The 56,470-nt window shown below is 72.4% G+C and carries 51 protein-coding genes, 1 tRNA gene and 1 pseudogene (1 of these 53 cut by a window edge); 21 read left to right on the plus strand and 32 right to left on the minus strand.

The features are described from left to right. Nucleotides 1–236: 236 nt before the first annotated feature. The 5 genes from ADK41_RS08235 to ADK41_RS08255 all read right to left on the minus strand — a co-directional run bounded on the left by ADK41_RS08235 (nucleotide 237) and on the right by ADK41_RS08255 (nucleotide 5,784). Nucleotides 237–1,034: a type III pantothenate kinase gene (locus tag ADK41_RS08235; protein WP_030828157.1), complete on the minus strand. Its 798-nt coding sequence runs from the start codon at nucleotides 1,032–1,034 to the stop codon at nucleotides 237–239. 8 nt (nucleotides 1,035–1,042) lie between these two features. Next, nucleotides 1,043–2,017, minus strand: a complete 975-nt coding sequence (gene nadC, locus ADK41_RS08240; RefSeq protein ID WP_030828154.1) for a carboxylating nicotinate-nucleotide diphosphorylase — start codon at nucleotides 2,015–2,017, stop codon at nucleotides 1,043–1,045. Nucleotides 2,018–2,022: 5 nt separating this feature from the next. Beyond that, nucleotides 2,023–3,765 carry an L-aspartate oxidase gene (locus ADK41_RS08245; protein ID WP_051843209.1) on the minus strand — a complete coding sequence of 581 codons (1,743 nt, stop codon included), beginning with the start codon at nucleotides 3,763–3,765 and terminating at the stop codon, nucleotides 2,023–2,025. Between the two features lie 11 nt (nucleotides 3,766–3,776). After that, nucleotides 3,777–4,775 (minus strand): pantoate--beta-alanine ligase, encoded by a 999-nt coding sequence (panC, locus tag ADK41_RS08250; RefSeq protein ID WP_030828148.1) that lies wholly within the window; start codon nucleotides 4,773–4,775, stop codon nucleotides 3,777–3,779. A gap of 70 nt (nucleotides 4,776–4,845) precedes the next feature. Further along, nucleotides 4,846–5,784 (minus strand): Rossmann-like and DUF2520 domain-containing protein, encoded by a 939-nt coding sequence (locus tag ADK41_RS08255; protein ID WP_030828145.1) that lies wholly within the window; start codon nucleotides 5,782–5,784, stop codon nucleotides 4,846–4,848. Between the two features lie 205 nt (nucleotides 5,785–5,989). Here ADK41_RS08255 and ADK41_RS08260 point away from each other — a divergent pair, with 205 nt between their 5' ends. Together ADK41_RS08260 and ADK41_RS08265 are read left to right on the plus strand one after the other, a co-directional pair. Then, a complete protein-coding gene (locus ADK41_RS08260; protein ID WP_030828142.1) occupies nucleotides 5,990–7,210 on the plus strand; it encodes a threonine aldolase family protein in 1,221 nt (406 codons plus the stop codon). A 194-nt stretch (nucleotides 7,211–7,404) separates the two neighbouring features. Further along, the gene (locus ADK41_RS08265; RefSeq protein WP_030828139.1) at nucleotides 7,405–8,511 is read left to right on the plus strand and encodes a DUF5937 family protein; all 1,107 of its coding nucleotides are present in this window, start codon (nucleotides 7,405–7,407) and stop codon (nucleotides 8,509–8,511) included. Between the two features lie 21 nt (nucleotides 8,512–8,532). Here the strand turns inward: ADK41_RS08265 and ADK41_RS08270 are convergent. From ADK41_RS08270 to ADK41_RS08280, 3 genes and pseudogenes are all read right to left on the minus strand, one after another. Beyond that, nucleotides 8,533–9,161: pseudogene (locus tag ADK41_RS08270) on the minus strand (ATP-binding protein). A gap of 32 nt (nucleotides 9,162–9,193) precedes the next feature. After that, nucleotides 9,194–9,865: a response regulator gene (locus ADK41_RS08275; protein ID WP_030828136.1), complete on the minus strand. Its 672-nt coding sequence runs from the start codon at nucleotides 9,863–9,865 to the stop codon at nucleotides 9,194–9,196. 73 nt (nucleotides 9,866–9,938) lie between these two features. Then, entirely contained in the window at nucleotides 9,939–11,141 is a 1,203-nt protein-coding gene (locus tag ADK41_RS08280) for a sensor histidine kinase (RefSeq protein ID WP_030828133.1), read from the minus strand. A gap of 150 nt (nucleotides 11,142–11,291) precedes the next feature. Between ADK41_RS08280 and ADK41_RS08285 the strand changes: the two genes are divergently transcribed. Continuing rightward, nucleotides 11,292–12,332 (plus strand): SAM-dependent methyltransferase, encoded by a 1,041-nt coding sequence (locus tag ADK41_RS08285; RefSeq protein WP_030828130.1) that lies wholly within the window; start codon nucleotides 11,292–11,294, stop codon nucleotides 12,330–12,332. Here the strand turns inward: ADK41_RS08285 and ADK41_RS08290 are convergent. After that, nucleotides 12,297–13,448, minus strand: a complete 1,152-nt coding sequence (locus ADK41_RS08290) for an NADH-quinone oxidoreductase subunit D (RefSeq protein ID WP_030828127.1) — start codon at nucleotides 13,446–13,448, stop codon at nucleotides 12,297–12,299. The genes ADK41_RS08285 and ADK41_RS08290 overlap by 36 nt on opposite strands. Nucleotides 13,449–13,479: 31 nt before the next feature. Between ADK41_RS08290 and ADK41_RS08295 the strand changes: the two genes are divergently transcribed. Together ADK41_RS08295 and ADK41_RS08300 are read left to right on the plus strand one after the other, a co-directional pair. Then, the gene (locus ADK41_RS08295; RefSeq protein ID WP_030828124.1) at nucleotides 13,480–14,010 is read left to right on the plus strand and encodes a PH domain-containing protein; all 531 of its coding nucleotides are present in this window, start codon (nucleotides 13,480–13,482) and stop codon (nucleotides 14,008–14,010) included. Beyond that, nucleotides 14,007–15,341, plus strand: a complete 1,335-nt coding sequence (locus ADK41_RS08300; protein ID WP_030828121.1) for a PH domain-containing protein — start codon at nucleotides 14,007–14,009, stop codon at nucleotides 15,339–15,341. The genes ADK41_RS08295 and ADK41_RS08300 overlap by 4 nt, the downstream gene beginning before the upstream one ends. 480 nt (nucleotides 15,342–15,821) lie before the next feature. Here the strand turns inward: ADK41_RS08300 and ADK41_RS08305 are convergent, their stop codons facing one another. Then, entirely contained in the window at nucleotides 15,822–17,105 is a 1,284-nt protein-coding gene (locus ADK41_RS08305; protein WP_167353458.1) for a hypothetical protein, read from the minus strand. Between the two features lie 466 nt (nucleotides 17,106–17,571). Between ADK41_RS08305 and folP the strand changes: the two genes are divergently transcribed. The 5 genes from folP to ADK41_RS08330 all read left to right on the plus strand — a co-directional run bounded on the left by folP (nucleotide 17,572) and on the right by ADK41_RS08330 (nucleotide 20,764). Continuing rightward, nucleotides 17,572–18,486, plus strand: coding sequence for a dihydropteroate synthase (gene folP, locus ADK41_RS08310; protein ID WP_030828115.1), 915 nt, complete (start codon nucleotides 17,572–17,574; stop codon nucleotides 18,484–18,486). Next, complete coding sequence (locus ADK41_RS08315; RefSeq protein WP_030828112.1) at nucleotides 18,483–18,986, plus strand: nuclear transport factor 2 family protein; 504 nt, start codon at nucleotides 18,483–18,485, stop codon at nucleotides 18,984–18,986. Before folP ends, ADK41_RS08315 begins: the two co-directional genes overlap by 4 nt. Nucleotides 18,987–19,247: 261 nt before the next feature. Beyond that, nucleotides 19,248–19,607 carry a dihydroneopterin aldolase gene (folB, locus tag ADK41_RS08320; protein WP_030828109.1) on the plus strand — a complete coding sequence of 120 codons (360 nt, stop codon included), beginning with the start codon at nucleotides 19,248–19,250 and terminating at the stop codon, nucleotides 19,605–19,607. Further along, nucleotides 19,604–20,215: a 2-amino-4-hydroxy-6-hydroxymethyldihydropteridine diphosphokinase gene (gene folK, locus ADK41_RS08325; protein WP_030828107.1), complete on the plus strand. Its 612-nt coding sequence runs from the start codon at nucleotides 19,604–19,606 to the stop codon at nucleotides 20,213–20,215. The genes folB and folK overlap by 4 nt, the downstream gene beginning before the upstream one ends. A 60-nt stretch (nucleotides 20,216–20,275) precedes the next feature. Further along, entirely contained in the window at nucleotides 20,276–20,764 is a 489-nt protein-coding gene (locus tag ADK41_RS08330; RefSeq protein WP_030828104.1) for a DUF3180 domain-containing protein, read from the plus strand. A 12-nt stretch (nucleotides 20,765–20,776) separates the two neighbouring features. On the opposite strand, the gene folE is transcribed toward ADK41_RS08330, so the two are convergent. From folE to dacB, 6 genes are all read right to left on the minus strand, one after another. After that, nucleotides 20,777–21,382 (minus strand): GTP cyclohydrolase I FolE, encoded by a 606-nt coding sequence (gene folE / locus ADK41_RS08335; RefSeq protein WP_030828101.1) that lies wholly within the window; start codon nucleotides 21,380–21,382, stop codon nucleotides 20,777–20,779. Between the two features lie 142 nt (nucleotides 21,383–21,524). Continuing rightward, a complete protein-coding gene (gene ftsH / locus ADK41_RS08340; protein WP_030828098.1) occupies nucleotides 21,525–23,564 on the minus strand; it encodes an ATP-dependent zinc metalloprotease FtsH in 2,040 nt (679 codons plus the stop codon). A gap of 188 nt (nucleotides 23,565–23,752) precedes the next feature. Next, entirely contained in the window at nucleotides 23,753–24,313 is a 561-nt protein-coding gene (gene hpt / locus ADK41_RS08345; RefSeq protein WP_030828096.1) for a hypoxanthine phosphoribosyltransferase, read from the minus strand. Between the two features lie 68 nt (nucleotides 24,314–24,381). Further along, nucleotides 24,382–25,407: a tRNA lysidine(34) synthetase TilS gene (gene tilS, locus ADK41_RS08350; protein ID WP_030828094.1), complete on the minus strand. Its 1,026-nt coding sequence runs from the start codon at nucleotides 25,405–25,407 to the stop codon at nucleotides 24,382–24,384. Between the two features lie 192 nt (nucleotides 25,408–25,599). Continuing rightward, entirely contained in the window at nucleotides 25,600–26,733 is a 1,134-nt protein-coding gene (locus ADK41_RS08355) for a zinc-dependent metalloprotease (protein ID WP_030828092.1), read from the minus strand. A gap of 225 nt (nucleotides 26,734–26,958) precedes the next feature. Continuing rightward, complete coding sequence (gene dacB / locus ADK41_RS08360) at nucleotides 26,959–28,581, minus strand: D-alanyl-D-alanine carboxypeptidase/D-alanyl-D-alanine endopeptidase (protein ID WP_030828090.1); 1,623 nt, start codon at nucleotides 28,579–28,581, stop codon at nucleotides 26,959–26,961. A 79-nt stretch (nucleotides 28,582–28,660) separates the two neighbouring features. On the opposite strand from dacB, the gene ADK41_RS08365 reads away from it, so the two are divergent. After that, a complete protein-coding gene (locus ADK41_RS08365) occupies nucleotides 28,661–29,152 on the plus strand; it encodes an inorganic diphosphatase (RefSeq protein WP_030828087.1) in 492 nt (163 codons plus the stop codon). 138 nt (nucleotides 29,153–29,290) lie between these two features. Further along, nucleotides 29,291–30,985, plus strand: a complete 1,695-nt coding sequence (locus ADK41_RS08370; protein ID WP_030828085.1) for a threonine/serine exporter family protein — start codon at nucleotides 29,291–29,293, stop codon at nucleotides 30,983–30,985. A gap of 123 nt (nucleotides 30,986–31,108) precedes the next feature. Here the strand turns inward: ADK41_RS08370 and ADK41_RS08375 are convergent, their stop codons facing one another. Continuing rightward, nucleotides 31,109–32,014 carry a DedA family protein gene (locus ADK41_RS08375; RefSeq protein WP_030828082.1) on the minus strand — a complete coding sequence of 302 codons (906 nt, stop codon included), beginning with the start codon at nucleotides 32,012–32,014 and terminating at the stop codon, nucleotides 31,109–31,111. A 189-nt stretch (nucleotides 32,015–32,203) separates the two neighbouring features. Then, a complete protein-coding gene (locus ADK41_RS08380) occupies nucleotides 32,204–32,965 on the minus strand; it encodes a MerR family transcriptional regulator (protein ID WP_030828079.1) in 762 nt (253 codons plus the stop codon). Nucleotides 32,966–33,066: 101 nt separating this feature from the next. Here ADK41_RS08380 and ADK41_RS08385 point away from each other — a divergent pair, with 101 nt between their 5' ends. After that, on the plus strand, nucleotides 33,067–34,344 hold the full coding sequence (locus ADK41_RS08385; RefSeq protein WP_030828076.1) for an ion channel protein: 1,278 nt from the start codon (nucleotides 33,067–33,069) through the stop codon (nucleotides 34,342–34,344). Between the two features lie 36 nt (nucleotides 34,345–34,380). On the opposite strand, the gene ADK41_RS08390 is transcribed toward ADK41_RS08385, so the two are convergent. From ADK41_RS08390 to ADK41_RS08400, 3 genes are all read right to left on the minus strand, one after another. Beyond that, nucleotides 34,381–35,022, minus strand: coding sequence for a PadR family transcriptional regulator (locus ADK41_RS08390; protein WP_030828074.1), 642 nt, complete (start codon nucleotides 35,020–35,022; stop codon nucleotides 34,381–34,383). A gap of 60 nt (nucleotides 35,023–35,082) precedes the next feature. Further along, nucleotides 35,083–36,543, minus strand: coding sequence for an aldehyde dehydrogenase family protein (locus ADK41_RS08395; RefSeq protein ID WP_030828071.1), 1,461 nt, complete (start codon nucleotides 36,541–36,543; stop codon nucleotides 35,083–35,085). A gap of 99 nt (nucleotides 36,544–36,642) precedes the next feature. Further along, a complete protein-coding gene (locus ADK41_RS08400; RefSeq protein ID WP_051843208.1) occupies nucleotides 36,643–37,467 on the minus strand; it encodes a helix-turn-helix domain-containing protein in 825 nt (274 codons plus the stop codon). A gap of 408 nt (nucleotides 37,468–37,875) precedes the next feature. Here ADK41_RS08400 and ADK41_RS08405 point away from each other — a divergent pair, with 408 nt between their 5' ends. Next, nucleotides 37,876–38,373, plus strand: a complete 498-nt coding sequence (locus ADK41_RS08405; protein ID WP_030828065.1) for an ATP-binding protein — start codon at nucleotides 37,876–37,878, stop codon at nucleotides 38,371–38,373. A 111-nt stretch (nucleotides 38,374–38,484) separates the two neighbouring features. Here the strand turns inward: ADK41_RS08405 and ADK41_RS08410 are convergent, their stop codons facing one another. Beyond that, entirely contained in the window at nucleotides 38,485–38,769 is a 285-nt protein-coding gene (locus tag ADK41_RS08410) for a DUF397 domain-containing protein (RefSeq protein WP_030828063.1), read from the minus strand. Between the two features lie 479 nt (nucleotides 38,770–39,248). On the opposite strand from ADK41_RS08410, the gene ADK41_RS08415 reads away from it, so the two are divergent. Then, the gene (locus tag ADK41_RS08415; RefSeq protein ID WP_167353459.1) at nucleotides 39,249–39,722 is read left to right on the plus strand and encodes a hypothetical protein; all 474 of its coding nucleotides are present in this window, start codon (nucleotides 39,249–39,251) and stop codon (nucleotides 39,720–39,722) included. Nucleotides 39,723–39,800: 78 nt separating this feature from the next. Then, nucleotides 39,801–40,319: a DUF4232 domain-containing protein gene (locus ADK41_RS08420; RefSeq protein WP_030828057.1), complete on the plus strand. Its 519-nt coding sequence runs from the start codon at nucleotides 39,801–39,803 to the stop codon at nucleotides 40,317–40,319. 3 nt (nucleotides 40,320–40,322) lie between these two features. Here the strand turns inward: ADK41_RS08420 and ADK41_RS08425 are convergent, their stop codons facing one another. After that, on the minus strand, nucleotides 40,323–41,438 hold the full coding sequence (locus tag ADK41_RS08425; RefSeq protein WP_030828054.1) for a DUF2786 domain-containing protein: 1,116 nt from the start codon (nucleotides 41,436–41,438) through the stop codon (nucleotides 40,323–40,325). 86 nt (nucleotides 41,439–41,524) lie between these two features. On the opposite strand from ADK41_RS08425, the gene ADK41_RS08430 reads away from it, so the two are divergent. Together ADK41_RS08430 and ADK41_RS08435 are read left to right on the plus strand one after the other, a co-directional pair. Then, on the plus strand, nucleotides 41,525–42,274 hold the full coding sequence (locus tag ADK41_RS08430) for a Clp protease N-terminal domain-containing protein (RefSeq protein WP_030828051.1): 750 nt from the start codon (nucleotides 41,525–41,527) through the stop codon (nucleotides 42,272–42,274). 38 nt (nucleotides 42,275–42,312) lie between these two features. After that, nucleotides 42,313–44,004 (plus strand): bifunctional 3'-5' exonuclease/DNA polymerase, encoded by a 1,692-nt coding sequence (locus tag ADK41_RS08435; RefSeq protein ID WP_030828048.1) that lies wholly within the window; start codon nucleotides 42,313–42,315, stop codon nucleotides 44,002–44,004. A gap of 68 nt (nucleotides 44,005–44,072) precedes the next feature. On the opposite strand, the gene ADK41_RS08440 is transcribed toward ADK41_RS08435, so the two are convergent. From ADK41_RS08440 to ADK41_RS42960, 6 genes are all read right to left on the minus strand, one after another. Then, complete coding sequence (locus ADK41_RS08440; protein ID WP_030828045.1) at nucleotides 44,073–44,966, minus strand: glycosyltransferase family 2 protein; 894 nt, start codon at nucleotides 44,964–44,966, stop codon at nucleotides 44,073–44,075. A 193-nt stretch (nucleotides 44,967–45,159) separates the two neighbouring features. Beyond that, nucleotides 45,160–46,407: an RICIN domain-containing protein gene (locus ADK41_RS08445; protein WP_051843202.1), complete on the minus strand. Its 1,248-nt coding sequence runs from the start codon at nucleotides 46,405–46,407 to the stop codon at nucleotides 45,160–45,162. Nucleotides 46,408–47,023: 616 nt separating this feature from the next. Next, complete coding sequence (locus ADK41_RS08450; protein ID WP_030828039.1) at nucleotides 47,024–48,337, minus strand: ABC transporter permease; 1,314 nt, start codon at nucleotides 48,335–48,337, stop codon at nucleotides 47,024–47,026. Then, nucleotides 48,334–49,023, minus strand: a complete 690-nt coding sequence (locus tag ADK41_RS08455) for an ABC transporter ATP-binding protein (protein WP_030828036.1) — start codon at nucleotides 49,021–49,023, stop codon at nucleotides 48,334–48,336. The genes ADK41_RS08450 and ADK41_RS08455 overlap by 4 nt, the downstream gene beginning before the upstream one ends. Then, nucleotides 49,020–50,417, minus strand: coding sequence for a peptidoglycan-binding protein (locus ADK41_RS08460; protein ID WP_234318840.1), 1,398 nt, complete (start codon nucleotides 50,415–50,417; stop codon nucleotides 49,020–49,022). The genes ADK41_RS08455 and ADK41_RS08460 overlap by 4 nt, the downstream gene beginning before the upstream one ends. 22 nt (nucleotides 50,418–50,439) lie before the next feature. Beyond that, nucleotides 50,440–51,084 carry a hypothetical protein gene (locus tag ADK41_RS42960; RefSeq protein ID WP_234318837.1) on the minus strand — a complete coding sequence of 215 codons (645 nt, stop codon included), beginning with the start codon at nucleotides 51,082–51,084 and terminating at the stop codon, nucleotides 50,440–50,442. A 146-nt stretch (nucleotides 51,085–51,230) separates the two neighbouring features. On the opposite strand from ADK41_RS42960, the gene ADK41_RS08470 reads away from it, so the two are divergent. After that, nucleotides 51,231–51,965: a response regulator transcription factor gene (locus ADK41_RS08470; protein WP_030828021.1), complete on the plus strand. Its 735-nt coding sequence runs from the start codon at nucleotides 51,231–51,233 to the stop codon at nucleotides 51,963–51,965. Then, entirely contained in the window at nucleotides 51,955–53,739 is a 1,785-nt protein-coding gene (locus ADK41_RS08475; protein ID WP_030828019.1) for a sensor histidine kinase, read from the plus strand. The genes ADK41_RS08470 and ADK41_RS08475 overlap by 11 nt, the downstream gene beginning before the upstream one ends. A 388-nt stretch (nucleotides 53,740–54,127) precedes the next feature. Here ADK41_RS08475 and ADK41_RS08480 read toward each other — a convergent pair whose 3' ends face one another. Then, nucleotides 54,128–54,631, minus strand: coding sequence for a CGNR zinc finger domain-containing protein (locus ADK41_RS08480; RefSeq protein WP_030828017.1), 504 nt, complete (start codon nucleotides 54,629–54,631; stop codon nucleotides 54,128–54,130). Nucleotides 54,632–54,742: 111 nt separating this feature from the next. Here ADK41_RS08480 and ADK41_RS08485 point away from each other — a divergent pair, with 111 nt between their 5' ends. Beyond that, nucleotides 54,743–55,624 (plus strand): alpha/beta fold hydrolase, encoded by an 882-nt coding sequence (locus ADK41_RS08485; protein ID WP_030828015.1) that lies wholly within the window; start codon nucleotides 54,743–54,745, stop codon nucleotides 55,622–55,624. A gap of 578 nt (nucleotides 55,625–56,202) precedes the next feature. Here ADK41_RS08485 and ADK41_RS08490 read toward each other — a convergent pair. Both ADK41_RS08490 and ADK41_RS08495 read right to left on the minus strand, forming a co-directional pair. Beyond that, nucleotides 56,203–56,279 (minus strand) — tRNA-Thr (locus ADK41_RS08490). Nucleotides 56,280–56,397: 118 nt separating this feature from the next. After that, nucleotides 56,398–56,470 carry the end of an alpha/beta hydrolase gene (locus ADK41_RS08495; RefSeq protein WP_030828013.1) on the minus strand. 1,520 nt of this gene lie beyond the right edge of the window, so only the last 73 of its 1,593 coding nucleotides appear in the window; its start codon lies beyond the right edge, outside the window — the gene reads right to left on this strand; it ends in the stop codon at nucleotides 56,398–56,400.

Genomic DNA, 56,470 nt, shown 5'->3' on the forward strand with positions numbered 1-56,470 from the left:
GGGTGGGGCGGGGCCGCGTCGGGGGTGTCCGTCCTCGGACCGGCGCGGATCACGCCCGCTGGAGGGGGTGCGGGGTGCGGACGCGCCGGCCACTGCGGGCGGCCACCCCCGCCCCGACCCCTTCCCGCCGTACGCGGCCACCTGCCGTCGTCGCCACCGCCTGCCGCCGCTGTCGCGGGCAGTCGTGCCGCAGGGCGGCACGGGTGGGCGCGACAGCACCCCGCAGGCGCCGCGCGTTACAGGCGTGACGCGTTGCGCTCGTACACCAGGCGCAGCCCGACCAGCGTCAGCCACGGCTCGTGCTCGTCGATGACCGAGCTCTCCCCCAGCACCATCGGCGCCAGCCCACCCGTCGCGATGACGGTCACGTCATCGGGATCGTCCGCCAGCTCGCGGGCCATCCGGTTGACCACACCGTCGACCTGCCCGGCGAATCCGTAGATGATGCCGGACTGCATCGCCTCGACCGTGTTCTTGCCGATCACACTGCGCGGCCGCGCCACCTCGATCTTCCGCAGCTGCGCACCGCGGACGCCGAGCGCCTCGACGGAGATCTCGATGCCGGGCGCGATGACCCCGCCGACGTACTCCCCGCGCGCGCTGACCGCGTCGAACGTCGTCGCCGTGCCGAAGTCGACGACGATGGCCGGGCCGCCGTAGAGGTCGACCGCCGCGACCGCGTTGATGATCCGGTCCGCGCCGACCTCCTTGGGGTTGTCGGTGAGGATCGGCACGCCCGTCTTCACGCCCGGCTCCACCAGCACCGCCGGCACGTCCCCGTAGTAGCGGCGCGTCACCTCGCGGAGTTCGTGCAGGACGGACGGGACCGTCGCGCAGATCGCGATGCCGTCGATGCCGTCGCCCAGGTCGTCGCCCAGCAGCGGGTGCATGCCCATGAGGCCCTGGAGGAGGACCGCGAGCTCGTCGGCCGTGCGGCGCGCGTCCGTGGAGATGCGCCAGTGTTCGACGATGTCGTCGCCGTCGAAGAGGCCCAGGACGGTGTGCGTGTTGCCCACGTCGATCGTCAGCAGCATGACCGGTCCTACTCCGCCGCGCGCAGGTCGAGGCCGATGTCGAGGATCGGCGAGGAGTGGGTGAGGGCGCCCACGGCCAGGTAGTCGACGCCCGTGTCGGCGTACGCCTTGGCGCCTTCGAGGGTGAGGCGGCCGGAGGCCTCCAGGGCGGCGCGGCCGTCGACGAGGGCCACCGCCTCCGCGCACTCGGCGGGCGTGAAGTTGTCCAGCAGGATCAGGTCGGCGCCGGCGTCCAGGACCTCGCGGAGCTGGTGCAGGGTGTCGACCTCGACCTCGATCGGGACGTCGGGGAAGCGTTCGCGGACCGCGTGGAAGGCCTCGGCGACACCCCCGGCGGCCACCACGTGGTTGTCCTTGACCAGGGCCGCGTCCGAGAGGGACATGCGGTGGTTGACGCCGCCGCCGCAGCGCACGGCGAACTTCTCCAGGCTGCGCAGGCCGGGGGTGGTCTTGCGGGTGTCGCGGACCTTCGCCCCGGTGCCCTCCAGGGCGTCCGCCCACGCGCGCGTGGCGGTGGCGATACCCGACAGGCGGCACAGGAGGTTCAGGGCGCTGCGCTCCGCGGTGAGGATGTCGCGGGTGCGGGTCGTGACGGAGAGCAGGGTCTGGCCCGCCTCGACGCGGTCGCCGTCCTCCGCGTGGCGTTCGACCTCGAACTCCTCCGTGCAGACGACCGACATGACCGCCTCGGCGATCCTCAGGCCCGCCACGGTGCCCGCCTCCCGCGCGGTGAAGTCGGCGGTGGCGACGGCGTCCTCCGGGATGGTCGCGACCGTCGTCACGTCCACGCCGTGGGCCAGGTCCTCCTGGAGGGCGACGTTGGCGATGTCCTCGACCTCGACGGGGTCGAGGCCCGCGTCGGCCAGGAGCTGGGCGAGCGCGGGGTCGAGGCCGCACTCCAGGTAGGTCTCCTCGTCGGCGCCGCAGGCGCAGCCGTCGCCACAGCCGCCGGAGGAAACGAGGGGAAGGTCGGGGGTGGTCACTGCTGTCACTGCTCCTGGGCCGGGGGGAGGGTCGGGGGGAAGTCTGTGGTGTCGGTGGTGTGCACCGCCGGTGATCGGTCCGGATTCAGCCGTACGACGATGTGGCGGCGCCAGGTCGTGTCGTCGCGCTCGGGGTGGTCCTCGCGCCAGTGGCAGCCGCGGGTCTCCTCGCGCCGCTGCGCGGCGGCGACCAGGACGCGGGCCACGCACAGGAGGTTGGTGGCCTCCCAGGTGTCGACGCCGGGCTCGGCGGTCTTGCCGTCCTCGTCGAGGGCGTCGCGTGCGTCGGCGTGGAGCCGGTGAAGATGGTCGGCGGCCTCGGAGAGGGAGGCCCCGGAGCGCAGGACGCCCGCCCCCCGGGTCATGATCCGCTGGATGGTGAGGCGGGCCTCCGGGGGGAGGAGCGGGTACGCGGGGCGCTCCGTGGCCGGCAGGGGCTGCGGCACGCGCGCGTGGAGGGTGTGTCCGCCCCGCGCGATGTCGGCGGCGATGCGCTCGGCGTAGACCAGGCCCTCGAGGAGGGAGTTGGAGGCGAGGCGGTTGGCGCCGTGCACACCGGTGCAGGCGACCTCGCCGCACGCGTACAGGCCGGGCACGGTGGTGCGGCCGTGGGAGTCGGTGCGGACGCCGCCGGAGGCGTAGTGGGCGGCCGGGGCGACCGGGACGGGCTCGGTGACCGGGTCGACGCCGTGGGCGCGGCAGGCGGCGAGGATCGTGGGGAAGCGGTTCTCCCACATCTCGGCGCCGAAGTGGCGGGCGTCCAGGTACATGTGCGCGGCGTCCTGCTCGCGCATGCGGCGCATGATGCCCTTGGCGACGATGTCCCGCGGGGCGAGTTCGGCGAGTTCGTGCTGTCCGCGCATGAAGCGCACGCCGCCCGCGTCCACCAGGTGGGCGCCCTCTCCGCGCACCGCCTCGGAGACCAGGGGCTGCTGGCCCTCCGCGTCCGGGCCGAGGAAGAGCACCGTGGGGTGGAACTGGACGAACTCGAGGTCGCTCACCTCGGCGCCCGCGCGCAGGGCGAGGGCCACGCCGTCGCCCGTGGAGACGGCGGGGTTCGTGGTCGCCGAGAAGACCTGGCCCATGCCGCCCGTCGCCAGGACCACGGCGGGGGCGTGGACCGCCCCCACGCCGTCGTGCCGGCCCTCTCCCATGACGTGCAGGGTGACGCCGGCGGTGCGGCCGTCGGCGTCGGTGAGGAGGTCGAGGACGAGGGCGTTCTCGACGGTGCGCATCCCGCGCGCGCGGACCGCCTCGACGAGGGCGCGGGAGATCTCCGCGCCGGTGGCGTCGCCGCCCGCGTGGGCGATGCGGCGGCGGTGGTGGCCGCCCTCGCGGGTGAGTTCCAGGCCGCCGTCGGTCGACTCGTCGAAGTGCGCGCCGGTCGCGATGAGGCGGCGTACGGCGTCGGGGCCCTCGGTGACGAGGAGGCGGACCGCCTCCTCGTCGCACAGGCCCGCACCGGCGACCAGGGTGTCGTCCAGGTGCTGCTCGGGGGTGTCGCCCTCGCCGAGGGCGGCGGCGATGCCGCCCTGGGCCCAGCGGGTGGAGCCGTCGTCGAGGCGGGCCTTGGTGACGACGACCGTCGTCAGGCCGGCGGCCTCGCAGCGCAGGGCGGCGGTGAGGCCGGCGACGCCGGAGCCGACGACCACGACGTCCGCGTCGATGGACCATCCGGGCGCGGGCGCGTGCAGACGGGGGCGAGCGCGAGGCGCTCTCGTCCGAGGGTGGGCGACGGGCGGACGTATGCCTGTGCTGGTCACGAGGCGGCTCCGAAGGTTCCGAAGGTCAGGGGGAGGTTGTCGATCAGGCGGGTGGCGCCCACGCGGGCCGCCACGGCGAGGACGGCCTCTCCGGTGAAGTCGTCGCCGATCTCGGTGAAGTCGGTGGGGTCGACCAGGGCCAGGTAGTCCAGGGCGAGGGGCGGCGTGAGGCGGGCGGCCTCGTCGAGGACCAGGTGGGCGGCGGCGCGGACGGCCGCCGGGCCGCCGGCGGTCGTGGCGACGGCGTGCGCGTCGGCCGCCGCGCGGGACTCCCCTATGGCGCTGAGCGCCTCGGCACGCGCGCGCGTGGAGGGCACTTCGCTCGCTCGCGCGCGCAGCGCCTGCTGGGCGGCGTGCCGGTCGCGGCCCGCGAACAGGGCCTGGGACAGGGCGAGCGCGGTGCGCCGCTCGGCGGCCGAGAGGTAGCGGTTGCGGCTGGACAGGGCGAGCCCGTCCTCCTCGCGGACGGTGGGGACGCCGACGATCTCGACGCCGAAGTTCAGGTCCCGCACCATGCGGCGGATCAGGGCGAGCTGCTGGGCGTCCTTCTGGCCGTACAGGGCGGCGTCGGGGCGGGTGAGGTGGAGCAGTTTGGCGACGACGGTGAGGACGCCGTCGAAGTGGCCGGGGCGCGCGGCGCCCTCCAGGCGTTCGCCCATGGGGCCGGCGCTGACGCGGACCTGGGGTTCGCCGCCCGGGTAGACCTCGTCCACGGACGGGGCGAAGACGGCGTCGGCGCCCGCCTGCCCGGCGAGCTCGAGGTCGGCGTCCAGGGTGCGCGGGTAGCGGTCCAGGTCCTCGCCCGCGCCGAACTGCAGCGGGTTGACGAAGACGGTGGCCACGACCTCGCCGCCGGGGCCGGCGATCTCCCGCGCGGTGCGGATCAGCGTGGCGTGGCCCTCGTGCAGGGCGCCCATGGTCATCACGACGGCGCGACGGCCGGTCCGCGCGCGTGCGTGCAGTTCGGCGGCGGTGCGCAGCAGGGTGGCGGTCATCGGGCGACTCCGTTCCGGGACGCGCGCGTCGTCGTACGGGTGGGGTGGACGGGGTGTCGGGGCGTGCCGCTCATCGGTCCTCCCCCGGGGCGCTCCCGGCGCCGTCGGTTCCGTCGGCGAGTACCCCGAGGAGGTCCTCGGCGAGTTCCGGCTTGAGCAGTCCGTGGGCGAGGGCGCGGTCGGCGGTCGCGCGGGCCATCGCCAGGTAGCCGGCGACGGCTCCGGGCGCGTGCCGGCGCAGCTCGGTGACGTGCGCGGCGACCGTGCCCGCGTCACCGCGCGCGACCGGGCCGGTGAGGGCCGCGTCACCGGAGCGCAGGGCGTTGTCCAGGGCGGCTCCGAGCAGCGGGCCGAGCATCCGGTCGGGGGCCCCGACGCCGGCGGTGCGCAGCAGCTCCAGGGACTGGGCGACGAGGGTGACCAGGTGGTTGGCGCCCAGGGCGAGGGCCGCGTGGTAGAGCGGGCGGTTCTCCTCGGCGATCCACTCCGGCTCGCCGCCCATCTCCACGACGAGGGCCTCGGCGGCCGGCCGCAGCTCCTCGGGGGCGGTGACGCCGAAGGGGCACCCGGCGAGGCGCTGCACGTCGACGGAGGTGCCGGTGAACGTCATCGCGGGATGCAGGGCGAGCGGCAGCGCACCGGCCCGCAGGGCGGGGTCGAGCACCTTCGCGCCGTACCGCCCGGAGGTGTGCGCCAGCAGGTGGCCCGGCCGCACCGCGCCGGTGTCGGCGAGTCCGGAGACCAGCTCGGGCAGGGCGTCGTCCGGGACGGTCAGCAGCACCAGCTCGGACCGCTGGAGGACCTCGGCGGGCGGCACCACCGGCACGTCGGGGAGCATCCGCTCGGCGCGCCTGCGGGAGGCGTCGGAGACGGCGGAGACGGCCACCGGGCGGTGCCCGGCGAGCTGGAGGGACGCGGCCAGGGCGGGGCCCACGCGTCCGGCGCCGACGACGCCGACGGTGAGCCGCGCGGGGCGGCCTCGGGGATCGGGCTGTGGGGTTGTGTTCACGCGAGGGCGGCCTTCCCGTTCCAGTCCGCTCGGGGTACCGGACGATTTCTCGTCATGTTAACGCGATCGGTCACGGAGGCGGCCGGTCGTCCACAGGCTGTGGGTTTCCGTGCACCGCCGCGACACGCGCGTGCGGACGTGTGCGGACGTGTGCGACAGGACCACGTCCGGGACACGAGGGTGCCCGCGCGGCCGGGGACGCGGGATGATCGCGCGCATGAGCGATGCGGACGGCATGAGTGACCCCACGACGGTGCGGGACGGGCGGGCGACCGGGCCGGAGGCGGACGGCGGGCCGCGGCCCACGGTGCGCGAACGGCGGATCGCCGCCTGTCGCCGCGCACCCCGCGCGCTCGCGCGCCTCGGCTTCCTCGCCCCTCTCGCGGAGCGGCTGGCCCTGCTGGAGGCGGCGGGGAGCGTGTACGACCTCGACGAGACCTCCGACGTCTACGGCAGCGGGGTCGTGGAGGCCCTGGAGAAGCGGGTCGCCGGACTGCTCGGCACCGAGGCCGCCGCGTTCTTCCCGACCGGCACGATGGCCCAGCAGGTGGCGCTGCGCTGCTGGGCGGGCCGTACCGGGAACCCGACGGTGGCCCTGCACCCGCTCAGCCACCCCGAGGTGCACGAGCGGAACGCGTTCAGCCGGGTCGGCGGGTTGCGGCCGGTGCGGATGACGGACGAGCCCCGGCCGCCCACCGCCGCCGAGGTCCGCGACTTCGAGGAGCCCTTCGGGGCGCTGATGCTGGAACTTCCGCTCAGGGACGCCGGTTTCGTGCTGCCCTCGTGGGAGGAGCTGACCGGGGTGGTGGACGCCGCGCGGGAACGCGAGGCGGTGGTGCACTTCGACGGGGCGCGGCTGTGGGAGTGCACCGAGCACTTCGGCCGGCCGCTGGAGGAGATCGCGGGCCTCGCGGACAGCGTCTACGTGTCGTTCTACAAGTCCCTCGACGCCTACGGCGGCGCCGCCCTCGCCGGTCCCGAGGACCTGATCGAGGAGGCGAGGGCCTGGCGGCACCGGTACGGCGGCAACGTCTTCCAGCAGTTCCCGACCGCGCTGTCGGCGCTGATCGGGCTCGACCGGGAGCTGCCCCGGCTGCCGGAGTACGTCCGGCACGCGCGCGTGGTGGCGGCCGCGCTGCGCGAGGGCCTGGCGGCCGGGGGGCTGCCCTGGTTCCGGGTCCATCCCGAGGTGCCGCACACCCACGACTTCCAGGTGTGGCTGCCGTACGACGCGGATGTGGTCGCCGAGGTGGCGATCGAGGCGGCCGAGGAGACGGGGGCCGTGCTCTTCGCCCACCACTGGGGCCCGAAGGGGCCGGGGCTGTCCTTCACGGAGGTGTACGTGCGTTCCGCGGGGCTGGAGTGGACGGCCGAGGACGTACGCGCGGCGGCGGTGGAGTTCGCGCGGCGGCTGCTCCGGGTCTGAGGGTTTCTCCGCCCCCGCCGCCCCTGCCCTGGGGGCTGTGCCCCCAGCCCCCCGTCCGGGCGGGCCGGCGTCCGGCCCCTCCGGCGTTCGAGGAGCGGGTCCGGGGCGGAGCCCCAGGTCGGGACGGGAAGGGGCGGCGGGGGCGAGAACCCCTCGCTCCCGGGCCCGGCACGGACGAGGTGCACCATGTGGGCATGAGCGTGAGCATCGACATCGCGGGGCTGCGGCCGGAGAGGGTCACCGCCGTGCCCTCGCCCCTCGCCGAGCTCGGCATGGCGCTGCACGCGCTGTCCGAGCCCGGACACCATCCGGGGCTCCAGGGCTGGGTGACGGCCGTGACCGCCCGGCTGGACCCGCACCTCGCGGACCGGATGTGCGAGGCCGACTTCCTGTGGCGCACGACGTTCTCGGACCTGTTCCTGCCGAGCGCCGGCACACCGGACCGCGCGGCGCTCCCGGGCGGCACGCTCACCGAGGAGCTGGACCTGCTGGACAAGCTGTCCGACGAGCAGTTCGTGGACGCCGCCCTGGAGTTCACCTGCGCGCTCCCCCACGGCGCTCCGGGCGCGGGCCCGCTCACCGACGAGGGGCTGCGGCGCCGCTCGCTGGAGCTGGCCGCCGCGCGGGGGCCGCGCCAGACGGAGTTCACCGAGCGGCTGCTCGCCGACCCGCCGCGGATCAGGGCCTGGCTGCGACAGTTCCTCCAGGACTGCGACGAGGCGTTCTTCGCCGGGACGTGGTCCCGGCTGCGGCACCAGCTCGCCGCGGACACCCGTCACAAGACCGAGCTGCTCCGGCACAAGGGGCTGGCCGAGGCGCTGGCGGCGGTGTCGCCCGCGGTGACGCTCGACGAGGCCGCCGGGCGGATCACCGTCGACAAGCTGGGCGAGGGGCGTACGGCCACGGGCGACGGCGGGCTGCTGCTGATCCCGACCAGCCTCGGCTGGCCGCACCTGATGGTGCTGCACCGGTACGGCTGGCAGCCGGTGCTGCACTACCCGGTCGGCTCCGCCGCGCCGGCCGCCCCGCCGACGGTCGAGCAGCTGGCCCTGCGGATGACCGCGCTGTCCCACCCGGTCCGCATGCGCATGTGCCGCGACCTCGCCCGCAGCGCGTACACCACCGGCGAGCTGGCCCGGGCGCACGGCATGACGGCGCCGGAGATATCCCGGCACCTGGGTGTGCTGAAGAAGGCCGGCCTGGTCACCACCCGCCGCCGTGGGCGGTACGTGCTGCACCAGCTGGACGTGACGGTCGTGGCCCGGCTCGGCAGCGACTTCCTGGAGGGGATCCTGCGCTGAGGACGCGTGCCGCGCGGGCGGTCAGTCCCGGCGGATGTGCCGGATGCCCACGCCCGCCTGCCGCATCCGGGTCCGCAGCCGTCCCTCGTGGTGGGGGAGCGGCTTCAGCCCGGCCAGGACGGCGATGCGGTCGGCCGTCTTCGGCACCGTGGTGTGGTCGGCCCACAGGTGCTCGGCGAACTCCGGCTCGCTCAGCCGTTCCAGGCAGTGGTCGAGGCGCCGCACCGCCCAGCTCTCCCGGCGCGGGGAGGCGTTGCCCATGACGGACCCGAGGAGGTGGCCGAAGCCGCGCTCGCGCAGCCGCCGCAGCACCGTCGCGCGTTCGGCGAGGAGGGTGAAGTGGCGCACGTCGTGGCCGAGCTCGCGCAGCCGGCCGACGGTCTCCGCGAAGTGCCCGGAGCCGGTGACGGTCATGGGGGCGATCACCACGCCGTCGTGCCCGGCCAGGGTGAGGTCGAGGACCTCGACGACGCCCTGCCGCCAGGCCCTCAGGTCCTGGAAGTCGCCGCGCGGTCCGGGCGGCGGCATGCGGTGCGGGCCGAACCCGACGTGCTCCGGGTCGCGGATGACGCCGCCCGGCAGGCGGCGCCGTATCCCGTGTGCGGTCTGTGTCCTGCCGCCCCGAAAGGGCCGTTGATCCACAGCGGCATGCGCGGCACCCTGCCGGCGCGCGGCCGTCCGTTCAGCCGTGTCCGCCGGCCCGTACCAGACCCGTCTCGTAGGCGAGGACGACCACCTGCACCCGGTCCCGCAGGCCCAGCTTGGTCAGGATGCGGCCCACGTGGGTCTTCACGGTCGCCTCGGAGAGCACCAGCCGGGCCGCGATCTCGCCGTTGGACAGACCCTGCGCGACCAGCACCATGACCTCCCGCTCGCGCTCGGTGAGCCGTTCCAGCTCCTTGTGCTCGGGCTGCTTGCCCGCGCTGGGCAGCATCGGCGCGAACCGGTCCAGGAGCCGGCGGGTGGTGGACGGGGCGACCACGGCGTCGCCGCTGTGCACCGCGCGGATCGCGGCGAGCAGCTCGCCCGGCGGCACGTCCTTGAGCATGAAGCCGGACGCGCCCGCCTTGAGCCCGGAGAAGGCGTACTCGTCGAGGTCGAAGGTGGTGAGGATCAGCACCTTCGGCGGATCGGTGTCCGCGCAGATCCGGCGGGTCGTCTCCACACCGTCGAGTTTGGGCATGCGGACGTCCATCAGCACCACGTCGACGGCGGTGGAGCGCAGCACCTCCAGGGCCTCGACCCCGTTGCCCGCCTCCGCCACGACGTCCATGTCCGGCTGGGCGGCGAGCACCATGCGGAATCCGGTGCGCAGCAGCACCTGGTCGTCGACGAGCATCACGCGGATCGTCATCGGGGCTTCTTCCATTCGGTCGTCGGGTCTTCGCAGGGGGGTGTGACAGGTGTCAGCGGAGCGCGCACGGGCGTCAATGCGCGGGTTTGAGCGGCAGCAGCACACTGATGCGGAATCCTCCGCCGGGGCGCGGGCCCGCGTCCAGGGTGCCGCCGACCATGCCGACCCGCTCGCGCATGCCGATCAGGCCGTGGCCCTGGCCGTCGAACCCGCCCTCCTCGTACAGCTCGTGCGGGGCGCCCTTGCCGTCGTCCTCCACGAGGAGGCCGAGACCGTCGTCGAAGTACACCAGGCGCACGCTGGCGCCCACGTGGGGTCCGCCGTGCTTGCGGGTGTTGGTGAGCGCCTCCTGCACGATGCGGTACGCGGTGAGCTCGACGCCGCTGGGCAGCGGGCGCGCAGTGCCCTCGACCTTGAAGTCCACCGGCAGCCCCGACCCCCGGCACTGCTCGACGAGGTCCTCGATCTGCCGCACGTCGGGCTGCGGCACGTACTCCCCGGCCTCCTGGTGTTCGCCGGTGCGCAACACGCCCAGCAGGCGGCGCATCTCGGCGAGGGCCTGACGGCCGGTGGAGGAGATCGTCTCCAGGGCCTTCTTCGCCTGGTCGGGGGCGGCGTCGAGGACGTAGGCGGCGCCGTCGGCCTGCACCACCATCACCGACACGTTGTGCGCGACGACGTCGTGCAGCTCGCGGGCTATCCGGGCGCGTTCGGCGGCGACCGCGACCTTGGCCTGCGCCTCGCGCTCCTTCTCCAGCCGGGCGGCCCGCTCCTCCAGCTGCGCGAAGTACGCGCGGCGGGTGCGGATGGAGTCGCCGAGCACCCAGGCGAGGGCGAAGGGCACGGTCTGGAGGACCATCACGGCGAGGTTGGTCGCCACGCCCACGTCCTCGTTGGGCCAGCGCAGCTGCGCCAGCGGGGCCGCGCACAGGCCGGCGGTCAGCGCCAGGCGGGAGGCCCAGCGGGCGCCGACCGCCGCGACCGTGTAGACGATCACCAGCAGGGCGAAGTCGGCGGGCAGCGTCGCCACGTCCGTGATCAGCTGTCCCAGGCCCACGGCGAGGGCGAGGAGCAGCATCCGCTCGGGCATCCGGCGGCGCAGCGCGACGACCAGCGACAGCAGCAGCGCGACCGGCACGATGAGGGCCGTCCGGTCCGTCCCCTGCGGCTCCTCCACGGCCGCTCCGCTGAACACCGAAATCCCGAACAGGACCACGGCCCAGAAGCCGTCGACCCACGTCGGGTGTCTGCGGAGGAAGTCGTAGAGGAGCTGCACGTGACCCAGCGTAGGGAAGCGAAATGCGTGCAGGGGTCAACCGGAGGGCCGATCCCCGGTCGGCACGTGTACTCCGCAAGGTGGAGGCCCGGCACGTCCGTGCGCTTAACCTGGGCCGGTGACGACGGCGAGGGCGGGTGAGCGGAACCGGTGACGGCGCAGGCCGGGGAGGCGGGCCGGCGGGGCTGGCGGGCGGCGGCCCAGGACGCCCTGTACGGTCCCGGCGGCTTCTACCGCGGGCCCGGCGCGGGCCCGGCCGGGCACTTCCGTACGTCCGTGCACGCCTCCCCGCTGTTCGCGGACGCCGTGGCGCGACTGCTGTGCCGGGTCGACGGCGCCCTGGGGCGGCCGGCGGTGCTCGACTTCGTGGACATGGCGGCCGGACGGGGCGAACTGGTCACCGGCGTCCTCGCCGCGCTGCCCGCCGACGTGGCGCCGCGCGTCCGTGCGTACGCCGTCGAGCTCGCCGGCCGGCCGGCCGGGCTGGACCACCGGATCGAGTGGCGGGCCGAGCCCCCGGAGGGGATCACGGGACTGTTCTTCGCCAACGAGTGGCTGGACAACGTGCCCGTGGACGTCGCCGAGGTGGACCCGGCGGGCGTACCGCGGCTGGTGCTGGTGGGGGAGGACGGGACGGAGCGGCTCGGGGAGCCGGTCGCCGGTGCGGAGGCCGCGTGGCTGGCGCGGTGGTGGCCGACGGCGGCCGAGGAGGGACTCCGCGCGGAGATCGGACTGCCCCGGGACCGGGCCTGGGCCTCGGCCGTCGACACGCTCGCGCGGGGGCTCGCCGTCGCCGTGGACTACGCGCACACGGCGGCCGCGCGGCCGCCGTTCGGGACGCTCACGGCGTTCCGGGAGGGGCGGGAGACGGCGCCCGTGCCGGACGGGACGTGCGACCTCACCGCGCATGTGGCCCTGGACGCGTGCGCCGCGGCCCGCGCGCTCCCCGGCACGCGCCTGCTGACCCAGCGGGACGCCCTGCGCGCCCTGGGCGTCAGCGGCGCACGCCCCCCGCTCACGCTGGCCTCCACCGACCCGGCCGGGTACGTGCGCGCCCTCGCGGGCGCCGGGGAGGCCGTCGAACTCACCGCGCCGGGCGGACTCGGCGACTTCGGCTGGCTGGTGCAGCCGGTGGGGATCGCGGGCGCGGGGGACCTATTTGTCGATGTCGCCGACGACGAAGAACATTGACCCGAGGATCGCCACCATGTCCGCGACCAGCGTCCCCGGCAGCAGCTCGGTGAGCGCCTGGATGTTGTTGTACGACGCCGAGCGCAGCTTCAGCCGGTACGGCGTCTTCTCGCCCTTGCTGACCAGGTAGTAGCCGTTGATGCCGAGCGGGTTCTCGGTCCACGCGTACGTGTGTCCCTCGGGCGCCTTGAGCACCTTCGGGAGCCGCTGGTTGACCGGGCCCGGGGGCAGCTCGGCGAGCCGGTCGAGGCAGGCGTCGGCGAGGTCGAGGGCGTTGTGGGTCTGCTCCAGGAGGCACTCGAAGCGGGCGAGGCAGTCGCCCTCCGCGCGGGTCACCACCTTCAGGACGTCGCCCAGTTCGCCGTAGGCGAGGTACGGCTCGTCGCGGCGCAGGTCGAAGTCGACGCCGGAACCCCGCGCGATCGGCCCGCTGACGCCGTACGCGTGCACCGCCCGAGGCGACAGCACGCCGACGCCGCGCGTGCGGCCGCGGAAGATCTCGTTGCCGAGCACCAGGTCGTCGAAGCGGTCCATGCGGGAGCGCACGTCGGCGACGGCGTCGCGCGCGCGTGCGGTCCATCCCGCCGGGAGGTCCTCCTTGAGGCCGCCCACGCGGTTGAACATGTAGTGCATGCGCCCGCCGGAGACCTCCTCCATGACGTGCTGGAGCTCCTCGCGCTCCCGGAAGGCGTAGAAGATCGGGGTGATGCCGCCCAGTTCCAGCGGATAGGAGCCGAGGAACATCAGGTGGTTGAGCACCCGGTTCAGCTCGGCGAGCAGCGTGCGCAGCCACACCGCGCGCTCGGGGACCTCCATCCCGAGCATCCGCTCCACGGCGAGGACCACGCCCAGCTCGTTGGAGAACGCCGACAGCCAGTCGTGGCGGTTGGCCAGCATGATGATCTGGCGGTAGTCCCGGGCCTCGAACAGCTTCTCCGCGCCCCGGTGCATGTAACCGATCACCGGCTCCGCGCGGACGATGCGCTCGCCGTCCAGGACGAGCTTCAGCCGCAGCACGCCGTGCGTGGACGGGTGCTGGGGCCCGATGTTGAGCACCATGTCGGTGCTCTCCGCCGCGCCGCCGATACCGACCATGGTCTCCGTCGTGGGACTCATGGACACAGTCTCCCCTACGTACGCTGGGGCCATGGAGACGGGGAGCCCGCACGACACGGGGACAGCGGCAACGGGCGGGCCGGCGGCCCCGGGCGGCGAGGAGCCGGGGTGGATCGCGCTGCCCCCGGGGCTGCTGAGGATGCGGCGGCTGCTGCTGGTGGTGTGGCTGGGGCTGCTGACCCTGGCCACCGCGCTGGTACCGGGGCTGCTGGCCGGGCCCGGCTGGGCCGCCTTCGCGCTGCTGCCGCTGGCCCTGCTGGTCTGGGGCTGGGTGATGCTGGAGCGGAACTGGCGCTCCTGGCGGTACGCGGAGCGCGCCGACGACCTGCTGATCAGCCGGGGCGTGCTGTGGCGCGAGGAGACGGTCGTGCCGTACGGGCGGATGCAGCTGGTCGAGGTCACCTCCGGTCCGGTGGAACGGCACTTCGGGCTGGCCAGCGTGCAGCTGCACACGGCGGCGGCGGCGACCGACGCCACCGTCCCCGGCCTCGATCCGGCCGAGGCGGAGCGGCTGCGCGACCGGCTCACCGAGCTCGGCGAGGCCCGATCGGCGGGGCTGTGACGGCCCCCGGCGTCCACGAGGACGTGCGCGACCGGCCGCCCGTGACCGAGAGGCGGCTGCACCCGGTCACACCGCTCAGGCGGGCGTGGGCCCCCGTCGCGGTGCTGATCGGATGGGCGCTGCACGACCCCGACCAGGCGCAGCGCCAGCTGACCCGGCTGACCACGACGAGCCTGCTGATCGGCCTCGCCGTACTCCTTCCGGCCGCCGCCCTCTACGGCTTTCTGACCTGGTGGTTCACCCACTTCGCGGTGACCGCGAGCGAGCTGCGCATCCGGACCGGGCTGCTGTTCCGGCGCACCGCGCACATCCGCCTTGAACGGATCCAGGCCATCGACGTCACCCAGCCGCTGCTCGCGCGGGTGGCGGGCGTGGCGAAGCTCAGACTCGACGTCATAGGCACCGACAAGAAGGACGAACTCGCCTTCCTGGGCGCCGGTGAGGCGCGCGCCCTGCGCGCGGAACTCCTCGCGCGGGCGGCGGGCTTCGCGCCGGAGACCGCGCACGAGGTGGGCGAGGCGCCGTCCCGGGAGATGCTGCGGGTGCCGCCGGGCGTCCTCGCCGTCTCCCTGCTGCTGACCGGGGCGACCTGGGGCTGGCTCCTCGGCGCCGCCGTCATGGTGCCGCTGCTGTGGACGGCCACCCACAGCCTGTGGACGGTGCTCGCCGCGGCCGTGCCGCTGTTCGGCGCCGCGGGCGCGAGCAGTGTGGGCCGGTTCGTCGCCGAGTACGACTGGACGCTGGGCGAGTCGCCCGACGGGCTGCGCATCGACCACGGGCTGCTGGACCGGGCGCACGAGACGGTGCCGCCGGGGCGCGTGCAGACGGTACGGCTGATCGAGCCGCTGCTGTGGCGGCGACGGGGCTGGGTGCGGGTGGAACTGGACGTGGCGGGTTCGTCCAACTCCCTGCTGCTGCCGGTCGCCCCGCGCGAACTCGCCGAGTCGGTCGTCGCGCGGGTGCTGCCCGGGGTGAGCGTGCCCCCGCGCGAGGCGCTCGTCCCGCCGCCGCGCCGCGCGCGGTGGTGCGTTCCGGTGTGGTGGCGCGGCTACGGACTCGCCGTCACCGACGCGGTGTTCGCCGCCCGCCACGGACTGCTGCGCCGCAGCCTGTCCCTGGTGCCGCACGCCAAGGTGCAGAGCGTGCGGCTGGTCCAGGGACCCTGGCAGCGGGCCCGGGGGGTCGCGGACGTCCACGTGGACACCGGCGCGAACAAGTCGGTGACGGCCCGCCTCCGGGACGCCGGCGAGGCGGCGGCCCTCCTGCGCTCCCAGGCGGAACGCTCCCGCACCGGCCGCAGGGACGCCCGCCCGGACCGCTGGATGACCTGAACCCCGCAGGCGGCGGAGCGCCTGCCGGGACCACCGGGCCGACGCCACACGGACTCCACGAGCCACCCCACCGGCCTCCGAAGCGGCACACGGGCCTTCGAGAACCCCAGCGGAACCACCCGGGACGCGACAGGCGCACGGAAGCACGGGAACGCCCGCCACAGCCACCGGGACGACGGCACCACAAGGCTCCACGAACCACCCCGCCGACCTCCAAGGCAGCACACGGGCCTCAAGAACCCCGGCGGGACCACCCGGCAGGAGGGTGAGCGCGTCTGGCAGGGCCGGGACGGACGGTGTCGACGGGTGAGCGGGGCCGTCGGGGCGCGGCGCGCAGCGGGCGGGGAAGGTCGCGCACCCGGCCCCGGGAGCCCGTCCCGGTCGGCCGTCGGACGGCACCGCCCGTGCGCGCGGGCGGGCGGGCGGGACGCCGACGGGCCCCGCGCGGTGTGCGCGGGGCCCGTCGGAGCGGTCGGTGGTTCAGGAGGCCGCGCTGCGCAGGCCCTCGACGTCGATGTGTTCCGTCTCGTCGTGTGCCGTCAGGTCGATGACCTGGCCGACGCCGCGCGCCTCCTCGTCGGCGGGCTTGAACCGCGCCTCGGCCTCCGCCTTGTGCAGCGCGAGCGCCTCCTGGCCGACGACGTCGGCGAGGTCCTCGTTCTGCACGGCGTCCAGGGCGGCGCCGTCCGTCTCCTGCTTCGTCCCGAAGAAGTCGAAGCCGCCGTCGGACACCGGCCGCCGTACCGGTGCGGTCGGCGGTACGACCGCCACCGCCGTCGGCACGGTGAAGTGACCGGAGGGCTGCCGCGCGGACCGGTCCGCAGGAGTGGCCGGCGCGGAGGAGGCGGTCGTACGCCCGTGCTCGTCGGCCGCCTCGGTCCGCCCCTCGGCCTCGTCCTCCCGCGCCTGCTCCCGCTCGGTCCGCTTCGTGGGCTCGGGGCCGTCGTCCTCGGGGCCCTCGGGGGCGCCGTCGCCCTTCGGGGAACCGTCGTCCTCCGGCGTGTCACCGGTCCGGGCGTCGTCACCGGCCGGGCCGGTCGCCTCGTCGGCCCGTACGTCCGTGTCCGCGCCGTCCTCCGCGGCCTCGGCGGCCTCGGCGGCCTCCGCGAGCCGCGCCAGCGCCGCGTCGGCGCGCAGGAACAGCTTCGACCCCTCCGGCGAGAAGACGGCGGGAGCCGCCGGCGCCTCCTCGGCGACGGTCCCGTCCTGCTCCACCGTCTCGGACGCCGCCTCGGACACCGCCTCCGCGGGCGCCTCCGCGTCGTCGGCCGCCGCGGAGAGTCCCGCCGGCAGCGCGCGGGCCGGAACCGCGGCCTCTATCTCGAGCACCCGGCGTTCTTCCAGGACGCTCGCCCGGTCGACCTCGGAGGCGGCGTACCGCCGCAGCAGGGCCGCGTGCTCGTTGCGCAGCCCGGCGAGTTCCGCGCGCTTGGCGCGCAACCGCTGCTCCAGTTTCGTCCGCAGCTCACGCGACTCCTCGAGGTCGGACTCCAGTTCGGCGACCCGCTCCTCGAAACGCCATTCGTCGCCCGCACGCGCGCGCGTGAGTTCGGCGACGCGCTTGCCCGCCTGGATGTCCCAGTGCCGCATGACGACGGCACCGCCGATCGCCGTGACCGCGGCGACCGCGGCCAGGACGCGCAGCACCATCGGTTGCGTGAACACCCAGGGCCCCAGGGCGCAGACGACGGACACGCCTGCGATCGCCGACGGGGGCAGCATCCTGTGCAGGGGCGGGGAATGACGGTGACGTCCACGTGGCATGGCCAGAAACTTACCGCGCGTAGGCGAATGTTGGCGCCCCGCCCCGTAAAAACAAAGCCGTACCGAGGCTTTCACAGGACATCAGGGAACGCATGTCACACGTGAATAGACGTATGACCCCATTATCAAGATCGTTTATTGCCCCGCAGAACCGCCCGCCGAACTCCGCCCGGCGAACTCCCGTTGCTCTCGGCCGCTTTGCCGCGCGCGGTGAACACCTCCTCCAGGCCGCCACCCCCGAAAGGGCGCGAACGTCACCCGGCGCCCGGATCGGCGCCGAGGCGAGGATCCCGCGCGGAAGCACGGGCGCCATGCCGGCCGGGGCAGGGGAGAAAGCGCCTCGCCGCTCCCCCGCCGGCCGGTCGCCGGCCCCGGACGGAACGCGGCCGCGCCCCGGAGCACGGTCCCCAGGGCCCCGCCCGGCCCGAGGCGCACCCCGTCCTCTTGCTGGGCCTACGCTGAAGATATGAGCAACCACAGCGGACGCCGCCAGGTCGCGGGCCTTCCTCCCTGGGACCGCTGCGCGGTCATGGGAGTCGTGAACGTCACCCCCGACTCCTTCTCCGACGGCGGCCGCTGGTTCGACACGACGACCGCGGTCAAGCACGGCCTCGACCTGGTCGCCCAGGGCGCCGACCTGGTCGACGTCGGCGGCGAGTCCACCCGGCCCGGCGCCACCCGCGTCGACGAGGCCGAGGAGCTCAAGCGCGTCATCCCCGTGGTCCGCGGCCTCGCCGCCGAGGGCGTCACCCTCTCCGTCGACACCATGCGCGCCTCCGTCGCCGAACAGGCCCTCGCGGCCGGCGCCGCCCTGGTCAACGACGTCAGCGGCGGACTCGCCGACCCCGCCATGATCCCCGTCGTCGCCGCCGCCGGCGCCCCCTTCGTCGTCATGCACTGGCGCGGCTTCCTGGAGGGCGGCAGCATCGAGGGCGTGTACACCGACGTGGTCACGGAGGTCGCGGAGGAACTCCACGCGCGCGTGGAGGCCGTCCTGGAGGGCGGAGTCGCCGCCGACCGCGTGATCGTCGACCCCGGCCTCGGCTTCTCCAAGGGCGCCGACCACGACCTGGCCCTCCTCGCCCGCCTCGACCGCGTCCTGGCCCTCGGCCACCCGGTCCTCGTCGCCGCCTCCCGCAAGCGGTTCCTCGGCCGCGTCCTGGCCGGCCCGGACGGCGCTCCCCCGCCCGCGCGGGAACGCGACGCGGCCACCGCCGCCGTCTCCGCCCTCGCCGCACAGGCCGGCGCCTGGGCGGTCCGCGTGCACGAGGTACGCGCCACCGCGGACGCCGTACGGGTCACGCGCGCCATCGCGCAGGCGCGCACGACGGACCCCACACCCCCCGAATCAGGCGCGCACGGCGCAGAAGGAGCCCGGTGAGCGCACCCCACACCGATGTCGAGCACGTCGAGGCCGCCAACACCGCCTTCTACGAGGCACTCGAAAGGGGCGACTTCGAAGAGGTCTCCTCGCTCTGGCTGACCCCCGGCGACCTCGGCGTCGACGAGTCGTACCACGACCCCGCGGACACCGGCGTGGTCTCCTGCGTGCACCCCGGCTGGCCCGTGCTCACCGGACGCGGCGAGGTCCTCAGGTCCTACGCCCTGATCATGGCGAACACCGACTACATCCAGTTCTTCCTCACCGACACCCACGTCTCCGTCACCGGCGACACCGCCGTGGTGACCTGCACCGAGAACATCCTCAGCGGCGGCCCCGCCCCCGAGGCCGGCGAGGAGCTCGGCCCCCTGGTCGGCCAGCTCGTCGTCGCCACCAACGTGTTCCGGCGCACCCGGTCCGGCTGGAAGCTCTGGTCCCACCACGCCTCCCCGGTCCTCGCCGAGGAAGAGGACGGCGAGGACGACGACACCCCGGCCTGAGCGGGTAGGCGGACCCCGACGCCCGTCGCCCCCTCACCGGAAGCGGCCGGCGGCACGACGGGACGGGCAGGGGCCGCCACCGCACCGTGAACCCCCGGCCTCCCCGGGGGAAACGGACGGTGACGACCCCGGACACCGGCCCGTGTCCGCACCCCCGGGCCGTCGGCGCCGTCGGCGGCCGCGGGTAGATTCGGGTGCAGGCCGGTGTGCCGCCCGCACGGGCACCGACCGGCCGGACCGACGACTGCAGGAGTGATTCGCGTGGATCGTGTCGCGCTGCGCGGCCTGAAGGCCCGCGGGCATCATGGTGTGTTCCCCAAGGAGCGCGAGGAGGGCCAGACCTTCATCGTGGATCTCGTCCTCGGCCTGGACACCCGCCCGGCCGCGGCCGACGACGACCTGACGAAGACCGTGCACTACGGCATCGTGGCCGAAGAGGTCGTGGCGGTCGTCCAGGGCGAGCCCGTCGACCTCATCGAGACGCTCGCCGAGCACATCGCCCAGGTCTGTCTGAAGCACGACGTGGTGCGGGAGGTCGAGGTGTGCGTCCACAAGCCGGACGCGCCGATCACCGTGCCCTTCGACGACGTGACCGTCACCATCACCCGGAGCCGCGCATGACCAGGCCGTCCATCCAGGGCCAGACCGACCCGACCGTCCAGCCCGTCCCCGCCTCCGTGGTCGAGCAGGTCGACGCCGCCGACGCCACCCTGCACAATCCGAAACGGGCCGTGGTCGCCCTCGGCGCCAACCTCGGCAACCGCCTGGAGACCCTCCAGGGGGCCGTCGACGCCCTGGAGGACACTCCGGGCATCCGCGTCAAGGCCGTCTCCCCCGTGTACGAGACGGAGCCGTGGGGCGTCGAGCCCGGCAGCCAGCCCGCGTACTTCAACGCGGTCGTGCTCCTGAAGACCACCCTCCCCCCGTCCTCCCTGCTGGAGCGGGCGCACGCCGTCGAGGAGGCCTTCCACCGGGTCCGGGACGAACGCTGGGGCCCGCGCACCCTGGACGTGGACATCGTCTCCTACGCGGACCTCCGCTCCGACGACCCGCACCTCACGCTCCCGCACCCGCGCGCCCACGAGCGCGCCTTCGTGCTCGCCCCCTGGCACGACGCCGACCCCGAGGCGGAACTCCCCGGCCGCGGCCCGGTCGCCGATCTCCTCGACGCGGTCACCCGGGAGGGCGTCACGCCCCGCGCCGACCTGGAACTCCGGCTGCCCGAGTAGCCGTTAAGGTCGACACGACCACATTCCGGGGCACCGTCCGGGGGAACGCGAAGGGACACCGTGAAAGAGCTGCGCATCAGGGTGCTGGCAGGCGTCTTCGTCGTGGCCGGGATCCTGTCCTGGGCCGGCGCCCGCCTCTGGAACTCCCTGGGCACCCTGCCGAGCGTGCCCGTGGCCGCGCCCATCGTCCTCGCCCTGATCGCGGTGGTCCTCGCGGCCACCGCGCTGTCCCTCCGCGCCCGCCTCAGGGCCCAGCGCGAGCGGCAGGCCGACGCCAAGGGCGTCGATCCCCTGATGGCGGCCCGCGCGGTCGTGTTCGGGCAGGCCAGCGCCCTGGTGGCCGCGCTCGTCGCCGGCATGTACGGCGGCACGGGCGTCTTCCTGCTGGAGTCCCTGGACATCCCCGCCCGCCGTGACCAGGCCATCTACGCCGGCTTCTCGGTCCTGGCCGGCATCGGCGTCATAGCGGCGGCCCTTTTCCTGGAGCGCGTCTGCAAGCTCCCGGAGGACGACGACACGACCGGCCCGGGCACGGCTCCGACGGCGTGAGTCGCGCCCGCGTCAGCGCGCCATGATCAGGCTCATCGCCTCGTTGCGCGTCGCCGCGTCCCGCAGCTGACCGCGCACGGCCGAGGTGAGGGTCTTCGCACCGGGCTTGCGGATGCCCCGCATCGACATGCACATGTGCTCGCACTCCACGACCACGATCACCCCGCGCGGCTCCAGGATCTCCATCAGGGAGTCCGCGATCTGCGTGGTGAGCCGTTCCTGCACCTGCGGGCGGCGGGCGTAGACGTCCACCAGCCGGGCCAGCTTGGACAGCCCCGTGATCTTGCCGCTGGTGGACGGGATGTACCCGACGTGCGCCACGCCCCGGAACGGCACCAGGTGGTGCTCGCAGGTCGAATACACCTCGATGTCCTTGACCAGCACCATCTCGTCGTGACCGAGGTCGAACGTCGTCGTCAGCACGTCCTCGGGCTTCTGCCACAGCCCCGCGAATATCTCCCGGTACGCCCGCGCCACCCGCGCCGGGGTCTCCAGCAGGCCCTCCCGGTCGGGGTCCTCGCCGATGGCGATCAGCAGCTCGCGCACGGCGTTCCGGGCCCGCTTCTCGTCGAACTCACCGATGGTGGCCATGCCGTCCAGCGTCACGGGGTCGGTCATGTGGGATGCCTCGTTCCTGTGCTGTCACGCGTGAGGGGCACGCGTCTCCACCGCGGGTACGCACATGCCGCGCCCCCCAGGCTAGAACCTGGGGGGCGCGGCATCCATTCCGGGCCCGGCGGGGCCGCCGGGAGCCTCGGGATCAGCTCTCGGGGCGTTCCTCCGGGGTCCGCTCCGGTGCCGGGGCGGGGTCCGTCGTGGTGTTCTTGACGGTGGTGATGGCCGGCGTCGCGCCGTTCGCCCCGTTCGTCAGGGCCAGCTCCTTGGGGGAGAGGACCGGCGGGCGGGTGGACGGCGTACGGCGGGAGGAGCCGGTCCAGGCGGGCCTGGGCGGGCGCTTGACGATCGGCGCGAAGATCTCGGCGATCTCCTCCTTGCCCAGCGTCTCCCGCTCCAGGAGGGCCAGGACCAGGTTGTCGAGGACGTCGCGGTTCTCGACCAGGATCTCCCACGCCTCGTTGTGCGCGGTCTCGATGAGCTTCTTGACCTCTTCGTCGACCAGCGCGGCGACCTCTTCCGAGTAGTCGCGCTGGTGAGCCATCTCACGTCCGAGGAACGGCTCGGTGTTGTCCCCGCCGAACTTGATCGCACCGAGGCGCTCGGTCATGCCGTACTGCGTGACCATCGCGCGGGCCACACCGGTGGCCTTCTCGATGTCGTTGGCGGCGCCGGTGGTCGGGTCGTGGAAGACGAGCTCCTCGGCCGCGCGGCCGCCCAGCATGTAGGCGAGCTGGTCCAGCATCTCGTTGCGCGTGGTCGAGTACTTGTCCTCGTCCGGGAGCACCATCGTGTAGCCGAGGGCACGGCCCCGGGAGAGGATCGTGATCTTGTGGACGGGGTCGGAGTTCGGGGAGGCCGCCGCCACCAGGGCGTGTCCGCCCTCGTGGTACGCGGTGATCTTCTTCTCCTTGTCCGACATGATCCGGGTCCGCTTCTGCGGGCCCGCGACCACACGGTCGATCGCCTCGTCCAGCATCTTGTTGTCGATCAGCTTCTGATCGCTGCGCGCGGTCAGCAGCGCGGCCTCGTTCAGCACGTTGGCCAGGTCGGCGCCGGTCATGCCGGGGGTGCGGCGGGCGACGGCCGAGAGGTCGACGTCCGGGGCGACCGGCTTGCCCTTCTGGTGCACCTTGAGGATCTCGAGGCGGCCCTGCATGTCCGGGCGGTCGACCGCGATCTGGCGGTCGAAGCGGCCGGGGCGCAGCAGCGCCGGGTCGAGGATGTCGGGCCGGTTCGTCGCGGCGATGAGGATCACGCCGCCCTTGACGTCGAAGCCGTCCATCTCGACGAGGAGCTGGTTCAGGGTCTGCTCGCGCTCGTCGTGACCGCCGCCGAGGCCGGCGCCGCGGTGACGGCCGACCGCGTCGATCTCGTCGACGAAGACGATCGCGGGAGCGTTGGCCTTGGCCTGCTCGAACAGGTCACGGACCCGGGAGGCGCCGACACCGACGAACATCTCGACGAAGTCGGAACCGGAGATCGAGTAGAACGGCACACCGGCCTCGCCCGCGACGGCACGCGCGAGCAGGGTCTTGCCGGTACCGGGCGGGCCGTAGAGCAGGACGCCCTTGGGGATCTTCGCCCCGACGGCCTGGAACTTCGCCGGCTCCTGCAGGAACTCCTTGATCTCGTGGAGCTCCTCCACCGCCTCGTCCGATCCCGCGACGTCGGAGAACGTCGTCTTCGGGGTGTCCTTGGTGATGAGCTTCGCCTTGGACTTGCCGAACTGCATGACGCGGGAGCCGCCGCCCTGCATCTGGTTCATCAGGAACAGGAAGACCACGACGATGAGGACGAAGGGCAGCAGGGACAGCAGAATGCTCACGAAGGGGTTCTGCTTGGACGGCGAGACCGTGTAGCCGTCCGGGATCTGCTTGTTCTGGAACTTGTCCTGCAGCGTGCTGGCGATGGTGACGCCCTGGTCGCCGATGTAGCTCGCCTGGATCTTCGAGCTGTCCTTGACCTTGACGCCGTCCTTGAGCTGGACCTTGATGGTCTGCTCGTCGCCGGTGGTCAGCTTGGCCGACTCGACCTTGTTCTCATTGATCGCCTGGACGACCTCGCCGGTGTCCACCGTCTTGTAGCCGCCGGACGAGCCGACGACCTGCATCAACACGACCACGGCGAGGACGGCCAGCACGATCCACATGACCGGCCCACGGAAGTATCGCTTCACGTCCATCCATACGGAGCGGTGCCGCCCCGTCCCTCCTGCCATAGTGAGTTTGATAAAGACTGTTCTTCGGACGGTACCCCAGCATCGCCCCCCGAAGCTGCGAGGGACAGCCGGCGATCGCGTCCACGCATGCTCCAACGCCGCGGAGCCCGCCGGGGTTCCCGATCACCGTACGGCGGACCGGGCCCCCGGCCTCAGCCGCCGTAGACGTGGGGCGCGAGCGTACCGACGAACGGGAGGTTGCGGTACTTCTCGGCGTAGTCGAGGCCGTAGCCGACGACGAACTCGTTGGGGATGTCGAAGCCGACCCATTCCACGTCGATGGCGACCTTGGCGGCGTCGGGCTTGCGCAGCAGCGTGCACACCTTGAGGGAGGCGGGCTCGCGCGAGCCGAGGTTGGAGATCAGCCAGGACAGGGTCAGTCCGGAGTCGATGATGTCCTCGACGATCAGGACGTGCCGGCCCTTGATGTCGGTGTCGAGGTCCTTGAGGATCCGCACCACACCGGAGGACTGGGTCCCCGCCCCGTACGAGGACACGGCCATCCAGTCCATCGTGACGGGGGTGGACAGCGCTCGGGCGAGGTCGGCCATCACCATCACCGCGCCCTTGAGCACGCCGACGATCAGCAGGTCCTTGCCCGCGTACTCCGCGTCGATCTTCGCGGCCAGCTCCACCAGCTTGGCGTCGATCTCTTCCTTGGTGATGAGCACCTTCTCGAGGTCGGCACCCATGTCTTTCGCGTCCACCCGCATCACTTTCGGTCGTCCCACCGGCCGGTCCGGTCCGCCCCGCGACTCGTACGGGTCGGTGGGGTCCGGATTCAGCCCTGCCGAATCACCAGTCTGCCACCCTGCCGGCGGGCGACGACCCGGCCGGGGAGATTGATGGCCCCCTGACCGCGCCAGCCGGTGATCAGCCGGTCGACTTCCTCGATGTGGCGGGCGAACAGCGAACCGGCCGGCGCGCCGGCCTCGATGGCGGCGCGCCGCAGCACACGGCGGCGTACGGCGGGCGGCAGGTCGTGCAGCGCGGCGCACTCCAGGCGGCCGTCGGCGTCGCGGACGCCGGCCTCGGCCCGGCCGGCCCAGGCGTCGAGGGCGTCGGCATCGTCACGGGAGAGCTGGGCCGTACGGGCGAGGGCCTCGACGACGCCCTTGCCGAGGGCCTTCTCCAGGGCGGGCAGGCCCTCGTGGCGGAGCCGGGAGCGGGTGTAGGCGGGGTCGGCGTTGTGCGGGTCGTCCCAGACGGGCAGGGACTGGACCATGCAGGCCTTGCGGGCGGTCTGCCGGTCGAGCCGCAGGAAGGGGCGCCGGTAACGGCCGTCGGCCCCCGAGACCGCGGCCATTCCGGACAGGGAGCGGATGCCGGAGCCGCGGGCGAGGCCGAGCAGGACGGTCTCGGCCTGGTCGTCGCGGGTGTGGCCGAGCAGGACGGCGGCGGCGCCGTGCCGGTCGGCGGCGGCGTCCAGGGCGGCGTAGCGGGCGTCCCGGGCGGCGGCTTCGGGGCCGCCGTCGCGGCCGACGGTGACCGCGACGGACTCGACGGGTTGGAGGCCGAGTTCGCGCAGGCGCGAGGCGACTTCGGCGGCGCGCAGGTCGGAGTCGGCCTGGAGGCCGTGGTCGACGGTGACGCCGCCGGCGCGGACGCCCAGGCGGGGGGCTTCGAAGGCGAGGGCGGAGGCGAGCGCCATGGAGTCGGCGCCGCCGGAGCAGGCCACGAGCACGAGGGGGGAGGGTGGCGGCTCGTGCGCGGGGCGGCCGGGCGCCCGGCCGTGGTCGTCGAGGATGTCGTTCAGGACGCGGCGGACCGCCAGGCGTATCGCCGCGACCGCAGGATGGGGACCCATGTCCGGTTCCCTTCATGAAATTGTCGGGGGGTGAGCCCGAGGTTCGGTCACTCAGAGTGTGTAGATGGTGACAGAACCGGGCCGTTCCCCGAGCATTGCACGCCTACTCCGGACTCACGGTCCCTCGGACGGGTGATTGAAGGGGCGTCCGTCTGCCGTCGGCCGTGCACGGCGCATGACGGTGCGCGGGGCTCAGGCTTCCGGTTTGCGGTGCACCCGTGTGATCCAGTCCGCCGGTTTGGCGATCTCCGCCTTGGTGGGGAGCGTGTTGGGCGAGGTCCACACCCGGTTGAAGCCGTCCATGCCGACCTCCTCGACGACGGCGCGCACGAAGCGTTCGCCGTCGCGGTACTGACGGAGCTTGGCGTCCAGGCCGAGCAGCTTGCGCAGGGCCATGTCCAGGCGGGAGGCGCCCTTGGCGCGGCGCTGCTGGAACTTCTCGCGGATCTCGGCGACGCTCGGCACGACCGCGGGGCCGACGCCGTCCATCACGAAGTCGGCGTGGCCCTCCAGCAGGGACATCACGGCCGTGAGGCGGCCGAGGATCTCACGCTGGGCGGGGGTCTGCACGAGCTCGACCAGGGAGCGCCCCTCGTCGCCCTCCTCGCCCTCGGGACGGCCTCCGGCGAGCGACTGGGCGGCCTCGCGGACGCGTTCCAGGACGGTCATGGGGTCGACGTCGGTCTCCCCCAGGAACGACTGGATCTCGCCCTCCAAGTGGTCCCGCAGCCAGGGCACGGCGGTGAACTGGGTGCGGTGGGTCTCCTCGTGGAGGGTCACCCACAGGCGGAAGTCGTGGGGCTCGACGTCGAGTTCGCGTTCGACGTGGACGATGTTGGGGGCGACGAGCAGCAGCCGGCCGGCGCCGTTCGCGCCGGCCGGGAGGTCGCGGGTGGCGGGGGCGAAGGTCTCGTACTGGCCGAGGACGCGGGAGGCGAGGAAGGACAGCAGCATGCCCAGCTCCACACCGGTGACCTTGCCGCCGACGGCGCCGAGGACCACGTTGCCGGGGCCGGTGCCGCGCCGTTCCTGCATCTTGTCGAGGAGTGGTTTGAGCAGTTCGCGGAAGCCGGCGACGTTGGCCCGGACCCAGCCGGGGCGGTCGACGACGAGGAGGGGCGTGTCGTGGGTCTCCTCGGTGCCCAGACGAGTGAAGCCCCGGACGTGTTCCTCCGAGGACTTCGCGTGCCGGCGAAGTTCCGCGACGACGGCCCGGGCCTCGTCGCGGCTCACGTCGGGGCCCGGCCGCATGAGCCGGGTCGCGGTCGCGACCGCGAGATTCCAGTCGACCATCCCGGAAGAAGCAGCACCACCGATGCTCGTCATGCGTCAACGGTACGTGAGTGCCCGGGTTTCGGGCAGGACGGCGAGGTGACCGAGGTGCACCGGGGGTGGGGGCCGGCGGCGGCCGGGCGCGGTGCCGTTCGTCGCGCCTGCGGTTTCCCGCCCCCGCCGCCCCTTCCCGTCCCGTCTCCGGGGGCTTCGCCCCCGGGCCCCCGTGCGCCCACGCGGCAAGCCGCATGCCGACACGGCCCCGCGCCCCTTTCGGGGTCAGCGGCAGCCGCAGGCCGCCAGGGCGGTGGCCGCCTTGTCCAGGGCGGACTGGGCCGCCGTCGGGTCGGTGGTGGCGTTCGCCAGGAAGGCGAAGGCCACCAGGCGGCCGTCCTGGTCGACGACCGTGCCCGCCAGTGTGTTCACGCCGGTGAGTGTGCCGGTCTTGGCGCGTACGACGCCGGCCGCGCCGTCGGTGTAGCGGCCGGCGAGGGTGCCGGTGAAGCCGGCGACGGGCAGGCCGGTGAGGGCGGGGCGCAGCTCGGGGTGGGCCGGGTCGCCGGCCTTGACGAGCAGGGCGGTGAGGAGGCCGGCGGTGAGTTTGCCGCGCCGGTCGAGGCCGCTGCCGTCCCTGATGTCGATGCCGGCCCCCTGCAGGGGGAGGCCCAGGTGCTTCAGGCGGGCGGTGACCGCCGCGCCGGCGCCGGCGAGGTCGGCGCTCCCGCCGGTGGCCAGGGCGGTGTGGCGGGCGAGGGCCTCGGCGAGGTCGTTGTCGCTGTCGGTCAGCATCCGCTCGACGAGGGCGGCCAGCGGGGGCGAGGAGACCGTGGCGAGGGTGGAGGCGCGGGCGGTGGCCTTCGAGGGGCCGGGGGGCGTGGCCTTGACGCCGCGCTCCTCCAGCAGGCCGCCGAAGGTCCGCGCGGCGTCGGCCGCCGGGTCCGCGGCCCGTGGGGCCGGGCCGCTGGTGGAGTCGTCGGTGCGGGCCTCGTCGACCATGAGGGGGGTGACGGCGGCGATGTTCGGGTTGACCCCGATCGGGTGAAGGGTGGCGCCCTTGTAGAGGGTCGTGTCGTACGACAGCGTCACCTCGCGCACCCCGCGTTCGGCCAGGGCGGCGGCGGTCCGCTCCGCGAGGTCGCGCAGGCTCGCCAGTCCCCGGGCCTCCTTGCGGGCGGTGAGCGTGGGGTCGCCGCCGCCGACCAGGACGACCTCCTCGGTGTCGGGTTCGTACACCGCGCGGGTGGTGAGGCGGTGGTCGGCGCCCATCGCGGAGAGCGCGGCGACGGCGGTGGCGATCTTGGTGGTCGAGGCGGGGGTGAGCGCGTCCTCGGAGCCTGTGCCGTAGAGCCGTTCGCCGGTGGCCACGTCGACCACGGCGGCGGAGCGGCTGCCGAGCGCGGGGTTTTTCAGCAGCGGGTCGAGGACGGCGCCGAGGGCCTCGCGGCCGGGCGCCGACTTCACGGTGGTGGCGGTTCCGCCGAGGCCGGTGAGCACGGAGACGGCCGGCGGGGCGGCCTGGGATCCGCGGGGCGGCGTACCGGCGTGGGCGCGGGTGCCGCCGTGATCTGTGCCACGCGCGACGTCCAGGGCCACGGCCCGGTCCCGCTCGGCCGTACGCTGACCCGAGGAGTCCCAGGGACCGGCGGCGGTCACCACACCCGCGGCCAGCGCCAGACCGGCGGTGGCGGCGGTCGCGGTGAACCGCCAGGTCTTCGGCCGCGGGGCCCGTGGTGATCCCGGTCGGTCCGGCCGTGCGAACCGTGGTCCGACGGCCGCGGCGACACGCGCCAGACGTGGCCGTACGGTCTCCGCGGCCCGGGTGAGACGAGGTCGTACGGCGTCCGCGATCCGCACGACGTGCGGTGCCGCGGCCCGCCAAGGCCTCAGCTCTGGCACGACCACCAGCCCCTTTCGCGATCACACACCTGCGTGAGGGACACTTAACCACCAGAACTATGTGCTGATCATGGAGGAGCGTCCGGTGGAGTTCGACGTCACGATCGAGATCCCGAAGGGTTCGCGGAACAAGTACGAGGTGGACCACGAGACGGGTCGGATCCGCCTGGACCGTCGGCTCTTCACCTCGACCGCCTACCCGACCGACTACGGCTTCGTCGAGAACACCCTCGGCGAGGACGGCGACCCGCTGGACGCGCTGGTCATCCTGGACGAGCCGACGTTCCCGGGCTGCCTGATCCGCTGCCGCGCGATCGGCATGTTCCGGATGACGGACGAGGCCGGCGGCGACGACAAGCTGCTCTGCGTCCCGTCGACGGACCCGCGCGTGGAGCACCTGCGGGACATCCACCACGTGTCCGAGTTCGACCGCCTGGAGATCCAGCACTTCTTCGAGGTCTACAAGGACCTGGAGCCGGGCAAGTCGGTCGAGGGCGCCAACTGGGTGGGCCGGGTGGACGCCGAGGCGGAGATCGAGCGGTCCTACAAGCGTTTCAAGGAGACGGGCGGCCACTGAGCCCTCCCGCTGCGCGACGCAGGAACGGGCCGCACGCGCGCGTGCGGCCCGTTTTGCCGTGCGTGCGCATACTGAGGCTGTACGGGGCAGGCTTACGGACGGTCCCACGGACGGTGTCGTAAAGGGAGAGCGGAGCAGGTGACGGACGCGGAGGGCCGCAAGCCGCAGTCGGACGAGGCGAGGAGCGTGTTCGCGCCTCCCACCGGTGTCGCGGCGCCGGCCGAGTCGGAGTCGTCGACGACGTCCGAGTTCGCCGTCCCCCAGGGGCTGGCCGTCCCGAGGACCGGTACGGAGTCCGAGACGACCTCCGAGTTCGCCCTCCCGGAGGGTCTGGACGTGGCCCCGCCGCCCCCGGACGGGACGGAGGGGTCGGCGTTCAGCACGCCGAGCACCTACGGGGCGAAGCAGACCGCGGCGTTCACCCCGGCGAGCGGGATCCCGCTGGTCAGCCTGGCCAAGGACGTGCCGTGGCAGGACCGGATGCGCACCATGCTGCGCATGCCGGTGACCGAGCGGCCGGCTCCGGAGCCGGTGCACCGGCACGACGAGGCCGGTCCGGCCGTGCCGCGCGTGCTCGACCTGACCCTGCGCATCGGCGAGCTGCTGCTGGCGGGCGGCGAGGGCGCCGAGGACGTGGAGGCGGCGATGTTCGCCGTGTGCCGCTCCTACGGCCTGGACCGCTGCGAGCCCAACGTCACGTTCACCCTGCTGTCGATCTCCCACCAGCCGTCCCTGGTCGACGACCCGGTGACCGCGTCGCGCACGGTGCGGCGCCGCAGCCCCGACTACACCCGGCTGGCGGCCGTCTACCAGCTGGTGGACGACCTCAGCGACGACGAGACGCACGTCTCCCTGGAGGAGGCCTACCGGCGGCTGGCGGAGATCCGCCGCAACCGGCACCCGTACTCCGGCTGGACGCTGACCGCGGCGAGCGGACTGCTGGCGGGCGCGGCGTCGGTGCTCGTCGGCGGTGGCTTCCTGGTGTTCGTGTCGGCCGCGGTCGGCGCGATGCTCGGCGACCGGCTGGCCTGGCTGTGCGCGGGTCGCGGACTGCCGGAGTTCTACCAGTTCACGGTGGCCGCGACGCCGCCGGCCGCGATCGGGGTGGCGCTGACGGTGGCGCACGTGGACGTGAAGGCGTCCGCGGTGATCACCGGTGGGCTGTTCGCCCTGCTGCCCGGGCGGGCACTGGTGGCCGGCGTGCAGGACGGCCTGACCGGCTTCTACATCACGGCGTCCGCGCGCCTGCTGGAGGTCCTGTACTTCTTCGTGGGCATCGTGGCCGGGGTGCTGACGGTGCTGTACTTCGGCGTGCAGCTGGGCGCCAAGCTGAACCCGGACGCGGAGCTCGGCGTCTCCGACGACCCGCTGTCGCAGATCGCCGCGTCGATGCTGCTGTCCCTGGCCTTCGCCGTGCTGCTCCAGCAGGAGCGGTCCACCGTGCTGATGGCGACCCTGAACGGCGGGGTCGCCTGGGTGGTGTACGGCGCGATGCGCTACACGGGCGACATCTCGCCGGTGGTCTCCACGACCGCGGCGGCGGGCCTCGTGGGTCTGTTCGGGCAGTTGCTGGCCCGGTACCGGTTCGCGTCCGCGCTGCCGTACACCACGGCGGCGATCGGGCCGCTGCTACCTGGTTCCGCCACGTACTTCGGTCTGCTGGGCATCGCCCAGAACGAGGTCGAATCGGGGCTGACGTCCCTCACGAAGGCCGTGGCGCTGGCCATGGCCATCGCGATCGGGGTGAACCTCGGGGCGGAGATCTCGCGGATCTTCCTGCGGATCGGGTCCGCGGAGAAGCGGCGGGCCGCGAAGCGGACGCGGGGGTTCTAGCGCGGAGGTTTCGGCGCGGGCGCCGTCGAGGTTTCGGCGCCGTCCGGCCCGGGACCTCGTGCACATCGGCGGCCGCGGGCCGGTGAGGGCCTTTCGCGCGGTTCCCCGCGCCCCTGGGTTGGTTCAGTGACCGCGGTTGTACGGCTGCTGCTGGTTGTAGTAGTCGTCGCCGTACGGCTGCTGGGGCTGCTGCTGCGGGTAGCCCTGACCGTCGTACGGCCGCCGGGGCTGCTGCTGCGGGTGACCCTGCTCTCCGTACGGCTGCTGCGGGTAGCCCTGGTCGCCGTAGTGCTGCTGCCGGGGCTGCTGCGGGGTGGGCGGCGCGGCCGGGGTGATGCGGCGCAGCTGGGTCGTGGCGTCGTCCATGACCGGGTACTGCGGGGCGGCGGCCGGGGTCTCGGCGGCGGCGCGCTTCTTCTTCCCGCGCTCGCGCAGGTACTCGATGATGATCGGCACCACGGAGACGACGACGATCAGGATCAGGATCGGCTCGACGTTGGTCTTGATGAACTCGATCTGGCCGAGCCAGTAGCCCGCGAGGGTGACACCGCAGCCCCAGGCGACACCGCCGATGAGGTTGTACGTGAAGAACGTGCGGTACTTCATGCGGCCGGCGCCCGCCACGATGGGGGCGAACGTGCGCACGATCGGGACGAAGCGGGCCAGGACGATCGCCTTGGGGCCGTACTTCTCCATGAACTCGTGCGCCTTCTCCAGGTTCTCCTGTTTGAAGAGCTTGGAGTTCGGCCGGCTGAACAGCTTGGGTCCGAAGAACTTGCCGATCATGTAACCGACCTGGTCGCCGATGACGGCGGCCAGCACTATCAGCGTGCACACCAGCCACAGCGGCTGGCTGATGTAGGTGCCCTCGGCCACGAAGAGACCCGCCGTGAACAGCAGGGAGTCACCGGGCAGGAACGCGAAGAGTCCGGACTCCGCGAAGACGATCAGCAGGATGCCGGGAAGGCTGAAGGTCTCGATCAGGTAGTCCGGACTCAGCCACTCAGGGCCGAGCGCAAGCGTGGTCACGGGGATGTGGCTCCTGCAGCTGGGGGGTAAGGGCTGGGTTGGCTGCCCAAATTATGAACGCAGCCGTCGAGGCCCAGGTTCCGCGGGGGTACCCAGGATGCCCTGTGATCCGCCCCGGAGAAAGCCGTGAGCCGTGGGGCGGGAAGCAATGTGCAGGTCGTGGCCCGGATGCGAGCCGGGCCACGACGCTCAGGAGGCGTGCCGCGCGGCGTTCGCGAGGATCGCCTCCCTGAGGTGCTCGGCGAGACCGGGCCGCAGGGAGTCGTAGTACGCCTTGAAGCGCTCGTCGGAGACGTACATCTCCGCGAAACACCGGTGCATCTCGTACGGCACCTCGAAGTACCACGTGCCGATGTGCCGTCGGTGCTCCTCGGCCAGGTCCATGGCCGCCTCGCCGGACGGCTGCCCTCCGGCGGCCACCAGGGCGGTGTACCGCTCCTGCCAGTCGTCGACCTCGGCCTGGACGCGCTTCCAGTCCTCCTTGGTGTAGCTCGCCGCGCGGCGCTGCGACTCGGCGTACGCCTCGGTGCCGCCCCAGCGCGCCTCCGCCTCGTCGGCGTACTGTTCGGGGTCCTTGTCCCCGAACACCTCGAACCTCTCCTCGGGCGTGAGATCGATTCCCATCGTGCGTGCCTCCATGGCGTGTTCCACGGCCGCCGCCATCTTCTTCAGCTTCTCGATCCGGGCGGTCAGCAGTTCGTGCTGCCGGCGCAGGTGCGCGCGCGGGTCCGCGGCCGGGTCGTCGAGCAGGGCGGCGACCTCGTCGAGCGGGAAGCCGAGCTCGCGGTAGAACAGGATCTGCTGCAGCCGGTCGAGGTCGGCGTCGCTGTAGCGCCGGTGCCCCGCGTGGCTGCGTCCGCCGGGAGCGAGCAGGCCGATGGCGTCGTAGTGGTGCAGGGTGCGCACGGTGACGCCGGCGAATCCGGCGACCTGTCCCACGGAGTAGCTCACTTCCGCTCCTTTCCGGGTGTGCGCTCCAGCCTGGGACCTCACGCCACGTGAGGTGCAAGCCGGTGATCGATTTGACCGACTCGTCCGCTTATCGTGTGCGCGTGGCCCAGGACAGCGCACAGCAGGCACCCCCCGCCGCCCCGGCACGCGCCCTGCTGCCGACCATCGTGCCCGCGCTGCTCGTGGGCGTGGTGGCGAGCCTGGTCCTGGTGGGGGTCGGCACGGCGGCCGGGGAGCTGCAGGACGTGCTCTGGCAGGACGTGCCGGACGCCCTCGGCATCGGCGGGTACTCCGTGCCGTGGATGTTCGTGATGCTCGTCGCCACCGGGATCGCGGTCGGGCTGGTGGTGTGGAAGGTACCGGGCCACGCGGGCCCCGATCCGGCGACCACCGGTCTCGACGCGCCCGTGCTGCCGCCCGCGGTGCTGCCGGGGCTGCTGCTGGCGACCGCGCTCATGCTGGCCGGCGGGCCCAGCCTGGGGCCCGAGAACCCGATCATCGCGGTGAACGTCTCGCTGGCGGTCCGGGTGGGCCTCAGGGCCTTCCCGCGGACCCGGGAACGCGCCTGGGTGGCGCTGGCGGAGGCCGGGACGATCGGCGCGCTGTTCGGCACGCCGGTCGCGGCCGCGCTGGTCATCTCCGAGGCGCTGGCCGGGCAGCGTGTCAAGGGGCGGCTGTGGGACAGCCTCTTCGCGCCGCTGGCTGCCGCCGGGGCCGGCGCGCTCACCGTCTCGCTGGTGTCGGAGCCGAGCTTCGACCTTCATCTGCCGCCGTTCGGGCGGCCCGGCTGGAGCGACCTGCTGGCGTCCCTCGTGGTGGCCTCGGCGGGCGCGCTGCTCGGCCTGTGCGCCGTGTACGCCTTCCCGTTCGTCCACGGGGCCTTCGCGCGGCTGCGGCACCCGATGCTGATGCTTCCGGCCGGTGGGGTGGTGCTGGGCGCCCTGGCGGCCCTGGGCGGGCACCTGACCCTGTTCAAGGGGCTCGACGAGATCGCGGTTCTGGCGCGCGACCCCGACGGCTGGTCGGCGGGCGAGTTCGCCACGATGACGGTGGTGAAGCTGGCGGCGCTGCTCGTCGCCGCGTCGTGCGGCTTCCGGGGCGGGCGGATCTTCCCCGCGGTGTTCGTCGGCACGGCGCTCGGACTGTGCGCGCACGCGCTGGTGCCGGGGGTGCATCCGGCGATCGGCGTGTCGGCCGGAGTGCTCGGGGTCCTGCTGGCCATCACCCGGCAGGGCTGGGTGAGCCTGTTCGTCGCCGCCGTCCTGGTCGCCTCCCCGTCGGTGCTCACTCTGCTGTGCATCGCCTCCCTGCCCGCCTGGCTGCTGGTGACGGGCCGCCCGCACATGCAGCTCCGGGCGGACGGGACGGCCGTGCGGTGACCGTCCCCCGCCCCGCCCCGCGTTGGCCGAACGTGGTCACCGGTCGTCCCCGGAGTGCCGCTCCCCCGTCGCGTACGGGTTCTCCTCGCCCTCGGCCAGGACGCCGACGAACGGCTCGCCCTCTCCCGCGAAGGTGTAGGCGCCGCCCCGGATGCGCTCGATGAGGGCGCGGGTCCACTCGGCGCCGGTGTCGGCGGAGCGGACCCAGAAGTTCATGATCTCCCCGATGTGGCCCAGCTGCCCGGGGCCGCCCTCGGGCGTGTAGTACTCGGTGACGGTCCTGCGCCACTCCCCGATGGAGCGCACCCGCCGCTCCAGGAGGGCGAGGGCCTCCTCGCGCTTCAGGTCGACCATGAGGCCGAGCCCCGCCGAGAGCACGTCCGGCTTCTGGTCGTAGGAGGTCAGCGCCTCCCGCAGCAGCCGGAAGTACTCCTCGGCGCCCTGCTCGGTGATCTCGTACTCCGTGCGCGGCGGGCCGCCGGCCGTGGACGGCGCGGTCTCGTGCGCGTGCAGCAGTCCCTGCTTCGCCATCTGCTTCAGCGCGTGGTAGATCGAGCCGGGCTTGGCGTTGGACCACTCGTGCGCGCCCCAGTACTCCAGGTCGTTGCGCACCTGGTACCCGTGGGCCCGCCCGTGCTGGCGCACCGCGCCGAGCACCAGGAGACGGATCACTGACATGTGCCCAGCGTAGGGCCCCGGGGAGCGGCCCCGGGGCCGCCCCGCCCGCTCGGAGCCCGCTCAGAACGGGAAGCCGCTCCGGCCGTGCTGCACCGAGATCCACTTCACCGTGGTGAAGGCGTCCAGCATGGTGTCGCCGTTGAGGCGGCCGATGCCCGAGTGCTTCTCGCCGCCGAAGGGGACGATCGGCTCGTCGTGCACGGTGCCGTCGTTCACGTGGAACATGCCGGTGTCGATCCGCCTGGCGAAGTTCACGCCGCGCTCGATGTCGCCGGTGTGCACGGCGCCGCTCAGGCCGTACGGGGTGTCGTTGACGAGACGCACGGCCTCCTCCTCGCCGTCGAACGGGACGAGGAAGGCGACGGGCCCGAAGACCTCCTGCCGCAGCAGCGCCGAGTCCGCGGGCAGGCCGGTGAGGACGGACGGCTCGACCAGGTTGTCCCTGCGCGCGCCGCGGACCAGGGCGGTGGCGCCCTCGGCGAGCGCCTGCTCGACCACGCCGGACAGGGCGTCCGCCTGACGGGAGTTGATCACCGGGCCGATGACCGTCTCCGGGTCGCGCGGGTCGCCGGCCTTGAGGGACGTGACCTTGGCGACGAACTTCTCGGTGAACGCGCCGGCGACCGACCGGTCGACCAGGACGCGGTTGGCGGCCATGCAGACCTGGCCCTGGTGGACGAACCGGCTGAAGACCGCCGCGTCCACGGCGTAGTCCAGGTCGGCGTCGTCGAGGACCACCAGCGCGCTGTTGCCGCCGAGTTCGAGGACCGAGCGCTTGAAGAGGGAGGCGCAGACGGTGGCCACGTGACGGCCGACCGCGTCCGAGCCGGTGAAGGAGATGACCTTCGGTATCGGGTGCTCCAGGAAGGCGTCGCCGATCTCCTCGATGTCGGTGATGACGACGTTGAGCAGACCGCCGGGCAGGCCCGCGTCCTCGAAGATCTTCGCGACCAGGGAGCCGCCGACGACCGGCGTGTCCTGGTGCGGCTTGAGCACGACGCCGTTGCCGAGCGCGAGCGCGGGAGCGACCGACTTGAGGGAGAGCAGGAAGGGGAAGTTGAAGGGGCTGATCACGCCCACGACGCCGACGGGCACGCGGTAGACGCGGTTCTCCTTGCCGTCCACCGGCGAGGGGATGATCCGGCCCTCGGGGCGCAGCGCCAGGTGGACCGACTCGCGCAGGAACTCCTTGGCGAGGTGCAGCTCGAAGGCGGCCTTCAGACGCGTGCCGCCGAGTTCGGCGACGATCGCCCCGGCGATCTCCTCCTCGCGCTCCTCGACCAGCCTGAGCGCCTTCTCGAACACCGCGCGGCGGGCGTAGGGATTGGTCGCCGCCCACCGCTTCTGCGCGCGGGCGGCCGCCCGGTACGCCTGATCGACCTCGTCGACCGTGGCTGTCGTGATCGACGCGAGCTTCTCGTCGTCGTACGGGTTGAGGTCGATGATGTCCCAGGAGCCGGTGCCCGGACGCCACTCACCGTCGATGTACTGCTGAGCCAGGTCGGTGAAGTACGACGACATGTGATCCCTCAATCCCTCGCTGCCTCAGCGGAGCACTGATCGACTGGATGATCTGACCACATGTCATCGTACTTACGTTTCATGTGAGTTGGGACACGCTCAGGACATGTGCAGCAGCCCCCGCAGGAGGTCCCGGCTCTCCGCGGGACCCGGGCTGTCGTGCTGGAGCTCCTTGAGCGCCTTCTCGTACTGGGCCACGTCCTCGGCCTTGTCGAGGTACAGCGCACTGGTCAGCTGCTCCAGGTACACGACGTCCGACAGGTCGGACTCGGGAAAGCTGAGGACGGTGAACGCGCCCGACTCGCCGGAGTGCCCGCCGAGGCTGAACGGCACGACCTGCAGCCGGACGTTGGGCCGCTCGGAGACGTCGATGAGGTGCTGGAGCTGGCCGCGCATCACCGCGCGGTCGCCGTACGGCCGGCGCAGGGCGGCCTCGTCGAGGACGACGTGGAACTCGGGGGCGTTCTCCGCGACCAGGTACTTCTGCCGCTCCAGGCGCAGCGCCACCCGCCGCTCGACGTCCTCCTCGCTCGCCCCCTTCATGCCGCGCCGCACCACCGCGCGGGCGTACTCCTCGGTCTGCAGCAGACCGTGCACGAACTGCACCTCGTACGCCCGGATCAGCGAGGCGGCGCCCTCCAGGCCCACGTACGTGGGGAACCAGCTCGGCAGCACGTCCGAGTAGCTGTGCCACCAGCCCGCCACATTGGCCTCCTTGGCGAGGGAGACCAGCGACCGGCGCTCCTGCTCGTCCGTGATGCCGTACAGCGTCAGCAGGTCCTCGACATCCCTGGTCTTGAAGCTCACCCGGCCCAACTCCATCCGGCTGATCTTCGATTCGGAGGCGCGGATCGAATAGCCCGCCGCCTCGCGCGTGATCCCCCGCGCCTCACGCAGTCGCCTGAGTTGTGATCCGAGCAGCATGCGCCGCACCACCGATCCCGGCTCTCCCGCGCTCACGTTCGCCAGCCTCCCCAACGTCTTCAGGGCCCGCAGTCTGCCACTAAAACACTTCGAGCAGTACTCGCGCGGTTACGGAAACGGAATCCGGCCGATCGATCCGGTCGGGAAGCGGCACGGAACGGGCACGGAAGGAGAAGGGAGGAGAAGGGAGGAGTAACGAGGAGGCAAGGGAACAGCCGTGAGGGGACGGGGAGATGACGGAAAAATTGACCAACAAACCAGTACGGCGGGGATGATTTCGGTCAGCTGCACGTGCATCTGCCCTTGCATCTGCTGTACGCATCCGAAACCATGGGCCCCGCACCACCGCCGCCTCGCTACGACCGCGAATTCCCGGGAGTGCCTCGCATGGGGACGAATGGATCGACCATGCTCGAGCCGTTACGGCAGGGCCTTCCGCCGCTGAACCTCGCGGCCACGTCCGACGCCGCCTCCTGCGCCCTCCCCGCCCGCTACGAAGCGGTCCGTGAGGCCCGGCACTTCACCCGCGGGACGCTCGACCGGTGGGACCTGGGGAACCGTTTCGACGACGTGTGCCTGGTCGTCTCCGAGCTGGTCACCAACGCCCTGCGGCACGGCCTGCCGGCCGACACCCCGCGGCCGGCGGCGCCGGACCTGCCGGTACGGCTGCACCTGATGCGGTGGACCGGGCGGCTGGTGTGCGCGGTGCGCGACCCCAGCGCCGACAGCCCCGTCACGCACGGGCCGGACGACTGCTCCGCCGAGTCGGGCCGGGGGCTGTTCCTGGTCGAGTCCTTCAGCGACAGCTGGGGCTGGCACCCGATGACCGGCGCGCTCGGCGGCAAGGTGGTCTGGGCCCTGTTCCGGCTCCCGCGCCCCGCCGGCCGCCTCTGTCCCGGCGCCTGACGCATCGCGGCGCTTCCGGGCGCCGCGGTGCTCCGCGTGTCGGCGCCTCCTGAGCCGTTCCGGTCCCCTCCCGGGCGCCACGGGAGCCGCGCTCCGGCCCCGGCGGGCCGGTCAGCCGACGACCAGGTGGTCGAACTCGCCGTCCTTCACGCCCAGCAGCATGGCCTCGATCTCCGCGCGGGTGTAGACGAGCGCGGGGCCGTCGGGGAAGCGGGAGTTGCGCACGGCCACCTCTCCGCCGGGCAGCCGGGCGAACTCCACGCAGGAACCCTGCGAGTTGCTGTGCCGGCTCTTCTGCCAGGCCACGCCGTCCAGCCTGGTGGCCGCCATGCCGTTGTACACGCCGGACGCGTCGGCACCGTCGTACACGTCACCGTCGTACACGTCGTGGTCCACAGGTCGCTCCCCGCTGGTGCACTGGCTGGTGTGGCCATTGATGCAGTAGTCAATTGACCCGGATCATAGCTTTGTTCATGTACTGATGCATGAGCAGATGCACGTGCACGCGGGGTGTTCCCGCGGTTACCGTCCTGACGATCGAACGGCGCCCACTGTGACGGACGCTTCACCGGACCCCGCTTCCTAAGAGACGCGAGCGAGGGCCTTTGTGTTCCCTCCTGTTCCCTTGTGTGTCCTCCGCCTTCCCCGCGCGCCGGCTCACCGACGCGCCGTGACCGTGCGGTGCGAGGTGTGTCACGGAGGCTGGTGGTGCGCCGGGTGGGTCCTGTTAGCTGACGGCGGTCGTCCGGCCGACGGGGCCGGCCACAGCCAGGGGGGTCGCAGTGACTTCGGAGGCTTCGGTGACGTACCGGCCCGTACCGCCGTCATCGCGCGGGTCGCGCTCCCGGCGCTCCCGGCGCGCACGGGTCGCGGCCGTGGCCGTGGGGCTGCTCGGCACGCTCGCGCCGACCGCGTGCGGCGGGGGCGGATCCGGCGACTCGGGCGGCTCCGCGGCCGGTCCCACCCCGTCCGCCACGGCGACCGCGGACTCCGGTGGCGGCGCCGAGGGCTCCGGTGCGAGCCCGGCCCCGGCGGGCGAGCTGGAGGGCAGCTGGCTCACCACCGCCGACGGCAAGGCCGTGGCCCTGATGGTCAACGGCGGGGACGCCGCCCTCTTCGCCACGGGCGGCCCCGTGTGCAGCGGCACCGCGCGGGAGCGGGCCGGGACCCACTCCATCCGCCTGAAGTGCGACGACGGCACCGAGGACCGGGCGAGCGGCACGGTCGACTCCGTCGGCGAGGACTCCCTGAGGATCACCTGGGAGGGCGCCCTCGGCACCGAGACGTACACCAGGGCCGAGGGGGGCTCCCTCCCGACGGGGCTGCCGACGGCGGGGCTCGGCTCCTGACGGGTGCCCCCGGGGCGGATCGGCGGCGGGTGCGTGATGATGGCCGGTGGGCACCTCCACGAACCCCGAGGATCACTCATGCGCACCAGGCCGATCGCCGTCCCCGCCGCCCTCGCCGCACTGCTCCTGCTGGCCGCCTGCGGCGGCGCGGGCGGGGGCGGGGGCGGCGACGGGAAGCGGGAGAGCACCACCTGCTCGGTCGACACGGTGAGCATGGAGGTCGGACCCGCGAGCGTCGCACCGGCCGCCGGGGACACCGGCGAGGTCCCCGTCGGCTTCACCAACCAGAGCGCCGCCTGCACCCTGGACGGCTTCCCCGAGGTGCGGCTGGCCGGCGCCGGCGACTCCGCCACCGTCGAGGTGCCGCCGGCCGAGGGCGCCACGGCCCAGAAGCTGACCCTGGCCAAGGGCGAGTCCGCGTCGTTCACCCTCACCTACGAACGCGGCGCGCCCGGCGAGGGCGCCTTCGACGCCGAGGAGCTGCGGGTCGAACTCTCCGGCGCCCGGAGCTTCCGCTGGACGTACGGCCCGGTCGCGGCCGACGGCCCGTCCGGCCACAAGATCTCCGTGAGCGCCTACCAGCAGGCGGGGGACTGACGCTCAGGGAAGGTGCGGGCGGGCCCTGACCTGTGCGTCGTCCGCCGCGCGGGCGCCCTCCTCCCAGCCCGCCGCGTCGCTCGCCCCGCGCAGCCGGGTGGTCGTCGTCTCCGGGAACAGGCGGTCCGTCCGCTCGGTGACCGCCACCGCGCGGGAGGCGAGGACCGGGAGCAGGTCGTCGCTCACCCGGATCTCGGCGACGGCCGCCAGACGCGTGCCCACGCGGTGCGCGTAGGCGGCGAGGAAGGACTGCCGGAAGGTCTTGGTCCGCTTGCGTCCGCCCGCCCTCTGCGCGGCCTCCGCCCTGGTCATCGCCGTGGTGGCCTGCACCAGCAGTGAGGTGTAGAGGAGTTCCACCGCCTCCAGGTCGGAGGCGAAGCCGACCACGGTGGAGAAGCCCAGCGGTTCGTTCCACACGGCCCGGCAGTGGTTCGCGCCGGCGACCGCGTCCAGCAGCACCGCCTTGGCCTGTTCGTACGGCGGCTCCACCCCGATCCGGCAGGCCCCCGGCGTCTCCCCCGAGGGCTCCCGCGCGGCGAGCAGCGCCTCGTCGACGCTGTGCCGCGCCATCAGCTCCTGTGCCTTGGCGCTGAGCGCCTCCGCCTCGTCCGGGAACCCGGTCGCCTCCGCCTTGGCCAGCAGCGCGCGGATGCGGCCGAGCACGCGGGACTCCGGCCGCCGGTCCCGCGGGGCGGGGGCGGCCGTCTCGTCGAGGGGTTCGAGGGCGGGCAGGCGCAGCAGCAGGCGGTACAGCTCCAGGGCGGCCGTGGCGTAGGCGAACCGGTCGCCGCGCGCGACCTCGTCCGCCCCCAGCTCGTCGAGCTGGGCCTTCCAGCGGGGACCGCGCGGGCGGTCGTCGCGCGGCGCCTGCGCGCGGATCAGCGCGGAGACGAGCCGTACGTGGACGTCGTCCAGCTCGCGCCGGACGATCCGTACGACGTCGGCGGGCTGCCAGCCGCGCCGCCAGGCGGTCGCCACGAACTCCTCACCCCGCCGGGCGAGTTCGGCGTCCGCCGCCGAGTCGGCGGCGAGCAGGGACGCGCCGGTGTCGAGGGCGGTGTCGCCGGTGTCGTAGAGGGCGGCCCGGAAGGCCCGGTCGACGGTGCTGGACGTACTCACGAGCCGATCGTGCCACGTCCCGGGAGTTCACCCGCAAGTGTCAACTTCGGGTTGACAGCCCTCGACTGTCAACTTACGGTTGACACATGACGACGAATCCGATCATCAAGTCATCCGTGCGTCTCGACGACCTCATCGCGGCCATCAAGAAGGTCCACGAGGAGCCCCTGGAACAGCTCCAGGACGCGGTGCTCGCCGGTGAGCACCTCGGCGACGTGGCCGACCACCTGATCGGCCACTTCGTGGACCAGGCCCGCCGTTCGGGCGCCTCCTGGACGGACATCGGCAAAAGCATGGGCGTCACCCGGCAGGCGGCCCAGAAGCGGTTCGTGCCCAAGGAGGGCAACGACCTCGACCCGAGCCAGGGCTTCGACCGCTACACGCCCCGCGCCCGCAACACGGTCATGGCCGCGCACAACGAGGCGCAGGCCGCGCACAACGCCGAGGGCCTGCCCGAGCACCTGGTCCTCGGTCTGCTGGCCGAGCCGCAGGGCCTGGCGGTCGAGGCGATCACCGAGCAGGGCGTCACCGCGGACGCGGTCCGCGAGGCCGCCCGCGCGGCGCTCCCGCCGGCCGTCGAGGACGCCCCCGAGCTGGTGCCGTACGGCCCGGCGGCCAAGAAGGTCCTGGAACTCACCTTCCGCGAGGCCCTCCGTCTCGGCCACCACTACATCGGCACCGAGCACATCCTGCTCGCCCTGCTGGAGCACGAGAACGGCGAGGGCGTCCTCAGCGGCCTCGGTGTCACCAAGGCCGCCACCGAGCGGTACGTCGCCGAGATGCTGGCGCAGTACGTCGAGACCCGGACGGAGGACGAGTCCGGTCAGGAAGGCTGACCGGGGGCGTTGTCAGACCCCCCTGTCACACTCGCGGCATGGCCGACCGGTGGGCACTCGCTCCGGCCGAGGACGGTGGCGTGGACGTCGCCCCCCTCGGCCCGGACGGGCTGCCCGCCGGTCCGGTGCTGCGGGAGGCGGACCCCGCCGAGGCCGTACGGAGCCGTCCCGGTGTCACGCGGTGGGTGTGGCGGTCCACCGCCGAGGTCTACCCGCGCCTGCTCGCCACGGGGGTGCGAGTGGAGCGGGCCTACGACGTCGAGGCCGCCGAGACCCTCCTGCTCGGCCACGAGGGGCGGTACGGGGAACCCCGTTCGGCCGCGGCGGCGCTGGCCCGGCTGCGCGGCGGCCCCGTACCGCCCGACCCGCCGCAGCGCCAGGCCGAACCGGGCGCCCAGTCCTCCCTCTTCGAGCCCCAGGGCGTCCGGCTGCCGCTGACGGACCTCCTCGCGGTCTACGCCGAGCAGCAGCGGCGGACCGACGCGACCGCGCGCCCCGACCGGATGCGGCTGCTGACCGCCGCCGAGTCGGCGGGGACGCTGGTGGCCGCCGAGATGAACCGCGCCGGACTGCCCTGGCGGGCGGACGTGCACCGCGCGGTGCTGCACGACCTGCTCGGCGAACGGTACGCGGGCGGCGGGGAGCCGCGCCGGCTCGCCGAGCTCGCCGACGAGGTGTCCGCCGCCTTCGGCCGCCGGGTCCGGCCCGACCTGCCCGCCGACGTGATCAAGGCCTTCGCCCAGGCCGGCGTCAAGATCGCCTCGACCCGCCGCTGGGAGATCGAGTCCGTCGACCACCCGGCCGTCGCACCGCTGATCGAATACAAGAAGCTGTACCGGATCTGGGTCGCCCACGGCTGGTCCTGGCTCCAGGACTGGGTGCGCGACGGCCGCTTCCGGCCCGAGTTCCTCGCCGGCGGGACGGTGACCGGCCGCTGGGTGACCCACGGCGGGGGCGCCCTGCAGATCCCCAAGGTGATCCGCCGCGCGGCCGTCGCCGACCCCGGCTGGCGGCTCGTCGTCGCCGACGCCGACCAGATGGAGCCGCGCGTCCTGGCGGCCGTCTCCCGCGACCCCGGCCTGATGGAGGTCGCCGGCCGGGAGACCGACCTGTACCAGTCGGTGTCCGACCGCGCCTTCTCCGGCGACCGCGCGCAGGCCAAACTCGCCGTCCTCGGCGCGGTCTACGGCCAGACCTCCGGCGACGGCCTGAAGAACCTGGCCGCGCTCCGGCGCCGCTTCCCCCGGGCGGTCGCCTACGTCGACGAGGCCGCCCGCGCGGGCGAGGAGGGCCGGCTCGTACGGACCTGGCTGGGCCGCACCTGCCCGCCGGCCGCCCGCACGACGGACGACGCGGCGGAGGAGGCCGGCATCCCGGTCGCGGAGGAGGACGCCACCGAGGGGGGCCGCCCCTGGGCGCCGGGCCACTCCTCGGCCAACGCCCGCGCCCGCGGCCGCTTCGCCCGCAACTTCGTCGTCCAGGGCAGCGCCGCCGACTGGGCCCTGCTGCTGCTCGCCGCGCTGCGGCGGGCCCTGAGCGGCATGGCGGCCGAGCTGGTCTTCTTCCAGCACGACGAAGTGATCGTGCACTGTCCCGAGGAGGAGGCGGCGACGGTGGCGGAAGCGATCCGGCGGGCCGCGGACCTGGCCGGACGGCTGACCTTCGGGGAGACACCGGTGCGGTTCCCGTTCACGACGGCGGTGGTGGAGTGCTACGCGGACGCCAAGTGAGCGGACCGCCGACCGGACCCCACCGTCGCGCCCACGGATCAGACGACCGGCGGTCAGGTGGCCGGCGGTCAGACGACCGGTGGCCGCCCCAGCCGGGTGAGCCGCCACACCGTCCGCCAGCTCATGGCCCGCCGCTCGCCGGCCGGCTCCCGCAGTCCTTCCACGAACCCGCCGAACCACGCCCGCAGCCCGCTGACCGACCGGTTCCGCACCACGGTGAGCAGCGTCCACACCCCGAGGTGGACGGGGACGAGCGCGAACGGCAGCCGCCGCCGGGCCAGCCACACCCGGTTCCGGGCGTTCACCCGGTAGTAGATGGCGTGCCGGGCAGGGGAGGTCTTCGGGTGCTGGAGCAGCAGTTCGGGCGCGTAGAGGATCCGCCACCCGGCGTCGACGGCCCGCCAGGCGAGGTCGGTCTCCTCGTGCGCGAAGAAGAACGCGGCGGGCCAGTCGCCGATCTCGTCGAGCATCGCCATCCGCAGCGCGTGCCCGCCGCCGAGGAACCCGGTGACGTACCCGCCGCGCATCGGATCCGACTTCCCGATCCGGGGCACGTGCCGCTGCTGGGTCTCCCCCAGCTCGTCGGCGATCCGGAACCCGACGATCCCGAGCCGTTCGTCGGCGGCGTACAACTCCCCCACTCGGCGCAGCACCTCGGCGTCGACGAGCAGCCCGTCGTCGTCCAGCTCGACGACGACGTCCACGTCCCCGAACTCCCGCAGCCGCGCGATCGCCGCGTTCCGCCCGCCGGGGCAGCCGAGGTTCTCCTCCAGCTCCACGCCGGTGACCTCGCCGGGGAGCGACAGCCGCCGGGCGAACTCGGGCAGCGGGCAGCCGTTGCCCACGATCACGATCCGCGCGGGCGCCACGTCCTGCTTCGCCACGGACTCCAGCAACGCATCCACCTCGGCGGGCCGGTTCCCCATGGTCACCACGGCGACGGCGATCCTCGGCGTCCCCACGTCCTCACCTCACCATCCCGGCCGACGACTGCGCCCGTGATGCCAGCCTTTCACGCCACGGTCTCCCGCGGTGGACCGCACGGACGCCTCCGTGCGGCGCCGCGTGGCCCACGCTCTCCTACGGAGAGGGGCGGAACGGTGTTCACCGGGCGGGGCCGGGGCGACGAGGCGGGACGTCGGCGGTGGCCGCCGCTCAGGAGGGCTTGACGACGGAGACGACGGACCAGCGCTGCTCACCCGTCCCCGAGCCGCACCGCGCCACCTGGAGCCTGGCGTCGTTCCCGGCGGAACCGCCGCCGACCACGCTCATGCACAGATCGCTCGCGGCGTTGCGGATCCGGTGGGCCCCCGACTGCGGCTCCAGCCACCAGAGCTGGTTGTCCGCGGCCGGCCTGCAGTGGTACTCGGTGACCTTGGTCCCGGGGGCGACACCGCCGTAGTCGGGCAGGTCCATGCACATCCCGTCCTTGCGGTTCCTGATGACGAACAGGCTCGCTCCCCGCGGTCCGCTGTCCGCGTCGGCCACCTCCAGGTCCCAGAGCTGGTTGTCCTGGGTGGTGGGCCGGCAGTCGTACTGGCTCACCGGGCCGTCGACCGAGCCCTTGTCGAAGTAGGGCAGGTCGGCGCACTTGCCGGTCGCGACGTTCTTCAGTTGCGCGTTGACCCGGGTGGAGAGGGCGTTGGCCAGTTGCCGGGCGGTGATCGCGGGGGGCTTCTCCGCCTTCGGCGCGGCCTCGCCGTCGTCCTTCTCCTTCCCGGCGACGGCCCGGGACGCGGCCTTCTCCCCGGCGTCCGCCCGCTCCGAACCGGAGGGCGACGGCTCGGACTCGGCCTTGGGCGCGGCCGGGGCGCCCGACGGGGACGGGGATCCGCTCGGTGACGCCGAGGGGGACGGGGAATCGGCCCGGTAGTCGACGGCCGGAACGTCGTCGGAGGTACCGGGGTCGAGCGTCGTTCCGCCGACGGGAGCCGTCTCGACCGTGCGCTCGTCCTCACGGTTCAGTGCGAGTACCAGGAGGGGCACGCAGATCAGCACCGCCCCCACGAGGGCGGCCGCGGCCACCATGGGCCCGCGCAGCCGCCCCGGCGCCGTCCCGTCGGCGTCCGCGTTCGCCGCCGCCCTCCCGCCGTCACCGTCCCCGGCCGCGACCGCACCGGCCGCCGCCTCGGCCTCCGCTCCGTCGGCCTCCGCCGCCCGCCGCTGCTGTCGCTCCTGCCGCCGTCCCTCTTCCCCGGCGGCCCGGGAGCGCCGCTCGGCGGACGCCGGTGCCGGTACCGCGGCGTCCGGGTCGGCAGCGGAGTCGGGCGCGGGAGCAGGCCCGGGGCCGCGCGGTCTCAGCTCCGCGCCGGGGTCCTCACCCGGCGCGGGCACGGCGACCGCACGGCGGACGGCCGCGGCCGGCGTCGCCCCGCCGGCCGGAGGTTCGTGCTGACGTGGCATGAACGCTGCTCCTCACTCACCGCAACCCACCGGGCCCCGTCGATCACAGGCACGCCCCAAGGGCTTGAGACTCACACAACTCACTCTGAATCACGCTTGATTGCGTCCGAACCCCGACCGGGTGAACGTAGGATGACACAGCCCGCCACCGCCCCGCCGGGCCCGGTGACCTCGTCGTGCTGTGCGGCCGAGGAGTCCGTGCCCTCAGGACCCGCCCTGCGGTGCCGCACCTGGAGCCGGCCGACGGGCAGGCCGCACGCGTGGATCAGGCTCTGACCGCGACGCCGGCAGCCGTACCGGCTCACCCGGTTCACCTGCGGAAGGGCGATCGCGAGGGCCACCGACACCCGTGCGGCCCGGACGCGGTGCCGTCGGCGCATCCGCTGAACGAGAAAGTCCCAGCTCAAGGGTGACGAGTTGGGGCTTCTCCGGAGAGCCGCCTTCGGGATGCGAACCCGAGACCCACTCATGACGAGAGCCCGCAGGATCGTGACGGCCGGCCGTACTCGACCGGGGTTCGGGAGACGGTCCGCCGAAACCGCGCCCCGGGCCGCTCGCCCGCATCGCGCCCGCCCCCGAGTCGCTCGGGCTCCCTGCGGGTTCGCCCGCGGGTCGCTCACGCCGAGGCCAGCGCCTCCGTCGGGGGGAGCCGGGCCGCACGGAACGAGGGGTAGACCCCGGCCACCATGCCGACCGCCACGGCACCGAGGCAGCCGGCCACGACCGAGGTCAGGGGGATCACCGACGGCCAGCCCTGATACGCCGCGTACCCGACGGCGGCGAGCACACCGAGCGCTGTCCCGGCGAGGGCGCCGAGCAGCGAGAGCGCCACCGACTCGGTGAAGAACTGGGCCCGTATCTGGCCCCGGGTCGCACCCAGCGCCCGACGGAGCCCGATCTCCCTACGGCGCTCCAGAACCGAGATGACCATGGTGTTGGCCACACCTATCCCACCGACCAGCAGGGCGACACCGGCCAGCCCGAGGAAGAGCGAGGAGAAGGAGTTCTGCGTGGCACGCTTGGCGGCCAGCGCATCGGACGGACGGCTGACCTGAACCTGTCCCGGCTGTTCCGGGAACACGGTGGCGGGCAGCACCTTCCGTACGTCCTCGAGGTGATCCTCCCCCGCCTTGACGTAGATCACCGTGGGGTTTCCCTTGAACCGCAGGGTGTTCTTGGCTGCGGTCCACCCCGTCAGCACGGCGACGTCGAGTTCCTCGGCCAGGGGTACGGAGCGGAGGATGCCGACGACGGTGAACCACGACCTGCCGATCCGTATCTCCGGAGCCGGCTCGTCGGCGGGAATCTCCCCGATACCGAGACGACTGGCCGCCTCGTAGCCCAGGACCGCGGTGGGAAACCGTTCATCGGCCTCGCTGAAGAACCTTCCCGACAGGACCGTGCCCCCCACGACATCCAGGAGATCCCGCCGGGCCGCCAGAACACTCAGCCCCGCGCTGGAGAAGTCCTCCCCGGAGGTGACATCGGAACGCTGCACCTCCGTATTGGTGTTGGCCACCGCGCTCGCCCCGGTGACCGGCCCGATACGGCGCACCATGTCGACCGACCCCTCGGGCAGCAGGACCGGCTCGGACTGCCCGGCGACCGGCTGCACCCGCAGCATGTTGGGACCCAACGCCGATATCTCCTCGATCAGCGCCCGGTGGCTGGAGGCCGGGATTCCCGTCACCACCACCATCGTGGCGACACCGATGGAGATACCGAGCGCCGACAACGCGGCACGCATCTTGCGGGTCCGCAGGCCCAGCATGCCCAGACTCAGCAGATCCAGAAAGGCCAGCCGTACGGGCTTGACACTGCTCGTGGCGGACCCGCGCGAGCGCGGGGACACGGCAGTCGACCGCTGGGCGGAGAACGGCTCGGAGCGGGAGCGCTTGGAACGGGAGTGTTTGGAGGGGGTGGCTGTCATGTGAGGCTCTCGGTCAGTGCGGTGTCCGCGACCTTGTGGCCGTCGCGCATATGGACCCTGCGCGGCAACCGGTCGGCGATGTCCCGGTCGTGGGTGATGAGCGCGATCGTGGTGCCTGCCGCGTTGAGTTCGGTCAACAGGGCGAGCGCCGCCTCGCCGTTCGCCGTGTCGAGCGCGCCGGTCGGCTCGTCGGCCAGGACGAGGGCGGGCTCGTGGACGACTGCGCGGGCTATGGCAACCCGCTGGCGCTCGCCCCCGGAGAGCTGGTGAGGGAGATGGCCGGCGCGGTGTGCGAGACCGACACGGGCGAGGGCCTCCGCGGCCATCCGCTTGCGGTACTTGCGAGGCACGCCGGCATACAGCAGACCGGTCGCCACGTTCTCCGCCGCCGTGAGTCCGTCCGTCAGATGGAAATGCTGGAAGACGAAGCCCAGGCGCCGCCCGCGCAGGGCGGACAGTTCGCGGTCGGACAGCTCCGCCACGTCGTGCCCCTCGATGATCACACTGCCACTGGTCGGCCGGGCCAGTGTGCCCATGATGTTGAGCAGGGTGGACTTGCCCGAGCCGGAAGGGCCGAGGATCGCCAGCAGCTCGCCCTGCGCGACGGACAGGGACACACGGTCGAGGGCCCGTACCTCGGGCGGGTAGGTGACGCTGGCTTCCAGGACGCTGATGACCTCGGTCATGCCGTGGCTTCCACCTTCATGCCCTCGGCGATGTCCTCACCGCTGATCTCGACCAGTCCCCTGGCGAACATGCCCGTATCGACAGGAACGAGCCGGCCCCCGGCGGAACGCCCCTCAGCGGAACGGCCTTCGGCCAGACGCACCGCGTAGCCTCCCTCGCGCAGAGCGAGCAGAGCCCCGACAGGGACGGCGAGTACCCCCTTCTTGGCCTCGCCCTCGAACCTCACTTGCACGGGCGCGGCGTCGATACCCTTGACCGCCTCGGCATCGTCGACCGAGACGGTGACATTGATCTTGGTTACTCCCGTGCCGCTCTCTCCTTCCTGGTCCGCCTTGATGGTCGTACCGATCGTGGCGACCTCGCCCGCGGTTTCGGTCCCGTCCGGAAGCACCACGGTGACCTTCTGACCCGCCTTAATGGTCCCGAGATCAAGCGTCTCCACCGGAACGTGCACGGACTTGGTGGTGGCGGTGACCGACAGCAGGTCGCTCGCCGCCGCGTCCCCCGTCTGGGCGGAAACCTCCGAGACACGGACCGCTGAACGTGTCACCACCACATCGGAGATCTCCAGAACCCCGGTCGGCTCGATGTCGACGGCCTTCTGCCACCGCTTGATCGCGGACATCAGGCCCTCAGTGAGCACACCGTCGCCCTCCTTGACCCTGGCCTGCCGGGCGGGCGTGGGCGACTGGCCCGCCCCCGTCCGGTCTTCCGCCGACTGGCCGGCTCCGGTCTCCTGGCCGGCGTCGTCGCCCTGAGCCGACGGGGGCGGGCCGGAGCCCGGCTCGGCGGTCTCCCGATCCGCTCCGGTCGCTGTCGAAGTACCGGCGTCCGCCGACGTCTGCTGATCCACTGGTGCCCGCTGCTGAACGACCGTGCCCACAGCCGGCTGTTGCCCGATGTCGTAGCCGGCGGCCTTCAGGTTGTCGGCCACGACCCGTATGTCACGGCCGACACTGCCGGGAGTGTCGAGCCTGCGGTACAGGGGGGTACTGCCGTAGAAGACCACGGTGGGACGCTCGTCGACGCGATACAGCTGCTCACCGCGTGCGACCGTCGCACCCTGTTTCGGAAGCCAGGTCACCACTCCTTCGCCGGCGCCCCGGATGGTGCGTACGGAGTCGTAGCCGAGCGTGCCCTCCATCTCCCTTACCCCGGACATATCGGTCTCGACCACGGCGACCTGCCGTATCTTCGGACCGGCCTCGGGCTCGAGGGTCTTTCCGCCACCGCCCGCCCACAGCAACCCGGCTCCCACTCCTGTCGCCAGGAGCACGGCGACGATACTGAGAACTACCGCCGTCTTCCGGCCGCGTGCCGTCGGCTCAGGGAGGTCCGCCTCATCATCAGGGACTTCTCTGCTTTCTTCTTGAACGGCCACGCGCAGAGGCATCGTCTCGGAAGGATCGCGGCCACTATTCACTGAACGCCTCGATCATGCATTCCTGGTCAATCTGATCAGCGTTTCTGGGTGGCGTCGTGCCCGCTTTATAGTTCCAACCCTCACCGTTGGGAAGGGGGTCCACTTTGAGCCCCTTGGCGTTCATGCACTGGATATATTCAGCGTAGTCAGACATGTAGTTGGGATTTCTCTCCGGGTCCGTCTCCGCGGGCGGGAGAGGCTTCTTCCCCAGACACTTCTTCTCCGCGTCCGGATGGTCTACCGACACGTCCACGCCGGCCCATCCCAGAAGGTCGGGGTCCACTCCCTCCACTTTTGAGCCGATCTTGCCGATTTTCACACCATGATTTTTCAGGCACTGGAAATAGCCCTGGCTCATCCGCACCTCCTCGGCAGCCGACGTGTCCATCCGGCGCTGAGGACGACCGGACTCGGAGTCATCCGACTTCGCGTCCGAACCATCCCCCGTCCGTGATTCCGCTTTGCCTGCCGTTCCGGTGGACCCCTCGACGGAATCAACACCTGACCCCTCGTTTCCACCGGCGCCGGAGCAGCCGGCAAGCAGCATCACCGCCACCACGGCGCCGAAAACGAGCTGGAACTTCTCACGTGAAAGGCACAACGGACGGAAGCCGGTACCGCTCAGATCTGTTCTCATGCGGCACAGCCTGGCATGAGATTGTCAGGAAAATATTAACACTTGCGTGCGAGCCGGCCTCTAGCACGCAATTGTCAAGAAGTTGTCAGGGAAACCGATCCACTGCCTCCATTTCCACCCGTGCACCACAGGCTTATGATCTGGCCATGTCCACATACGTACTGGTGGCGGAAGACGACCGGAAGCAGGCGGAGTTGATCCGCCGCTACCTTGCGCACGACGGCTATGAGGTATCCGTCGTGCACGACGGCAGGACAGCGCTCGGGGAAGCCACCCGCCGCCCACCGGACCTGCTCGTCCTCGACTGGATGCTCCCCGGCCTGGACGGGCTGGAGGTATGCCGGCGACTGCGGGGTGCCAGCGAGTTGCCCATCCTCATGCTCACCGCCCGCTCCACGGAGGACGACCTCCTTCGAGGCCTGGACCTCGGAGCGGATGACTACATGACAAAACCCTTCAGGCCGCGCGAACTGGTCGCACGCATCCGCACCCTGCTGCGCCGCAGCCGCCACACGGCCGGTCCGGCCACCGTAGCCGCCGTACCTCCTGCGGCGCCCGAGAGCCCAGCAGTTCTCACGGTCGGCGGACTAACCGTGAATGCGGCTCAGCACCAGGTATTCGTCCACGATCGCCCGGTGAACTGCACCCCTGGCGAATTCCGCATACTGAGCGCAATGGCTGCCTCACCCGAGCGGGTCTTCACCCGATCCCAACTGCTGGACTGCCTGACGGATCACGGCAGACCCGTCTCCGAGCGCACCGTGGACGTACACATACTGAACCTGCGGAAGAAGATCGAGACCTCTCCCCGCAGACCCCAGCACCTACTCACGGTCCACGGCATCGGATACAAACTGGCCAGCGGCGACCATGGCACCTGAAGTGCCGCTGCGCAACAGCCTGCTGCTCCGCCTCCTGATCGCCTCCTTCGCGATCTCCCTGGTCTCCATCGCCGCCACAGCCTGGCTCACGGCACGTAGCACCACGCTCGCCCTCAAACAGGAACGGGGCCAGATCCTCGCGGACGACGCCACCATCCAGAACACGCTCGAAGGCTTCGCGGCCTCGCACCCGAACTGGGACGGAGCCGAACGCACCGTCCGGGATCTCGCTCGTAGAACCGGACGCGGCATCGTCATCACCACGCGGGCACGCGAGGTCATCACCGCCTCGGACCGGTCCTCGGTGGACCGGCTACCCCTCAACGCGAGCGCTGTCATCGATCCTCTGCACCTCAGTCCGCTCCCGGACCAGGGTGCCGGCCCGCCGGAGGACGTCTCCCGAATCGACCCACGGGCGGTCGGCCCCTACCTGCTTCCCACCCCGGAACGGAAGAAGCTGAGGCAATTCGCCCGTCAGGAGGTCTCCTGTCTCTACGACACACACGGGCTGCGCACGCACATCGTCGAGGAACCCAGCGGCAGGCCCGCCATCCGGGCTCTCCCCTCCGGAGCGGTCACCCCGCAGACCTGCGCGACCAAGGACCTGTCCGCCCCCACCCCGACCGAGGCGAAGGCTCTCACCGAACTCACCGCGCTCGTCCGAACCTGCGCGGAACGCAACCGCATACGCATCGAAGAACCCCTGACCATCGATACGCGGTTCCGGTTGAGCCAGGCCGGCTTCGAGCAGGGCTCCTCCCGCCTCGACGATTGCGTGGAGGAGGGCCGACGCGAACAGCTGGCGCCCCATGTCGCCCCGGCCGCCCTGCTGTTCGTCACCAGCCCCTCCCAGACGGCCACTCCGGTCTTCGATCTGTCCAGGGCCGGAACCCTGCGCGTGCTGGGGACCACCGGCCTGGTCCTCACCGTGACCGTCGCCATCACCGCGATCGTCGCGATCCGGCTCGTGCGTCCGTTGCGGGCGTTGACCAACGCGGCCCGCGACCCCTCGGGCCGGCACCTCCGGATCCCCATCACCACCAAGGACGAGATCGGCTATCTGGCCGCCGCCCTCAACGAGCTCTCGGAACGGCGCGAACGCACCGACGAACAGCGCAGGGTCATGGTCAGCGACATCGCGCACGAGCTGCGGACCCCGCTCAGCAACATACGCGGCTGGCTGGACGCAGCCCAGGACGGTCTGGCAGATCCGGACTCGTCGCTCGTCGCCTCGCTCCAGGAGGAAGCGGGCCTGTTGCAGCACATCATCGACGACCTCCAAGTGCTCGCTGCGGCCGACGCCGGTTCCCTGCGCCTCAACCCCCGCAAGCTGAGCCTGCGGGAGCTGGCCGAACAGTCACTCGACGCCCACCAAACAGCCGCGCAGGCAGGCCGAGTCGCACTGACCGGCCACTTCACGGACGACCTCACCATCGAGGGCGACCCCGTCCGCCTGCGCCAGGTACTGGGCAACCTCCTGTCGAACGCGATACGCCACACACCGCCCAACGGCTCGGTCACGGTCAGCGCCCATCGGGTGGAAGGCGGCGTCGACCTCCACGTCGCCGACACCGGCAGCGGCATCCAACCGGACGATCTGCCCCGGGTATTCGACCGCTTCTGGCGAGCCGAACAGTCACGCAGCAGGAATACCGGGGGCAGCGGTCTCGGACTGTCCATCGTCAGGCACCTCGTGCACGCGCACGGCGGAGAGGTCTCCGTGGCGAGCAGACCGGGCACCGGAACCGTGTTCACGGTCCGGCTGCCGGCCTGATCATCCGCAGGGGGTCGTGTCCCCGCATGTCGGACAGGATCATTTCCTCGGGCGAGTGGGCAAGGCCGACCGGTTCTCGGGCGCGGGAGGCGCACGCACGTGAGGACGCCGCCGGCGCGCCTTCATTGTGACGCCAGGGTCTCGGCACGCCGAGTGGGGCGCCGCCCGTTCGGCGCGCAGGCCCGGAGGAACAGCGCGACACACTCCGATCGGCCGGTGTGGTCCTCGGTGACGGCATCAAGCACAGGGACAGCCGGAACGTGCCGTCCACCTGATGCGGCACCCATCGACGACACGCGTCGAGAACCGGATCCCAAGCGGGGCGGACCCCTGTCATAAAGGCCCGCCCCCGCTCTTCCTCCTGGCCCACGGCTCGCTCGTGCGTTCTTCAGGGCGTCGCAGTCCGACGGGCACGCTCCTGGTGGCGGCGAGCCTTCAAGCGATTACCGCAGGTCTTCATGGAGCACCACCGCGCGGTGTTGGCGCGGCTGCGGTCGAGCAGGAAAAGGTGGCACTCGTCGTTGCCACAGGGGCGCAGTCGCCCTGGTCTGCGCTCGCGGACGTCGTACCACGTGAGCACCAGCTCCACGGGGAGCATCCGTTCGGGTGGCGCCTGCAGATGCCACTGAAGTCCCGCCTCGGAGACTTCGGGGAGCCGGTGGACGTCCGCGAGTATGCGCCGCATCTCCGCCTCGGGCAGGCTGCCGCGTGTGGCGGTCTGGAGTACGTCCCTCGCTGTCCGCAACCACTCGAGCGACGCGATATCGCCACGGTCGCCCTGCTCGCGCGCCCACTGCCGAACGCCGGCGTCATCCGCCCACAGATCCTGTGTCCGGCCGTTCACCACGGGGGTGGTGTTCAGCACCCCCAACAGCGTGTCTTCGTCGATCACATCTCTTCACCCTTCGAGCTAACCCCTATCGGCACCTTGACAGGTTACCTTGCATCGCGTTCACTGCCCATGCGAACGAGAAACCACCATGGACACCTGAAGGGGTTAGATATGACTGAGACGCTTCACCAGTACGCGACCGTGGACGGGCACCGCATCTTCTACCGGGAAGCCGGGCCTCGTGACGCGCCGACCGTCGTGCTCCTGCACGGGTTCCCCACCGGCTCGCGCATGTTCCGCCGGCTGATCCCCGAGCTGGCCGACCGGTTCCATGTGATCGCCCCCGACCACGTGGGCTTCGGGCACTCCGACATCCCGTCCGTGGACGAGTTCCCGTACACGTTCGACGCGCTGACGGACGTCACGGAGAGGTTCCTGGCGCAGCTCGGGATCACCGGCTACGCCCTCTATGTACAGGACTACGGCGCCCCCCTCGGATGGCGGCTCGCGCTGCGCGATCCCACGGCGATCACCGCCGTAATCACCCAGAACGGAAACGCCTACGAGGACGGCTTCGTCGCGGATTTCTGGGAGCCCGTGTGGGCCTACGCGAATGACCCGGGGCCCGAGACGGAGCAGGGGGTCCGTGGTGCCCTCAGCCTGGAGGCCGTCCGCTGGCAGTACCTCCACGGAGTGGATCGCCCCGAACTGGTCGACCCCGACACCTGGACGTCCGACTACCGCGACATCAGCCGCCCCGGCAACGACCTCGCCCAGCTGTCCCTCTTCCGCGACTACGCCACCAATCCGCCCCTCTACCCGCGGCTGCACGAGTACTTCAGGGAGAACCGGGTGCCGCTCCTGGCGATATGGGGAGCCGAGGACCTCATCTTCGGCCCTGACGGTGCGCGCGCCTTCGCGCGCGACCTTCCGGATGCCGAGATCCACCTGGTCTCCGGAGGCGGCCACTTCCTGCTGGAAAGCCACCTGGAGACCGCGGCCGGCCACATCCGGGACTTCCTGACTCGTTCGTTGTCGCCAGCTCGGGCATGACAACCAGAGTCCGCGTCGGCATCCGGCCCTGTGGAGGAGCGGATACCGGCGCCCTCAGCGCAAACGAAGGGCATGCCGAGTCGAGTCGACCGGAGTCGGCTCAGCAATAGGTGCGCCCCGCTTCCGCCTGGGACGACCCGCCCGTCAGGGATTCCTCGAGCAACCCGGACGCGGCCACTACCAGAAACGGACTTAACGGCCTCTTTGGGCACTTGGCCCAGCCCACAAGCGGTCGCTGCACTCCCGCACGCAGCGAGGGACATGGCGGCCGACGGCGACCAGCAGGCCAGGGGAACAGCGACAGGCAGCTGCCGCTCAGAGGCTGCTTCCACGTGCCGGACCAGCACAGAAAGCCCTCCGGCCGGCTGCCCACCGGAGCAAGTGACCACTCGGTCACCGAAGGGCTCAACCGCACCAGAACTGCAGGTCAGAGCCTTGCCAAAACTCACGGGCAACAGCGAGACGAACCTGCGGCCTACACATTGAGTCGAACAGACCATAAGTGACCGATCTACCGTGCCATCACGGTCACCAAAAGAAAAACCCCAGGTCACGGGCTATGCGACCTGGGGTTCCAATGGAGCCGCCTTCGGGATTCGAACCCGAGACCTACGCATTACGAGTGCGTTGCTCTGGCCATCTGAGCTAAGGCGGCGCGCTGCGCACCCATGGTGCGATCAGCAACGTCGGTAAGTCTACACAGTTTCCGGAGGTGCTTCGTACCGGCCCCGGAGGCGGGCCGGAGCGGACGCCTCCGGGGGTGGTGGTACCGGCTACGAGCAGCGCTTTCCGTCCTTCGGCGGGGTGCCGGCGAGCAGGTAGGCGTTGATCGCGGAGTCGATGCAG

Origin of the sequence: Streptomyces caelestis, assembly GCF_001279005.1 — a bacterium.
In the GTDB taxonomy this organism is placed as follows: Bacteria; Actinomycetota; Actinomycetes; order Streptomycetales; family Streptomycetaceae; genus Streptomyces; species Streptomyces heliomycini.

What these genes read in the sequence shown, in the direction of transcription:
- ADK41_RS08235 (WP_030828157.1), bottom strand. Translation starts at nt 1,034, where the DNA reads ATGCTGCTGACGATCGACGTGGGCAACACGCACACCGTCCTGGGCCTC.
- panC (WP_030828148.1), bottom strand. Translation starts at nt 4,775, where the DNA reads ATGACCGCCACCCTGCTGCGCACCGCCGCCGAACTGCACGCACGCGCG.
- ADK41_RS08260 (WP_030828142.1), top strand. Translation starts at nt 5,990, where the DNA reads ATGATCGCGCGCATGAGCGATGCGGACGGCATGAGTGACCCCACGACG.
- ADK41_RS08265 (WP_030828139.1), top strand. Translation starts at nt 7,405, where the DNA reads ATGAGCGTGAGCATCGACATCGCGGGGCTGCGGCCGGAGAGGGTCACC.
- ADK41_RS08275 (WP_030828136.1), bottom strand. Translation starts at nt 9,865, where the DNA reads ATGACGATCCGCGTGATGCTCGTCGACGACCAGGTGCTGCTGCGCACC.
- ADK41_RS08290 (WP_030828127.1), bottom strand. Translation starts at nt 13,448, where the DNA reads ATGAGTCCCACGACGGAGACCATGGTCGGTATCGGCGGCGCGGCGGAG.
- ADK41_RS08295 (WP_030828124.1), top strand. Translation starts at nt 13,480, where the DNA reads ATGGAGACGGGGAGCCCGCACGACACGGGGACAGCGGCAACGGGCGGG.
- ADK41_RS08305 (WP_167353458.1), bottom strand. Translation starts at nt 17,105, where the DNA reads ATGCCACGTGGACGTCACCGTCATTCCCCGCCCCTGCACAGGATGCTG.
- folP (WP_030828115.1), top strand. Translation starts at nt 17,572, where the DNA reads ATGAGCAACCACAGCGGACGCCGCCAGGTCGCGGGCCTTCCTCCCTGG.
- folK (WP_030828107.1), top strand. Translation starts at nt 19,604, where the DNA reads ATGACCAGGCCGTCCATCCAGGGCCAGACCGACCCGACCGTCCAGCCC.
- folE (WP_030828101.1), bottom strand. Translation starts at nt 21,382, where the DNA reads ATGACCGACCCCGTGACGCTGGACGGCATGGCCACCATCGGTGAGTTC.
- ftsH (WP_030828098.1), bottom strand. Translation starts at nt 23,564, where the DNA reads ATGGACGTGAAGCGATACTTCCGTGGGCCGGTCATGTGGATCGTGCTG.
- hpt (WP_030828096.1), bottom strand. Translation starts at nt 24,313, where the DNA reads ATGCGGGTGGACGCGAAAGACATGGGTGCCGACCTCGAGAAGGTGCTC.
- tilS (WP_030828094.1), bottom strand. Translation starts at nt 25,407, where the DNA reads ATGGGTCCCCATCCTGCGGTCGCGGCGATACGCCTGGCGGTCCGCCGC.
- ADK41_RS08355 (WP_030828092.1), bottom strand. Translation starts at nt 26,733, where the DNA reads ATGACGAGCATCGGTGGTGCTGCTTCTTCCGGGATGGTCGACTGGAAT.
- ADK41_RS08390 (WP_030828074.1), bottom strand. Translation starts at nt 35,022, where the DNA reads ATGTCAGTGATCCGTCTCCTGGTGCTCGGCGCGGTGCGCCAGCACGGG.
- ADK41_RS08395 (WP_030828071.1), bottom strand. Translation starts at nt 36,543, where the DNA reads ATGTCGTCGTACTTCACCGACCTGGCTCAGCAGTACATCGACGGTGAG.
- ADK41_RS08400 (WP_051843208.1), bottom strand. Translation starts at nt 37,467, where the DNA reads ATGCTGCTCGGATCACAACTCAGGCGACTGCGTGAGGCGCGGGGGATC.
- ADK41_RS08405 (WP_030828065.1), top strand. Translation starts at nt 37,876, where the DNA reads ATGCTCGAGCCGTTACGGCAGGGCCTTCCGCCGCTGAACCTCGCGGCC.
- ADK41_RS08420 (WP_030828057.1), top strand. Translation starts at nt 39,801, where the DNA reads ATGCGCACCAGGCCGATCGCCGTCCCCGCCGCCCTCGCCGCACTGCTC.
- ADK41_RS08430 (WP_030828051.1), top strand. Translation starts at nt 41,525, where the DNA reads ATGACGACGAATCCGATCATCAAGTCATCCGTGCGTCTCGACGACCTC.
- ADK41_RS08435 (WP_030828048.1), top strand. Translation starts at nt 42,313, where the DNA reads ATGGCCGACCGGTGGGCACTCGCTCCGGCCGAGGACGGTGGCGTGGAC.
- ADK41_RS08445 (WP_051843202.1), bottom strand. Translation starts at nt 46,407, where the DNA reads ATGCCACGTCAGCACGAACCTCCGGCCGGCGGGGCGACGCCGGCCGCG.
- ADK41_RS08450 (WP_030828039.1), bottom strand. Translation starts at nt 48,337, where the DNA reads ATGACAGCCACCCCCTCCAAACACTCCCGTTCCAAGCGCTCCCGCTCC.
- ADK41_RS08455 (WP_030828036.1), bottom strand. Translation starts at nt 49,023, where the DNA reads ATGACCGAGGTCATCAGCGTCCTGGAAGCCAGCGTCACCTACCCGCCC.
- ADK41_RS08460 (WP_234318840.1), bottom strand. Translation starts at nt 50,417, where the DNA reads ATGCCTCTGCGCGTGGCCGTTCAAGAAGAAAGCAGAGAAGTCCCTGAT.
- ADK41_RS42960 (WP_234318837.1), bottom strand. Translation starts at nt 51,084, where the DNA reads ATGAGAACAGATCTGAGCGGTACCGGCTTCCGTCCGTTGTGCCTTTCA.
- ADK41_RS08470 (WP_030828021.1), top strand. Translation starts at nt 51,231, where the DNA reads ATGTCCACATACGTACTGGTGGCGGAAGACGACCGGAAGCAGGCGGAG.
- ADK41_RS08475 (WP_030828019.1), top strand. Translation starts at nt 51,955, where the DNA reads ATGGCACCTGAAGTGCCGCTGCGCAACAGCCTGCTGCTCCGCCTCCTG.
- ADK41_RS08485 (WP_030828015.1), top strand. Translation starts at nt 54,743, where the DNA reads ATGACTGAGACGCTTCACCAGTACGCGACCGTGGACGGGCACCGCATC.